Here is a 57,671-nt window from a genome sequence, read left to right as displayed (position 1 = left end):
CATCAGCATTGTGTTGGCGACAGTGATGGGGATGATCTTGGGGGTGGCTCGCCTCTCCAGCAACTGGCTAGCCCGTCAATTGGCCACAGTCATCACCGAGATCTTTCGCAATGTCCCGGTGCTGCTGATCGTCATCTTCTGGTACCAAGGGGTGATCCTGACGTTGCCCGCAGTCCGCAACAGCTACTCGATTGGGGGCTTTTTCTTCATCAGTCAGCGGGGGATTAACCTACCCAGTTTGGATCCCAGTGGGTGGCTGATCCCGACAGTCGTCATCTTGGCCGGAGCCGCTTGGGGGATCCGCAAACTGCTCTTGGCCCGCCGCCCGGATGTGGGACCAATCCAGCGAAACAGCTTGATAGGGTTAGGGGTGCTGCTGCTGGCGGTCGCCTGTTGGATTCTTTTCCCCGAGCCGCCATTGCGAGTGGATGTTCCAGTGCTGGATCGCTTTAACTTCCGGGGTGGAACCCAACTTTCGGCAGAGTTTACCGCCATGTTGCTGGGTTTGGTCACCTACACCGGCTGCTACATTGCCGAGGTGGTACGGGGATCCTTCTTGGCGGTGCAGCGGGGTCAGTGGGAGGCCTCTCGAGCGATTGGCCTAACAGAATTGAGCACCTTTCAGCTGGTGATCGTGCCGCAGGCGCTGCGGATCATGATCCCGTCCTTGAATACCCAGTATCTCACCCTGATCAAGAACTCCAGCTTGGCGATTGCGGTTGGCTTTTCCGACCTGTTTAACATCAGCAGCACCATCATCAACCAGTCGGGGCGCTCGGTGGAAATGTTTGCCATCATCATGGCCACCTACCTCGCCATAAACCTAGTGGTCTCCTACGGTATGAACTGGATCAATGCCCGTGTCAAATTGGTGGAGCGATAACCCATGGCCAGCAGCGTATCGACTTCCCTTGCCGAAGAGAATAGGTTGCCCCCTCAAGAAAAGCTCAGTCCTGTCGCTTGGGTGCGCCGTAACCTGTTCGACTCTTGGTTCAGCACCCTACTGACCCTGGTCTCTGGTTTGGTGCTGGTCTGGGCGCTCTCCCTCTTCTGGAACTGGGCCTTTACCCAAGCCAATTGGGCAGTGATCCCAGCTAACCTGAAAATCTTTGCCAGTGGCACTTATCCGCAGTCGCAACTGTGGCGAGTATGGGTGGTATTGGGTATTGTGTTGGCCACCTTGGGTGTGGCAGCTGGAGCCTGGGGTGGAGTGCTGTTGCAGTACATGATCGGTTTGGGAGCCTGCATGGGGTTGGCAGCCCTATTGCCCTTGGGGGAACAATCCCAGGGGTGGTTGGCGGGTTGTGCTGGGGTGACCTTTGCCGCCATTGCCATCAGTCGGGGCCGAGCGTCTTGGCGGTTGGCTTCCATATTGGTCTGGGCTTTGGTGCTGCCGATTTGTTTGGAGTTGCTGCTGGGCACCCTTACCCCCAATTTGCCAGGGGTTCGGGCCGAACAACTGTCCGGTTTGTTGCTGACTTTGATGTTGGCAGCGGCAGCTTTGATTATTGCCTTTCCCATCGGGGTGCTGCTGGCTTTGGGGCGAGCCAATCACGCGCTGCCGGTGGTTAGGATTTTCTGTACCTTGTTGATCGAACTCATTCGGGGTGTTCCCTTAACCACCATTTTGTTCGCTGCCTGGCTGTTGGTGCCTTTCTTTTTGGGGGGGATCACTGTCAACCTGATCATCCGGGCTGAGGTGGCCTTCATCCTCTTCACGGCGGTGTATGTGGCGGAGGATGTGCGCGGTGGTTTGCAGGCGGTATCCCGAGGTCAGGTGGAAGCGGCACGAGCCGTGGGCCTCAACCCCTTTCAGATCACAGCTTTGGTTATTCTGCCCCAGGCGTTGCGAGCCTCAGTACCGGCGTTGGTGAATGAGTTTCTCACGCTTTTCAAAGATACTTCGCTGGTGTTCATTATCGGCATGATCGATCTGTTGCAGGCGGGTCGGGTGGTGTTTACCAATCCCAACTGGCTGGGTACCCAAAAAGAAGTGCTGTTCTTCATTGGAGTGATCTATTTTATTTTCTGCTTTGCTATGGCCTATGCCGCCAAGCAAGTGGAAAAAGCCCTTGGTTTGGGCAAACGATAAAAATCAGCTTGCTCGGGCAACAATTACTCGATGGCGAGGCGTGTTGGGTTGCAGGGTGATGTCTTCGAACCCCGCTTGTTCCAAGGTTTGGGCTATGTCGAGGCTAAAGTACTGATCCAGGTAAGGCTCTGTGCTTTTCAGGAGGGTGAGAATCGCCGGGGACATCTGGGCATACACTGGTGAGGCCGGGTTCATATCCATGAGGGCAAAATAGCCACCGGGCTTGAGCAAACGACGGGCCTCTTCCAAAACGGCCTGGGCTGCTGACTGGGGCAACTCGTGAAACAGCAGACAGGCGGAAACCAAGTCAAAACTGGCTGCCGGTAAGCCACTGGACTCTGCCGGGGCATGGATCCACTGCACCTGCCGCTGTTGCTCCTTGGCTCGAATGTTGCCTACTGCCAAAAAATAAGGGGAAAGATCCAGCCCGAGCACTTCGGCTTGCGGGTAGAGATCCTGCAGGGCAAAGGTGCTCATGCCGACGCTACAGCCCAAATCCAGAATCCGTTGCGGTAAGGCCGGGATCCGCTCCTGCAACACCTGGTGATAGCTCTGACGCAGACGGGGATCCCCTTGTGCGCCGGCATCCGGCCAAATGCGGGCATGGACGGCATAGGCAGCCACTTCCACTTCAGTAGCGGCTTCCCAACTCAAGTTCCCGGCATCATAGGCATGAAAGGGGCGCAGGTAATAGTCGGGATAAACCAGCTGCGGATCCTCTACAGCCGCCAACTCTGCCGATAGGTCTTCTGCCATAAAGGTTTTGACCCGACCCAACCAATCCACACCAATTTCTGCGGCCCGATTGATCATCAGGGTACGCGCCTGCCCTTTGGCCCAATTAAACAGAGGTTTGATGGACAGCAGGCCATTCACTAGGCGACTGGTGAGGGTGGGGGCAGCAACAGGAGAAGCAGTCATGGGTACCCAAGGAAAACGCAGGGCAATCTCTAGGACTATCTTAGGGGGTTGGTCGGAGCATTCCCCAAAAAAATGGGCCCCAGGGATCCCTGGGGTCAGCCCAATCAGCTTCCTGCATCACCACATCGTCTGCGTAGTATTGCTCAAACACTTGGTCGTTTAATGCTATGCGTAGGTGTGGAAAAACGACTTGGCAAATGGCGTAGATCTACCAAGATCCGTCGCAGTACTCCGCCCCTCGCGTTGTTGCACAAGCGATGCAGAGCAGTTGCGTTGCGTAGCAACATAGCCGTTGGCGAAGCCTGCTGTAAGCATCAGCTTGGGGGGTGGCGTGAGCCAGAAAACGTGCGCAGCCGCAGCAAGCGGCTGGAAGAAGCGATCACTCAATCTCCGCTTTCAGTGGGATCCCTGAGAAAATGGCCCTTGAACCCTCGAAAAAGCTCTAATTTCTTGCGGAATAAATCGGTGAGACTACCGACGCAAGGGAAAGATGTAAAGCTCTAAGCTAGCACCAGGATTTTTCCGTTTGTTTAATCGTTTTACTTTAAGTTAATTTAAGGGCTTTGATGACGATGAGTAAAAAGGCTTCTGCTTCTAATGTTCTAAACGAGAGGGTTACAGAACCGGTCGATCATCGGCTGGACATCCAAATCTTGGCTCGCTGTATCGGCACAGCTCTCAACCTAGGCAGCCCACTGAAAATCGGAGTGTACTACGCTCCGCAGGCCTCTCGCTACAGCAAGCCAGTCTGAGGCGTAAGCAGCTAGCACTCAAGCAGATGTGAATGGGGAGAAGGTCTGGGCGAAGACTGTTCTCACCGCTCAATACGAATTGTTCAACACAGATTTCTGTAGACAACTCTACAGCAGTGGCCGCTTAGCGAAGAACGGCACCCTGAATCATCGCTTCCGTTAGGTTAGCCAATGCAATTAAATCCCTATCGTCAAAACAACGATCACACAATAAGCGATGGATCAGGGTTTCATGTTGTGAGGTAAAACAGCGGGTTCGCAGTATTTCCTCAACAATCGATTGGATGGTCATGGTTCCTCCTGGGGCAAATCCCACTCCCAACACTGATCATGAAGTGCCAGACTACACTAAGAAAAGCGGATCAGTACGGATCTTTGGGTTGCTAGCTTGTATGACAGTGGTCTAGCGGGATCCCTAAATTCGCTGAAGTGACTCCCAAGATTGCTTCATCCAATCTTCGGGCACAAGTCTTGGGACGGTTGCTGGGATCCGTCCTGATTTGCTGTGGACATTCAGAGCATGAGCGCCAAGTAGGGAAAATCTTCAGCACAAGCAGGGGGCATATTATCCCAAACTGACTTAACATATTTTCATGATTGGGCACAACCTTCGGATCCCAGGTCGAGGGAAGTCAGCCCATCTTCTGAGTCAGTTTATCCAACCCTCGCATTGCAGGCAGAACAACCATGGTAGGTATCTTCAGACGTCTTTTGGGTTCTCGTGGCAAGGGGGATTCCATACCCACTGCAGAGTCTGTCTCTAAACCCACAAAGTCAAAAGACAACACTTTTTTCTTAGATCCCGATGAAGCCAAAACCCTTGGTAATATCGACTACATGCGCACCCCAAAAACAGTGAAGCACACTTTCTTGGATTTTGGTGCGACGGAAAAGATAGAAGTTGTAGAGCAAATTTCTTCTCTTGGCAAGGTCAAGCTGACCACGGAAGAACCCAAAACTGCTGAAGCCACTTCTGAACAGGGATCCGCCCCCACAAGCAGCACCAGTAGTCAGGCAAATCCTCGTCGCCAAGCGGGATCCGACATGGACATCTTCCGCAACATGGCTCGCAATCTGAGACGGAAATGACCCGGAAATAACCTCCTCCTAGAGGATGGCTAGGCTCATCTTTATCTAAGAGTTATCTAAAATTTTATCTAAAAGGAAATCTTGATTGATTCACTAAAAAAGGGATGCTAACAAGAGCATCCCTAATTTTTTGTATTTAATTTGGAGATGTTGAACTACAGAGGGAATCCAGAAAGAATCAACTTGTCTCCAACTGTAGAAGAGATCAGGTTTAGAGCAAGCCCAGCCAAGAAGCAACACCCTGGCCAGTAACCGCTTCAATGACAATCGCCAAGACAAAACCGATCATCGCAGCACGACCATTGAGGCGCTCTGCATACTCATTAAAGCCAAACTTCGGTTCAGACAAATTCGGGTTAGACATGAGAACCTCCGAGATGAGTGGGAGCAAGGGTGAAAAAGAGCGTGTGAAGAATCACAAACAAGAACGATACCTAGCCCTTAGTATAGTTTGCATTTCTTCATGGTTGCAAGAAGCGCGAGGACAACCCAATGGTTTCAATGATCTGACGGGCTATAGGGATGGCAGCTTCATAGGCTTTGCCTTGATGCAGATGCAAAACCAGAGCCCGGTCAGGTTGTGGCAGGGGCCAAAAGGCCAACAACCAAGATTGAAAATCCTCGGCCCACAGAGTTCGCTGCCCAACTCGACGAGGATTGAGAATCGTCCCTGATTTAGCAGCCACCGGGATCCCTTCTGGGGCAATCCCTCGGCAGGTACCGGCAAGGGCAGCCAACCGCAAGCCCGCGTGAATCGCATCCCAAACGGGCTCGGCCAGATGAATGGCTGGGATCCGCACTTCTCCCTCCAGGGGGATCCCGCGTCGGGCAATGGCGGCTCCATAGGCCAGCAAATCCCAGGGATCCACCTGCCAACCGGGAAGCTGACCTGTGGCCAGCAGGGGAGGAGGAGCGGTTTCTATAGCCGGTGGCAGGCCATTTCCTAAGCCAAAGCGGCGTAACCACTCGGAGAGAGCCCCTGCCCCCAGTTCCCACCCCAACTGGTAAAAATGCACATTGCAGGACTGGGCCAAGGCTTCAGATAACGTTAGGGATCCATGGCCGCGAGAATCCCAGCAGGGCAGGCGCCCCAGCCCCAGCTGCGGTGGCGGATCCCACCATCCTGGGCAGTGAATCGTTCGCTCTCTGTGGCTGATCCCCGTTTCCAGAGCTGCCGCAGCAACAGCACATTTCACTGTCGAGCCAGGACTCGCCTGAATCCGGGAGGCTTGTTCCGCTTGCCAAAGAGCGGCCCTTCGCCCTGTTTTCAGGTTAAGAACGGCTGCAAAATCCCGTGGATGGGGCAGTTGTGGCTGCGCAAAACTTTTGGATCCCGTCTGCAGGCCCCAAGCCAAGGCTGATCCACACAGCCAAGCCCCACAAATTCGACGCTTCATTTGCAGTTAACCGGAAAGGATGGAGAGGGATCCCTGTCACAAAAATTCAGAAATCGCAGCCTCCTCATTGACTAAGGTAATCTGAGTTCAGGTTAATGGAGATAACCCTCATGGCGATTCAGCGTGGTGCCAAAGTGCGTGTGCTGCGGAAGGAATCCTACTGGTATCGGGATGTGGGAACCGTCGCAGCTGTGGATACCAGCGGTATTTTGTACCCTGTCATCGTCCGTTTCGACAAAATCAATTACTACAACATCAACACCAACAATTTCCGTGAAGATGAGTTGGAAGTGTTGGAAGTTCCCAAAGCCAAGGCCAAAGCTGCTCCTGCTGCTCCTACCGCCTAAGCCACTGAAATGTCTAACCCAAGACCCAAACCGGGATCCGTTGGCCGGGAGTTGTGTCGCTTGAGCTTGTCGTTCCGTGCCAGAACTGCCGGAGGTTGAAACGGTTAGGCAAGATTTACAGGGCCTCACCCTCAGGTCAGTCGTCCTGAGGGTAGAGGTGCTTTTGCCTCGTACCATTGCTTATCCGGCGGTGGAAGGCTTTCGGCAGGGCCTAATCGGTGCTTGCTTTACGGGTTGGCAGCGGCGGGGAAAATATTTGTTGGGATCCCTGGATTCTGGGGCAAGTTTGGGCGTGCATCTGCGCATGACCGGACAAATGCTCTGGCTCAAGGGATCCATCCCTTTGTCAGCCTATACCCGTGTGCGTTTCGGCCTAGAAGGGGGATGGGAGCTACGCTTTGTAGATCAGCGCACCTTTGGTCAAATGTGGTTGGTGCCCGCCGGAGTAGCCCCAGAGCAGGTGATCACGACCTTGCAAAGGTTGGGGCCAGAGCCTTTTTCGACAGCGTTTTCCGATGAATATTTTCAAACAGCTTTGGAGCGGAGCAAACGACCCATCAAAACCGCCCTGCTGGATCAAACTCTGGTGGCGGGGGTAGGCAACATTTATGCGGACGAAGCCCTCTTTTTGAGTGGCATTCACCCGACAACACCCGCTTTCCAGCTCTCTAGCACCGCCATAGCCCGTTTACGAGAAACTCTTGTCAGGGTCTTGCAGGCAGGGTTAGCGCAACGGGGCACCACCCTGCGGGATTACCGCGATCTGAATGGGCTCAATGGCAACTACCAGGGGCAAGCCTGGGTTTATGGTCGAGAAGGGGATCCCTGTCGGGTGTGCGGCACACCGATTCAGAGGCTTAAACTGGCAGGACGCTCGGCCCATTTTTGTCCCCATTGTCAGCCGGAGTTGCCCTAAATTGGTAGCTATTTTTAACCCCCGACAACCCCAAGATATAGGGGATCCCCGAGAAACTGGATCAAAGCGGATACCATCAGTAGTAGAAGCCTTCTCAACACACCCATAACCTGCCGAAGTTAGGGGATCCCGGTGAAAATCATGGGATGGACTCGCAGCCAGTCTGTAAAGCCGTTGGGTTTAACCCAACAAAGCTTCTTTATGGGGACATTGCTGGCCTTCGGGATGTTCGGAGCTATGGCTTCCGCGCAGTTGGAGTTGGATGCCCAGTTGGGCCGATCTCAAATCGTCTCCCCGACCAAAGATTGCCCAGCCTGTGATCTAACGGGGGCAGAGCTGCCGGGTGTGGATTTACAAGGGGCCAACCTGAAAGAGGTGATCCTGAAACAGGCCAATTTACAAGCGGCTGACCTTTCCCAGTCGATCTTGAATTTGGCAGATTTGAGCCAAGCCAACCTGAGCGACTCAGATCAATCGGGGGCTTTTTTGTGGGAGGCGGATCTATCCCACGCCAATCTGCAACAAGCAGATCTGACGGGTGCGAACCTACAGGTGGCGGATTTGAGTGAGGCGGATCTGCGTCGAGCCACCCTACGCCAGACCGATTTAACCGGGGCCAGGCTCCACAATGCCGATTTGCGGGGGGCTGACCTACGGGGTGCTTTCTTGGTCGGGGCTGACTTAACGGGTGCGCTCTACGATACCAACACCCAACTGGATCCCAGCCTCAATCCCAGCGATTTGGGCATGGTTTTCCTACCTTAGGGCCGAGTCTTCCCTTCAGGATGAGCCTCGAACACTTGCAGAGAATACTCGAATATCGAAATCAATCATCTGAATCAGTTCTGCTCCAGCGCATGACAAAGCGCCTGCCACCACACCAAGGCCAGATCCAGCTGACTAAACGGGATCCGGATCCCTTGAGGTTGAAACTCCAGCTCAATTTGACGAGGAGGCTTACTTTGCAGAGGGTTCTGATCCTGCTGCAAGCGCTGTTCATCCAACAACAGCCAAACCGCCTGCACATCCTTGAGGTTTAGGGTCTTGAGGTCGCGCGGGCCAAAAGGAGAGGGCTTACCCCAAGTGAGCTGCGTATCCGTCCAGCCCAACACTGCATAAAGATCGTATTTGCTCCGCGCAAAATTCTGAGCCCAAGTGCGGTAGGTTTCCACCTTGCGAAATTCCCACCAGCCTAGAGCAGCCAAGCCAAAGAACCCCGTCAGCAAGGGTAGCCAAAGCAATCCCCGTTCCATCGTTCAGGCCAGCCTCTTTCCTGATTCTGCCAAATCCTCAGTAGCTATGGCCAGGCAGAAAACGAGAAGCTTGTAGTTGTGCAAATACTGATGTGCCAATACTTGAGGAAGTACAGATCCTTGAGGGCTCAAACCCCACACAACCTCCTCAGCGGCAACTGGTTCCCCCTCTGTGTCCGGTTTTGTGTTCGATTTCAGTCCATTCCGGCAGAAGGGCCTATAGAACTGATAGAGTTTTGGCACTCCTGCCTCACCCTTGCCCCATGACCAAGCCCAAAGCCGGGATCCTCTACAACGATGCCAAACCCGCCGCCAAGCGCAGTAGCGAGACGTTATCGCAATGGTTTCAGCAGCAAGGCTGGGAGGTCTGTGTTGCCCCCAATTGGGGAGGGATCCTCGGCTATGCTAAGCCGGATAGCCCCATTTGTCTAACCCAGGTGGATAGCTTAGCCCCAGCCGGGTTTGACTCCTCGATGCAATTTGCCGTGGTGCTGGGAGGAGACGGCACCGTACTGGCAGCAGCCCGGCAATTGGCCCCAAAAGGGATCCCTTTGTTGGCTGTTAACACAGGTCACCTAGGTTTTTTGACGGAAACCTACCTTTCTCATTTGGAAGAAGCGGCTGAAGCAGCCATTGCCGGAGACTACACCCTGGATCGGCGCAGCATGTTACTGGCACAGGTGTATCGAGACAACCAATTGCGCTGGGAAGTCTTGAGCCTGAATGAGATGGTGTTGCACCGCGAACCCTTGACCAGCATGTGCCATTTCGAGGTAACCATTGGGCAGCACTCTCCTCTGGATGTGGCCGCTGATGGCGTGATCTTGGCAACACCCACCGGTTCCACCGCCTATGCCCTCTCCGCAGGGGGGCCAGTCCTCACACCAAGAGTCCCTGTATTGCAGTTGATCCCGATTTGTCCCCATTCCATGGCCTCCCGGGCTTTGGTGTTTGAAGATTCCGAGGAAGTGTGGATTAGCCCCGTCACCCCCCAACCTTTGGTTTTGGTGGTGGATGGCAATGCAGGATGTTACATCATGCCCGAAGATCAAATCCGCGTGGTGCGCGCACCCTATTGGACAGACCTAATGCGTTTGCAGCGGCCGGAATTTTTCCGCATTATGCGTGAGAAGCTAGGCTGGGGGTTACCCCATGCCTCCAAGCCCACTTCGGTGGAGTTGCCCTGAGTTAGCCAGAATGCGGATTTGGGAGGGACTTACTGTGCCAGAGACGATGAAAAATGCAGTTTTAGAGCTACACGCTGAACTGAACCTAGAACCCTTCTGGATGCCCTTCACGGCCAATCGGCAGTTCAAGGCCAATCCACGGTTGTTGGTGGCTGCCCAAGGCATGCACTACACCAGCCACGATGGCCGGCAAATTCTGGACGGAACCGCTGGACTTTGGTGCGTGAATGCCGGCCACTGTCGCCCAGCGATTGTGGAAGCAATCCAACAGCAGGTGGCTCAACTGGACTATGCCCCAGCCTTTCAAATGGGCCATCCCAAAGCCTTTGAACTGGCGGATCAGCTCATCCAATTGACTCCCCCCGGTCTGGATCACGTCTTTTTTGCCAATTCCGGCTCAGAAGCGGTGGATACGGCCCTGAAGATTGCCATTGCTTATCACCGTGTCCGCGGCCAGGGATCCCGCCAGCGGTTGATCGGCAGAGAGCGCGGTTACCACGGCGTTGGCTTCGGGGGTATTTCGGTTGGTGGAATTTCCAGTAACCGCAAGTATTTCGGCAGCCTCGTCCCCGGAGTAGACCACCTACCCCATACCCATAACCTGGAGCACAATGCCTTCAGTCGTGGTTTGCCCCGGTGGGGATCCCATCTGGCGGAAGAATTGGAACGCATTGTCGCCCTGCATGATGCCAGCACGATTGCGGCAGTAATCGTAGAGCCGGTGGCCGGTTCAACGGGTGTACTGATCCCGCCGGTGGGCTATTTGGAAAAGCTGCGGGCCATCTGTGACAAATACGGCATTCTGCTGATTTTTGATGAGGTGATCACTGGGTTTGGTCGCCTGGGATCCCCCTTTGCGGCCAACTACTTTGGGGTTGTGCCGGATCTGATTTGCTGTGCCAAGGGCCTGACCAACGGCACCATTCCGATGGGAGCAGTGATTGTTAAGCAGGAGATTTACAACACCTTCATGGACTCCGCCGAGAGTCCCATTGAGCTGTTCCACGGCTACACCTATTCCGGACACCCTGTCGCCAGTGCCGCCGGCTTGGCCACCTTGAAGCTGTACCAACAGGAAGGGTTGTTCGAGCGAGCCGCCCGCTTGGCTCCCCTCTGGGAAGCAGCCATCCATTCCCTGAAAGGATTGCCCCACGTGATCGATGTGCGCAACCTGGGTTTGGTCGGCGCCGTGGAACTGGAAGGGATCCCTGGCCGACCGACCGCACGGGCCTTTGAGGCCTTCTTACGCTGCTATGAGCGCGGGGTATTGATCCGCACCACTGGGGATATTATTGCGCTCTCCCCACCCTTGATCATCGAGGAAACCCATATTGAGCACTTGATCGCCACCCTGAGGCAGGTGCTTCAAGAACTGGCCTAGGGGGTTGGGGTAGCTGTTGGGCTAGCTGTCGGAGAAGGGCTGACTGTCGGACTGGGGCTCGGGCTAGGAGCAGGTGACACCGAAGGGAAGGGATTGGGGGTGCCGGTACTGGTCGGCGTTGGCGAAGGAGAAGCACTCGGGGCTGGCAACACCATCAGGGGGGCTTTGGCGGAACCTATTTTGCCCTGGGTATCAGCCACCATCACCGTGACTTCGTAAGCTCCCGTCGGAACCGTGGTGGGAATGGTGATGGGGATGGTGCCGATGCAGGTTTTGCTATTGGCCTGGCACCCCACCGCAGCTGCGGTGAAATCAAACGTCAGCGTCAGGGGGCTTTGTTTCACCTCAACCCGGAAGCTGATTCCGGTACCCAAACCGGCAGGAGTGGTGACAGCCACCAACACATTAAAGGGCACGGTCTGTCGTGCATCCGTTAGGGCAACAATGGCAATCGAGGGAGCCTCGGCTGAGCCAGTCGCAGTGGGGGAGGGGCTGGGGGAGGGAGAGGGGCTGAGGGTAGGGAACGGGGTGGGCGCTGGCGAGGGCAGTGGGGTCGGGAGAGGGTTGGGAGTTAGGATCGGGTTGGGAGTCAGGATCGGGTTGGGCGTTGGAGCCACCGCCGGTATGGGCGTGATGGTGACTGTGGGCTGTTCGCGGGCGTCTTCTTGACAGGCTAGGAGTGACAACGGCACGAGAGCGGCTACACTGGCTTTAACTAAAGAAATGGCCAACGCTTGACTCGGGTGGGATCGCAAAGGCTGGAGTTTCATGGGCTCTGGCTCCTCACAGTTTGGGGGGTTGTTGCGCTACAGATCTGGGCTCGATTCAGCTCAGATGGATTCAAATGGAACATTTCCTGCTTCCTAAAAAGGGAAAGCAGGCGGATTGGATTTGCTGCTAACACTATAAATAGAGCCCCAGTTTTTTGCAAACACTATTAGCAGTGTTTACTCCACTTAGAGGATTCTCCTTCTGGTAAGGGATCCTTTGAGTTCCACTCCCCATTCCCTTAGAACATCTGAGACCCTCTCCGTTGGTTTTGAGCGGTTGGATCTGTCAGGAGCCTGTTGATCTGGCGTTGATCCCAGACAGGCATCGGCTCCACTCCCGGCCTGCCAAGTTAAACTGTTAGTCGCTACACCAACGAGGGGATCCATGACAGTAAGGGCAGGAGCAGAACTATCTCCCAAATGGGGAGGGCAAGTGCAGCCTGCTGAGTTAGGGGATAGCGGGGATATCAAGGAAGGGCCGAAGGAAGCGTGTGGGGTGTTTGGTACCTTAGCCCCAGGGGAAAATGTGGCCAAGCTAGCTTATTTTGGCTTGTTCGCCCTGCAGCATCGTGGCCAGGAATCGGCTGGGATCGCCACATTTGAGGGGGAATTTTGCCGAGTTCACAAGGCGATGGGCTTGGTTTCCCAGGTGTTTGATGAAGTGAATCTGGCCCAACTGACGGGGGAGTTGGTGGTCGGCCATACCCGCTATTCCACCACGGGATCCAGTCGTATTGCCAATGCCCAGCCGGTGATCGTCGAAACCCGTTTGGGGCCTTTGGCTTTGGCCCACAATGGCAATTTGGTGAATGCCGAGCAACTGCGGCAAGAACTGGAGGCTGAGGATCGGCATTTGGTGAGCAGCACCGACTCTGAATGTATCGCCCATGCCATTGCCCAAGCCGTCAACCAAGGACAAGACTGGCTTGGGGCCACCCGTCAGGCTTTGCAACGGTGCCAGGGCGCCTTTAGCCTGGTGATCGGTACCCCGGAAGGGTTGATCGGGGCACGGGATCCCCATGGGGTGCGTCCTTTGGTACTGGGCCTGTTGAGCAATAACCCCGCCCTCGATGACCTGTTGCCACGAGAGATCATCTGTAGCGACGGTACCCTCAGTCACCCAGAGGCGGATCCCCTGCACTATGTTCTGGCCTCCGAAACCTGTGCTCTCGATATTATTGGGGCCGACTATCTGCGGCAGGTGGAGCCGGGGGAACTGGTGTGGATTACCCGACAGGGGCTGCAAACCCAACGCTGGGCGGAAGCAACTCCCAAGCTTTGCATTTTTGAGATGATCTACTTTGCCCGCCCCGATAGCTGGATGCAGGAGGAGAGCCTCTATTCCTACCGGGTGCGCCTGGGGGAACAACTGGCCAAGGAAGCTCCGGCAGAGGTGGACTGGGTAATGTCGGTGCCCGATTCCGGCACGCCGGCAGCGATTGGTTTTTCTCGTCAACTGGGGATCCCCTACACCGAAGGGTTGATCAAAAATCGCTATGTGGGCCGCACCTTCATTCAACCGACACAATCGATGCGGGAGCGGGGCATTCGCATGAAACTCAACCCGTTAGACGATGTGTTGCGGGGGAAGCGGGTGGTGATCGTGGATGACTCGATTGTGCGGGGTACCACCAGCCAGAAAATTGTCAAAGCCTTGCGCCAGGCGGGGGCCACAGAGGTGCATATGCGCATTTCCAGCCCTCCGGTCACCCACCCTTGCTTCTACGGCATTGATACAGATACCCAAGATCAGCTGATTGCCGCCCACCATTCTGTAGAAGAGATTGCCCAGAAGATTGGTGTGGATTCTTTGGCCTACTTAAGCTGGGAAGGCATGCTGGCCGCTACCGGAAAGGATCCCAGTTCCTTTTGTTCCGCTTGCTTTACCGGCAACTATCCGATCCCGATTCCGGAAGGACTCAAACGCTCGAAGCTGGTGCTGGAACTGGCCGCTGCTGGCAAAGACCGCTAGGTGAGGACTTCGTCCCGCTGGCGCGAATGGGATCCCCGTTAGACTGGAGAGAGTTTGTCTGACGAGAGTTTGCATGACCTTGCGCCTACGCCAAATTGGGGATCCCATCCTGACTCAGGTGGCGGAGCCAGTGAGTCACTTTCGCGATCCGGATTTGCACCGCCTAATCGAGAGTATGTTGAGCACCTTGAAGGACTCCAATGGGGTGGGGTTAGCCGCTCCTCAGGTGGGATCCCTGCTGCAGGTGCTGATTGTCGCCTCTCGTCCCAATCCCCGTTATCCTGATGCCCCGCAGATGCAGCCTTTGGTGATGATCAATCCGCAGCTGCTGGCGGCTAGCTCTGAACAGGTGCTGGGGTGGGAAGGCTGTTTGAGTGTACCGGATCGGCGCGGGTTGGTGGCCCGCTCGCGGGAGGTGGAGGTGGAGTATTACACGCCGCAGGGATCCCGGCAGAGGGTGGTTTGGCAGGACTTCCCCGCGCGGATTTTCCAGCATGAATACGATCATCTGATCGGTCGAGTGTTTTTGCAGCGACATCCACAGCAATTGCTCTCGGAAGCCGAGTATCAAGCACAAATTTTGGGACAACCCGTAACGGTTGCTTGAGGGAACGATCATGCGGTATTTGGTCATTTTTGATGGGCTGTGCAACCTCTGCGCCAACGGGGTCAAGGTGTTGGAACACCTGGATCGCGGGCAACGGTTTTGTTACGCTCCCATGCAAGATGCGTCTACCCTGGCGGAATGGGGGATCCAACCGGCAGACGTTGAGCTGGGCATGATTCTGATCGACTTGGAACAGTCCAATCAACGCTGGCAGGGAGCCGCAGCTGCCGAACAGATCGCCGCCCTCCTGCCCGGTGGAGACCTGTGGCTGAGCTTGTACCGTGGCATCCCGGGCCTGAAACCCTTGGCGAATCAAGGGTACGCCCAAATCCGCGATCACCGTTACAAGTGGTTTGGTCGCCGCGATACCCTTTACCCATCTGCCTACCCCGTCTGTGGTCGCTGTCAGGGGCGGGATCCGGTTGCCACCCCAGACTAAACATGCTCCATCCAGCCCAGCAACTGCTGCATCGCTATGCCCAGGGGGAGCGAGATTTCAAGCGATTGGACTTGAGCCAGACAGGGTTGCGGGGATCCGATCTGCACGAAATTAACCTGAGCGGAGCCGATCTCTCAGGGATCCGTCTGTGTGAGGTTGTGCTCTACCGGGCGGTTTTGGTGGGAACCACCCTCTGGGAAGCCAACCTGCGCCAGGCCAACCTGGAACAGGCCAATCTCTGTCGAGCCAACCTCCGTCAGGCCAACCTGTGGCGAGCCCATTTGAGTCGGGCTGATTTGAGCAGTGCCCGCTTGAGCGGAGCCATTCTTGGCTATGCCGATCTCAGCTACAGCCGCCTGGAGGGATCCCATCTGCAGGGAGCAGATTTACAGCAGGCTAACCTCAGCCATGCCGATTTGGGCGAAGCCAATTTGCGCCAGGCCAATCTCATGGGGGCCGATCTCAGCTATGCCCGCCTCACTGGCGCCGATTTGCACCAAGCTGATTTGACGGGAGCGAATTTACAGGGATCCCTGCTGCGGGGTGCTCACCTCACCCCAGAAACCCAAATGGCCGAGAAATGGCAACGGGTATGGCAAATCCTTAGGCAGGATCTGGATGCCCGATACCTGGTGGATATGGATTTGGCGGGTGCAAACCTACACGGAGCTTATCTTCACTCTGCCCAGATGGATCGGGCCAACCTCACCGCCACAGACTTCAGCGGAGCGATTCTCCACACCACCTCCTTACAAGGGGCTGACCTACGACAAGCTCGTCTGTTTCAAGTGGATCTAGAGGGATCCGATCTGCGTGGAGCCAACCTCGCCCATGCCGATTTGCGCGGCGCTAACCTACGCGGCTGTCACCTAGGAGGAGCCGATCTGAGCAGAGCCAATCTGCAGGCGGCTGACCTGGGACAAGCCATTTTGCGGGGAACCACCCTTGATGCTCAAACCCAGCTGGACAGCAAATGGAGGCAGGTCTGGCGCATTCTCAACCAACCGCGTACCCTCTGGCCGTTGCCCCAAGCCAATCTCACGGATGCCTATTTACGCCGTGCCTGTTTGCGGCTAGCCAATCTCGCGGGGGCAGATCTGCGGGCCAGTGACCTACGGGAGGCAGATTTAGAGGAGGCCAATTTGAGCCAGACTGACCTACGGGGTACCAATTTGCGGGGAGCCAACCTGAGTGGGGCACATTTGCAGGGATCCCTGTTCGATGAGTACACCATTCTTTAGGGTTTTCGGATGAATTTTACGGGGTGGCTCCTCGGGATCCCGGCTATTGCCTTAACCCACCTGTACTGTCTCTAGAGATTCAGCTTGGGAATCGGGGTGAAAGTAGAGGTAAATCTGCCGGGCAAGCTTCGGGCCAATGCCGGGCACCTGAGCCAACTGTTCCACCGAAGCCATCTGGATGCGGGCAATGGAGCGGAACTCCTCCAGTAGAAGTTTTTGTCGATGTTTGCCTAGCCCGGGGATTTCATCTAACGTAGAAGCCTGTTGACGAACCTTCCGCTGCTGATGATGAAAGGTAATGGCAAATCGGTGGGCTTCATCCCGTAGGCGTTGCAACAATAACCGGGCCGGATCCTGAGGATCCAGACGGATGGGGGTGGGATCCCCCGGCAAGAAGATCTCCTCCTCCCGCTTGGCCAACCCGATCACCGGCAGATGATCCAAACCCAGATCCGCCAGCACCGCCAGCACTGCCGACAGTTGCCCCTTGCCCCCATCGATCAGCACCAGATCCGGTTGATCCTGAGGGGTCATTTTGCCAAAGCGACGCCGCGCCACCTCCGCATGGCTAGCAAAATCATCGGAACGACCGGGTCGCACCTCAGGATTGCGAATTTTGTAGCGCCGATAATACTGCTTGGCGGGCAGCCCATCGATGAACACCACCTGACTGCCCACGGCATCGGATCCCTGAATGTGGGAAATATCGTAGGCTTCCAACCGCCGCGGGGCTTCCGGCAAGTCCAGCACCTCTGCTAAGCGTTCCAGAGCCGCCGCATCCCGATCCGCCAAGCGTTGGGTACGGGTCAGTTCCAGTTCAGCATTCCGTTCCACCAACTCGATTAATTCGGCTTTGCTCTGCCGCTGCGGGGCCACCAGGCTGACTTTACGCCCTTTTTTCTGGCTCAACCAAGCCTCCAAAAAATCCTGTTCCGGCAACTCATACTGGGTCAAAATCTCCGACGGGATCTCTACCGGATCGCAGTGTTGATAGTGCTCTTGCAACACCCGTTGCAAAATCAACGCCGGGTCATCGCCTTGATTTTCGGCAATGAAGCCCAAGCGCCCCACCAATTTGCCCACCCGCACTTGAAACAGTTGAATGCAAGCCCGGGAATCATTCATGGCCAAGGCCAGCGCATCACGGCTGACGGTGGAGTTGGGCAAGGAAACCTTCTGGGATTCCCCTAGTTGTTCCAATCCCCGAATTTGATCTCGGAAGCGGGCCGCAGCTTCGTAGTTTTCTTGTTCTGCGGCTTGGATCATTTTCTGGTGTAACTCTTTCACCAGCTCATCGGTTTGGCCCTGAAAGATCATTGCCACCTGGGATAGGGTTTTGCGATAGTCCTCCGGGCTGATCAAGCCTTGGCATACCCCCGGACAGCGCCCGATATCGTAGTTGAGACAGGTGCGATCTTTATAGAGCGGTTTGGGCCGTTGCCGCAGCGGAAAAATGCGCTTCACTAAACCAAGGGTATAGCGCAGCAAGCCCACGTCAGTATAGGGGCCATAGTATTTGTCTTGATTTTGATTGAGGCGACGGTGACGGGTGATATAAAGATGAGGGTAAGTATTTGACCAAGTAATGCACAGATAGGGATATTTTTTATCATCTTTGAGAAGAACATTATAGGGAGGCTGATGGGTTTTGATCAGGTTATCTTCTAGGGCTAAGGCTTCACTTTCATTGTCCGTGACGATAAATTCAATCTCACAAACCTGCATCACCATGCGCTGAATACGAGGAGACAGATCACTGGTAAACCGGAAGTAGGAGCGCACCCGCGAGCGCAACTTTTTTGACTTGCCGACATAGAGAATCTGATCCGTAGCATCCCGCATCAAATACACTCCAGGTTCGGCAGGAAGCTCTTTGAGGCGGTTTTCCAGAAGGTCGCGGTTTTGGATCAGGGGGGCAGTCATGGCTGTGCAAGGGATCCCGAGAACTTTCCTGAGAACTTTACTGTAGCGTTACTGTAGCGTTGCTTTGGGCTTTCTCGTCTGGCTCTCGCGTCGAGGCAGGGATAGGGGATCCCGGGTGAGGGCAAGCTTTCTCCCCATCGAGCGGGTAGACTAAGCCGCAGTTGCGTACCCTTGCCCTATGCCGCTGGGATCCACCCACGACCGCATTACCCTCTGGACGGCTCCAACCATCACTGTGGCTGCCGGTTTGCTGGGAAACAGTACCACCGTTGCTTTGGCTGTGGGATCCGCTTATCTGTTCAGTGGCCTGATGTTTTCTGGGGATCTGGATACCCATTCTCGGCAGTATCAACGCTGGCTGTTCTTGCGCTGGATTTGGCTGCCCTACCGCAAGTGGATGCGGCATCGCTCCCTTTGGTCCCATGGGCCGATTCTGGGTACGGCGGTGCGGGTGCTGTACTTGGGCTTGTGGGTAGGGGGGTTTGGGCTTTTGTGGGCTTGGTTGGGATCCCGGTTGGGCTGGTGGATGTGGCAACCTTGGGTGTGGCGCAGCGATCTTTGGCAACTGCTACAAGTGCATGCCGAGCTGCTGTTTTGGATTGGTATGGGCCTAGAACTGGGATCCATGAACCACACCCTCAGCGATTGGATGGTCTCTAGTTGGAAACGCTGGCGCAAACGTCGTCCAGTGCGGACGGTTTCTGGGCAGTTGAGCTACCGCCGCTAGGTTCAGAACTCAGAGTTTGCCTCCCGAAATTGGTTCAGGCGTCAGAACCAGCTCGGGAAACCATTGGCAAGGGATCCCCTAGTCCTCCAGTTGCAATGATTGCCCCATCGGCATCAGTCAAGTATTCGGCGAAAGACAGTTTCTGGGTAGTGAGGCTTATTGGGTTGGCTCCCGCAATCGGCTAGGGATCCCCACGGGTTCTTCAGCGCTCCCAACGGCAGCGTCTCCTGCCCACCCTTGCCCACCACTGGCAGACCGAGCAATTGTAACGGTTTGCAAATAGAATGAAATTGTTCCTTTGTCATCAGAATCATGCGCGTTGCCATTGCTGGAGGAGGGCTAGCTGGGCTGGCCTGTGCCAAGTATCTCTGTGATGCCGGGCATCAACCGATCCTCTTCGAACGGCGGGATGTGCTTGGGGGGCTGGTAGCCGCCTGGAAAGATGCCGATGGGGATTGGGTCGAGACGGGGCTGCACAACTTTTTTGGAGCCTATCCCAATACCTTGCAACTGTTTCGGGAGCTGGGCATTTCTGACCGTCTCCAATGGAAGCAACACGCTCTAATCTTTAACCAACCGGACAAGCCAGGCACCTATTCCCGCTTCGATTTGCCGGATATCCCTGCCCCTTGGAACGCCATTGTCGCTATTTTGCGCAACAACGACATGCTCACCTGGGCAGAAAAGGTGAAGTTTGCCATGGGCCTGATCCCAGCCATGATTCGGGGGCAAGAGTATGTGGAGCAGATGGATCGCTACAGCTTGCTGGAATGGTTGCAGCGGCAGGGTATCGACGAACGAGTGAATACCGACATTTTCATCGCCGTTTCCAAGGCGCTCGCCTTTATCAATCCCGACGAAATCTCGGCTACAGTGCCGCTGACCGCTCTCAATCGCTTCCTCCAGCAAAAAGATGGCTCCAAAATTGCCTACCTAGACGGCGCACCACCAGAACGTCTGTGTCAGCCGATGGTGGACTACATTGTGGCCCGTGGTGGCGAAGTGCATCTCAATAGGGCTTTACAGGAGATTGCCCTCAACTCAGATGGGAGCGTGCAAGGATTTCGTTTTGCTCGACAAGATTCACAGGGATCCGTGCCGATGGACATCACTGCCGATGCCTATGTTTCCGCCCTTTCGGTGGATCCACTCAAGGAATTGCTGCCTGCTGAATGGAGAGGGATCCCCTATTTTCAGCAGTTGCAGGAATTGGAAGGGGTGCCGGTGATTAGCCTGCAACTTTGGTTTGACCGCAAGCTGACGGAGATTGATCACTCTTTGTTTTCTCGTTCTCCGCTACTGAGCGTGTACGCCGACATGAGCAATACCTGTCGAGCGTATGCCGACCCAGAACGCTCCATGTTGGAGTTGGTGCTGGCTCCTGCTGCTGAATGGATTGAACGCAGCGATGAGGAGATTCTGTCTGCCACCCTCGAAGAACTGAAAAAGCTCTTCCCGCAACACTTGTGCGGCCCCAACCCGGCTCAAATCCGGAAATGGGTGGTGGTGAAAACACCGCGCTCGGTTTACAAAGCCATTCCCGGCAGACAGCAATACCGCCCTACCCAAGTCACCCCAATTCCCAACTTCTTTTTGGCGGGCAGCTACACCCGGCAACCTTTCCTAGGCAGCATGGAGGGAGCGATTCTCTCCGGCAAATGGGCAGCTGAGGCCATCAGCAAAGGGATCCCGGCGACCAAAACCCCGACATCCTCCACCCCTCCGACACTCACGGCATCCAGCGTTTAAATCGCTACCAATTAGAGAAGCCTCCACCCGGATTTCCCCCGACTTTGCTACCTAGGCTGATCTACTGTGTCCCCTTTCCCGTAGTGTTTATGATGTGCCTTTCTTGTCCGGATCCCTGTTTTGCCCTGGCCCTGCGCCCCTGGAGATGAGCCAGATGAGTCCGCTTGATCAATCCATCGCCCTCTGTCGCCAGATTACGGCCAAGCACGCCAAAACTTTTTATCTGGGATCCCTGTTGTTGCCTCGACCGAAGCGCCATGCCATTTGGGCCATTTATGCTTGGTTGCGGCAAACCGATGAGTTGTTGGATGGTCTGGAAGCCAGCAACACCCAGGTAGAGGTGACCCGTAGCAAACTGGAGCACTGGGGATCCCATTTGGAAGCCCTTTTTCAAGGGGGCGAACCGCAAACCCCCACCGACTTGGCTCTGATCGATGCCATCCAAACCTATCAGCTCTCCATCCAACCCTTTCGGGAAATGCTGTTGGGCCAAAGCATGGATCTGGATACCCAACGCTACTCCACTTGGGAAGATTTGCGCCTTTATTGCTACCGGGTGGCAGGGGTAGTGGGCTTGATGTCTTCTGAGATCATGGGGTTTGTGCCCGGCTTGGATGGCACCGAAGAAGCGGTGGCTCTGGGCATTGCCATGCAACTGACCAACATTTTGCGGGATGTGGGGGAAGATGCGCGGCGGGGACGCATTTATCTGCCTCTGGAGGATCTACGTCGCTTCAACTATTCTGAACGGGATTTGTTCAACTACGTGATCGATGAGCGTTGGATTGCCCTGATGGATTATGAAATTAAACGAGCTCGACAGCTCTATGCACAAGCAGAACAAGGGATCCGCACCCTACAGCCGGATTCTCGTTGGCCGGTGGCGGCTTCGTTGATGCTGTATCGACAAATCCTGAATGCGATTGAGCGCAATCACTACCAGGTGTTTCGCACCCGTGCCTATGTCTCTACCCTCAGTAAGGCTTTGGCCCTGCCGGTGGCTTGGTGGCGCTCCAACTACTATGGTTATTGATTGAACGGGGGTGGAACATCTTAGGGGGTGTTTGGGAACCCAAAGCAAGGAGAGAACGTTTACTGCAGCGCAAACTGGGATCCCTTGGATCGGCTAACTTGCTCTGGGGTTAAGCTTTGAGGTTCCCCTCTGGCTCCCTCAGGTAAGGGCAATTAGGAATCCCATTGCCTGCCGGTAACTGGGGAGTGGTTACCAAAACGGCGCGATTTTGTAGAAAGGATCCCCGAAGTTGGCCACAGGCAGCATTGCCATCCAAGCCACGGGTTTGGCGCACACTGGCCTGCACATGGTGCTGCTCTAGTTGTCGGACAAACTCTTCGACCCGTGTCGGGTGAGGGCGTTGATAGTCAGCCTCAGAGATGGGGTTGTAGGGGATCAGGTTCACATGCAGTTGTACCCCTGACTGGCTGGCGCTGCGCAACAGTTCCGCCAATTGCCGAGCATGGATCGGCAGATCGTTAACTCCCCCTAGCAATGTGTACTCAAAACTTACCCGTCGCCCGCTGCTGAGCATGTAGTCTCGGCAATCCTGGATTAAAGACGCCAATGGATAATGGACTGCCGACGGGATCAACTGTTGCCGCAGTTCCTGGTTGGGGGCATGGAGGCTAACGGCCAAGGTAATTTGTAAATCTTGCTGGGCCAGCCAGGGGATTTGCCGAGGTACTCCCACAGTGGATAGGGTGATGTGTCGCTGGCCGATGCCAATCTCTTGATTGAGACTGCGAATGGCTCGCACCACCGTGTCGCGGTTGAGGAGGGGTTCTCCCATGCCCATAAACACAATGTGGCTAACGCGGCGGCCAAAATCCTCCTGTACCGTCAAAACCTGATCCAAAATTTCGTGCAGCTCCAGGTTGCGCCGATAGCCCATTTTGCCTGTGGCACAAAAGTCACAGGCCATGGGGCAGCCCACCTGAGAGGAGACACACACCGTCAGACGCTTGCTGGTCGGGATCCCCACCGTCTCGATCAACTGCCCATCCGTCAACCCCAACAGATATTTCACCGTGCCATCGCGGGCTTCTGTCCGTTGTACCATCTCGGATCGCCCCACTGGGTAGTCCTTTAGCGCCTCTCGCCACCCTTTGGGAAACACCGTCACCTTGTCCAGAGAGCGGATCCCTTTTTGGTAAATCCAGTTGTGCAGTTGTTGCCCACGATAGGCGGGTTGCCCTTGGGCAGTGGCCCAGTCTTTCAGTGCGGATAGAGATTGTCCAAGCAGGGGAAGGGATGGGGCGGACATAACTCTCAAACAAGATCCCAAAGGTACAGTGATTTCGCTTCTCCACTGTAGCCCGTTCTTTCAACCCAACCCCGCAGCCATTTTTAACGCTATGTCTCGCTGTTTCTGTAGAGTGTGCCGGTTCATCGCTGGAGATAATAGGAACGTTTGCACTGTCGGGATCCCTGGCTCGATCTATGTCTACTTCTCCGTCTGTTTCTCCACAACTGGCGCAACTGGCCACCTGGATGGCTGGACACTTCAATAACCTGCAACAGGCGATCACAGAGCCGGTTTGGTTTGCCAATATCCATGTGTATCAGTGCCCCTTGCCCTGGTCGGTGTTGAATGGGGTGGGGTTTTACGTGGAGCAACTGTACGATATTTATCCTGAGCAGCCCTATCGGCAACGGGTGTTGCACCTGTTCGAGTCCCCAGACGGGATCCGCATTCAAAACTATGCTCTCACGGCTCCGGATTCTTATAAGTGTGCCGGTCGGGAGTTGGGGAAATTGGCCGGTCTGACCGCAGCGGGGCTGGAACCCTTGCCCGGATGTATCACTCAGGTGGAATGGACGGGATCCAGCTATCGAGGTCAGAGTGTGCCCGGTAAGGGGTGTATCGTGGAGCGCAAGGGTAAAACCACCTATCTGTACAGCGAGTTTGAGATTGGGGCCGACTATTTTCACAGCCTGGATCAAGGGCGGGATCCAGAAACGGATCAGGTGATTTGGGGATCCCTATCGGGGCCCTTTCAGTTTGTCAAGAAACAGGATTTTTCCGGATATCTTCCCCAGTGGGGCTGAGATACTGGCAGTGAAGACTTGCGGGGTGTCGGGGATCCCCTCAGCGTTGCTATGGAAATGCAGCGACGTCGGTTTGTGCTTGCGGTGGTGTTCCTCAGTTTGGCGGGGATCGGCGGAGTGGGTTGGGGGGTGGCCCATTATTACAGCCTTAGCTACGTGTTGCACTCAGCCACCGGCAGTTCCACCGGCGAGTACTATGCTTTTGGACAGGCCCTCGCTACCGTGGTCAGTCGCCATCATCCCCACCTTCACCCTGCCCTGGGAAGTGGCCTTTACCACCCTGCGCCATCGGGAGCGTATTCTGATGGCAGCCCAAAGCTCAGAGCCCAACCCCCAACATGCAGACATGATTTGACAAGCAACTTTATAACCAGCAGTATGACCACCCAAAACCTGTGCCGGGTGATCGCCCACCGTGGAGATCACACCCAGGCAGAAGAAAATACCCTAGAAGCCTTCACTGCCGCCATCACCATCGGTGCCGACCAAATTGAGCTGGATGTCCGCCGCAGCCAAGACGGGATCCTGCTCATTTTTCACGATGCTGACTTGGGGGGACAACCCTTAGCAACCTTAACCTGGGCGGAGATTCAAGCCCACAAACCCACGATTCCCACCCTTCAAGAAACCCTGTTGCACATCAAGGGCAAAATCACCCTCGATATCGAACTCAAAGAAGCAGGTTATGAAGAGCAGGTTCTAGCCTTAATCCGCGATAGTCTCACCCCAGAGCAATATCCAGATCACTATGTCATCACCTCCTTTTTGCCGCAGGTGGTACAGCGGGTAAAAATATGGGATCCAGAACTCAAAGTTGGCCTCCTGGTAGACAGGAAAGCCCCGGAATCTCAAGATTCACAGACAACTGAATACACAACCGGATCTCTATTCCAGTACAGCCGGGATTTAGGTGCTGATTTTCTTGCCCCTCACCACAGTTGGATTAACCCAGAGTTTCTCAACCTGGCAACCGAGGCCGGGATCCCACTCTATGTCTGGACGGTGAACGATCCTGAGCAAATGAGAGCTTGTTTGCAGTCGAAGATCATCCAGGGATTGATTACGGATGACCCGCAACTGGCTTTACAAATTCGTGCCAGTCTTTCTGGTGAATCAGATGATGGATCAGCTTAAAGATCAATCTAAAGCATTGGGACAAACTGAACTGGGAAAGAGCCCTTTTGGATCAACCCTTGGGGTGTTTTGTGGAGGATCAACAAAGATTGGCATCCCTCCCCCACCGGAACCACCCATGTTCCTCCCATCGCCAACTGGTCCGGCAACAGGGGCGGCAGAGTCGGAGGGGCTGCCGTCACCACAATGGCATCGTAAGGAGCATGTTCTGGCCAACCTTGGTACCCATCCCCTTGGCGAATGTGGATATTCCGATAGCCCAGGGCGTATAGCGTTTGCTGCGCTTGCTCTGCCAAGGCCGGGATCCGTTCTAGACTGTAAACCTGTTGAGCTAACTCTGCCAAAACTGCCGTTTGATAACCGGAGCCAGTACCAATTTCCAGCACCACCGATTCTGGCTTCAGTTGGGCTGCTTCTGTCATCAACGCAACAATATAAGGCTGAGAAATCGTTTGATTGTAGCCAATGGAGAGCGGGCGATCCGTATAGGCATGAGCCTGTTGTTCAAGCGGTACAAAACGATGACGAGGAACTTTTTGCATAGCCTGTAGTACCCGTCGATCCCGGATGCCCCGTTGCCCAATTTGCTCTCTAACCATTTGCTCTCGCTCTAGGGCAAACGGATCAAAAGCCTTCGCCTCAGGGATCCCGGATAAAGAGTGGGAATTGCCTTCACAAAAAGACGAAAACGGTCTGACCACTGGCATACAACCTCCAAGGATAATGAGCTGCTAGGGGCTTCCTCGCCCCCCTCTGCTATGGATGGACATCGGGATCCCGATGGTGAAATCTTGCTTCAGGGTCATCATACAACTCTGGAGATAAGGGATCCCTGTAGAGTTTGGCTTGTGAATTCCTAGAAGGCTTTGTAGAGGTTTTCATATAATCCTCCAGATTGATAACTGATGACGAAAGAACCTCTTTGGGTATCTTTGGGTATGTGAGGAACACTTAGGTCGAGCTTATTTCTGTCTTATTTCTATCCTGACGCATCTTGCGAGGGACTTGCAGCTTTGATGAAGAGATCGTTGCCGACTGCAAGTTGGCATCGGTTTGTTTTTGGGGATCTCTCCTCAGCCCAGGCGTGGGCCGCCCATCCGGTGACAGATCGTAAACTGTCCTGAGGAATCCCGGAGGCAAAACCCTGGTTTACTAGACTGTAAATGTGATTTACGGTACAGATTATGACGACTGCCATCGCTTCTGCTACCCCCACTGCCCCTGGGACGACACTGCTGAACGTCTGGCAGAGGTTAGCCGAACAATTTCCTCAGCACATCGCTCTGCGGGATCCCCATGTGCAGCCGGTTTTCGAAATCACTTACAGCAAGCTATTCCAACAGGTGCAAACACTGGCGAGCGGACTACAAGCCCTGGGGATCCGCCCTGGAGATCGAGTTGCCCTGATTGCCGATAACTCTCCCCGCTGGCTGATGGCGGACTTGGCCACGATGTTTACGGGGGCTGTGAATGTCCCTCGCAGCGCCATCGCTGACCCGGAGGAGCTGGGTTATATTCTGCGCCACTCCGGCAGTACAACCTTGATTGTGCAGGATCTGAAAACCTTGAAGCGGATCCAGTCGGATGTACGGGCGCTGGGTATTGAACGGGTGCTTTTGCTCTCCGATGAGGAACAAACAGAAGTATTGAACTTCTCACAATGGCTGCAAAAAGGACGGGATCATGGCTTCGAAGCCCCACGCCTAGAGCGCTCCCAACTGGCCACCATTATCTATACCTCCGGTACCTCTGGCCGACCGAAAGGGGTGATGCTTAGTCACGGCAACCTCATGCACCAAGTCGAGAATCTGCATGTGATTGTGCAGCCGCAACCGGGTGATAGAGTGTTGACCATTCTGCCCACTTGGCACTCTTACGAACGGGCTTGTGAATATTTTCTTCTCAGCCGCGCTTGTACGTTGGTCTATACCAATCCCCGTTTTATCAAGCAGGATTTCAAACAAGAAGCGCCCCATTTTCTCGTTGCTGTTCCCCGCATTTGGGAAACCGTTTATGACGGGATCCAGCGACAATTTAATGAAAAAAGTGCCCTGATGCAGCGAATCATTCGTGGGTTGATCCGGTTGAGCGAACGCTACGTGTTGGCGGGCCGTGTGGCACGGAACCAGTCCATTTTGCACTATGGGGCTAGTCCCTCCGAGCGTCTGCGGGCCCGCTTGCAACACCTGCTGCTGCTGCCATTGCACAAATTGGGGGATCTGCTGATCTACAAAAAAGTGCGGCAAGCCCTAGGGCCTAACTTTCAACACGCCATCAGTGGCGGCGGATCCCTGCCGGCTTATCTAGATTTGTTCTACGAGGTGGTTGGAATTTCGATTTTGAATGGTTATGGCCTCACAGAAACCTCGCCGGTACTGTGTGCGCGGCGGCCTGAGTGGAATGTGCGCGGTACGGCTGGCCCCCCTTTGCCTGGCACCGAGTTCCGGATCCTTGATCCGGAAACCCGCCAGCCTCTACCCCAAGGCGAAAAGGGGCTGATTACGGCGCGTGGCCCCCAAGTGATGATGGGTTACTACAACAACCCAGAAGCCACTGCGAAAGTGCTGACTGCAGACGGCTGGTTTGATACCGGAGACCTGGGCTGGCTGACCCCCGATGGGCAACTGGTGATCACCGGGCGGGCCAAAGATACGATTGTCCTCTCCAATGGAGAAAACATTGAGCCGCAACCGCTTGAGGATGTGTGTCTGCAATGCCCCTACATCAGCCAAATTGTGGTGGTTGGGCAGGATCAGAAAAAATTGGCGGCCCTGATCTACCCCAATCTCGAGGCTCTGCAGGCCTGGGCTACCGAACAAGGGATCCCGACTGCTGAACCGGAGTGGCTGGCCAGTCCACAGGTGCGTTCCCTGATTTTGGAGGAACTGCGCACCCGCATCCAGCAGCGGCCAGGGTATCGACCGGATGACCAAATTGGGGATTTTCGCTTCTTGCCGGAACCCCTGAGCGTGGAAAACGGACTCATGACCCAAACCCTGAAGATCAAGCGCAACCCCGTGGCAGAGCGCTATGCCCACCTGCTGAAGGAGCTGTATCCGGCTTGAGGTGAGCGTTCATTTGGGTTTTGACTGGGTTTTGGCAGAATGGAGCCCCCTCTTGGACTAGGTTTGGGATCCCCGCTGTTGCTCCAGGTAGCGCCGGTAGGACTCTGGGGGAATTGCCCCACGATAAGCACCACAGTAGTAGAGGGTGAGCACCGCTTTGTAGGCCCAATCGCTCGGCACCACATCCGGGAAGGGGCTGGGCAAAGTATCCGCCTGGTTGCTGGCGCAGGCTTGCAAAATTTGTTCTGTGGTCAGTTGTTCCGCCAGATCAGGAGGAAGTTCCCGCAGGTTCGCCTGGGCTAGCGCTGACCCAGACAGGCTCAAGCTGGAGAGCGTCGCTAACCAGAAGGTGGAAAGGAGAAGGTGTCGCATGTTCATTGGTTCCAAGGATGAGGAGGGATGGGATCCACTGGGCAAGTCTTTTCTACTTCTTGTCCGTTGGGTATCTACAGGGTAGTACGCGCAAAAGGCGAGTTTGGATGGGCGGGACTTGCGTCTGAGAGGCTGTTCCGAGATTAAGATGCAGAGGAACGGTGGCAGCGAGTCGGGCAAATGGCGGATCCTGTAGAGCCAGAAGAGAGAACAGAAGACAAGATTGAGTCACTGCGGCAGGCACTGGCCTTCTTTTTAGAAGACAACCTCATCGACCGCTTTGAGGCGGATGGCCTGAAAACCTTAATTTTGCAGGATGGGCAGATTTCTGAAGCAGAGAAAGCCTTCTTGCAAGAGGCCATCACCCACAACAACTTCGACAGTGAGGCCCTGTCTTTGCTCAAAGAGTTGCTGCAACGGCAAGAACTCTAGGTCGTTGGAGATGAATGGGATCCCGACGGCAAGCTTATTTTATTTATGGTGTCTTAATCTCTTTTTATCTGCTGATTGTCTTCTGAGAACCGGATATGTCTGAGCCAGTGGCGTTGTCGCAAGGGCCAATGTTCGATGGAGTGGATCCCCCGGATCCAAAATTGATCGATGCCTGTGTCCATTGCGGCTTTTGCCTGACCACCTGCCCCAGCTACCGCGTCATTGGCAAAGAAACCGATTCTCCGCGGGGACGCATCTACCAAATGGATGCCCTCAATCAGGGTCAAATTGCCCTGTCTCCGGCCACGGTTTCCCATTTTGACAGTTGCCTGGGCTGCCTGGCCTGTGTCACGGCCTGTCCGTCTGGGGTGCAGTACGACCGGTTGATCGCTGCCACCCGACCGCAAATTGAGCGCAACTACCCACGCAGCCTTTGGGATCGGCTGTATCGCCAATTCCTCTTCACGGTGTTTCCCTATCCAGGGCGGCTGCGGCCTTTGTTGTGGCCCCTCTGGCTCTACCAGCGCATGGGAGGGAAAGTCCGCGCTTGGATCCGCAAAAGGCTGGAAAAGGTCTCCCCCCGGCTGGCGGCAATGGAATCTCTCATGCCCCCGCTTCAACCCGAGCAACTTTTGCCGAAGCAGTACCCCGAGCGGATCCCGGCGGTGGGAGAACGACGCTTTCGGGTGGGGTTGGTGCTGGGCTGTGTGCAACGGCTCTTTACCCCGCAGGTGAATGAGGCCAGTATTCGTGTCTTGACCCGCAATGGCTGTGAGGTGGTGATTCCACCGGCGCAGGGCTGTTGTGCGGCTTTGCCCCACCATCAAGGGCAACTCCAGCAGGCGAAAACCTTGGCCCGGCAGATGATGGATGCTTTCGCACCCTATGAACCTGAGTTGGATGCGATCTTGATCAATGCCTCCGGCTGCGGACACACCCTAAAAGAATATGGTCACCTTCTGGGCCAGGATCCCGTCTACAAAGAGAGAGCCGCCCGTTTTGCCGCCCAGGTGAAGGATATTCAGGAGTTTCTGGCTCAGGTGGGTCTCACCACTCCTTTGCAGCCGCTGCAACCGGAACCGCTGGTGCTGGTGTATCAGGATGCCTGCCATATGCTGCATGGGCAACGGCTCAGCCAAGAACCCCGCCAACTGTTGCGGCAAATTCCTGGGTTAGAACTGCGGGATCCGGTGGATGCGGCCCTCTGCTGTGGCAGTTCTGGGGTTTACAACCTATTGCAACCTAAGGTTGCGGCTGAGCTGGGATCCCAAAAAGTGCAAAACCTCCTCAATACGGGCGCTCAAGGGATTGTCTCCGCCAACATCGGCTGCCGCTTACAAATCCAGAAACACTTAGACTTGCAGGGTCGGCAGGGGATCCCGATTGTTCACCCGATGGAGCTGCTGGATCGGGCCATGTCACCCCAGCCTGGATTCCAGTGAACCAACCCATTTCATGAACCAACCCATTTCAAATTTCAAAAGGGCTAGACGCTGTCGTGAGGGGGATTAACCCCCTGCTAGATGACTCATGTTGGGGCCGCTATGACCCTCCAGGTCGTCCGTAGGACGATGACCCTCCGGGTCGTCCGTAGGATGAGAGGCGTTGGCGTTCATGAAACGTTATCACCATAAGTTCGGGAGAGCCATCAAGACAACCAAATCCAAATGTCGAGGGGTTCGGGTACCCCTTCCCAATCTCTCTTAAACCGAGAGATGAGAGCGAACTTTTTCCTCATCCATCTGGCTAGTCAAGCCTTCCATGATCAGGGAACCGTTTTCTACCAAATAAAAGTAGTCAGCTAAGCTCTGGGCAAACTCGAAATACTGTTCCACTAGCAGTACGGAAACACCCCGTTCCTGTTTAATACGGGTGATCGCTTCTTCGATCTCGATAATGATGGAGGGTTGGATCCCTTCTGTGGGTTCATCTAGCAATAACACTTTTGGATCCGCTACCAAGGCCCTAGCGATGGCCAATTGTTGCTGTTGCCCACCGCTTAAATCTCCTCCGAGTCGCTTCAGGAAAGAACGAAGCATCGGAAATAGCTCATAGACAAACTCTGGTACAACCCGTTCTTTGGCAGGCGCAGCTTCTAACCCAATCAAAAGATTCTCTTCTACGGTTAGGCGGGGAAAAATTTCTCGCCCCTGAGGCACATAGCCGATCCCAGCACGGGCCCGCAGGTTAGGGGGATAATGAGCAATGGGCTCCCCATTGAACGTGATGCTGCCTGTACAGTCCTTCAGAAGTCCCATCAGGGCTTTTAGAGTGGTGGTTTTACCCATACCATTGCGACCCAGAAGGCAAACCGCCTGACCCGGAAAGATCTTGAAGGAGAGATCCTTCACAATTAGGCTTTGCCCATAGTAGACCTTCAAGTTGGAAACCTCTAGCAGAGGCCTAGAATCATTCTGGGATAGGTTTTGAGTCGCGGTAGCCTCTTCTGTATTCATCGGATTCCTTTGCCCTGTTTCCATAATGGGATTAATCAAATAAGTGATAATTATCCTTTGGCCTTGTGAGAGCCGAGATAGACTTCAATCACCCGTGGATCATTTTTTACCTCCTCAAAGCTGCCCTCACACAACAGTGCCCCTTGGTGCAAAACGGTAACTTTCCGGGCAATTTGCCGGACAAACACCATATCATGCTCGATCACCACAATGGTGTGATCTTTGGCCAGAGATTGGATCAGTTCTCCTGTCGCTTCTGTTTCTTTATCCGTCATCCCGGCCACGCATTCATCCAGCAACAGCAAATTAGGATCCTGAGCAATGACCATGCCGATTTCTAGCCACTGTTTTTCCCCGTGGGAGAGCAAACCTGCCGGGATCCGATCCTTATGGGTAAGGCCAATTGTTTCTAGCAAGGCATCGATTTTATCCGTTAGGTCTCGCTTGCCAAGTAAGGTGGAGAACACTCCCTTATTGGGGTTAAAAGATAATTCCAGATTCTGACGTGGGCTGAGATTTTGATAAACACGCGGCGTTTGAAACTTACGACCAATCCCAAGGTTCGAGATTTGATACTCTTTGAGTTTAATTAGATCTTTCCCCTTAAATAAGACACGTCCCTTGGTGGGTTTGACCTTGCCTGTCAACACATCTAAGAAGGTGGTTTTGCCCGCTCCATTTGGGCCAATGACCACCCGTAATTCCCCTTCATCTAAGGAAAAGTTCAACCCATTGAGAGCCTTAAACCCATCAAAACTGACGGTGAGATCCTGGATTTGTAAAATTTGTCGGGTAGCGGCAGGAGCTGCAGTGAGCATAGGGATTGCATCCAAGAAGAAAAGGCCAGAGGTTAAACACTCATTTTCAACCAATCAAACAGTTGATCGGCACTGATTGGCCAAGGGATCCCGGACAAAACGGGCAATGGGTCGGATCCCTGTAAACTTTTGGGCAGGCGATCTGGAAAGAAGGCAACCACTGAGCAATCGCCCGGATCCACAAGCCAGCCGAGCTGTCCTCCTTGTTCCAGGGAAAACAAAATCTTACGGATCACCCATCCAGAGTTTTTCTCAGGGGAAAGGATCTCGATCATCCAATCTGGCGAGATCAAGACATCATCACGCGGTTCTCCATCACTACCAAACTCAATATGCTCCCAGAGTAAGACAACAATGTCAGGCACGATTGAGCGTCCTGCAAACGTACAGCGGAGTTCAGGAAAGGCATAGGCGATTTTTGCCGGCTTGGCTATCTGGTTAATGGCAGAGGAAATCTCAAACTGAAGGATACTATGTCGGCGCCTGGGCATAGGTTTTTGGTAAATTCGATGGTCGAAAAACTCCAGCGCCGGTTTCTCCTCCGGCAACTTTAGGAACTCCTCCAGAGAGTGGGGGGAAGTGAGGGTAGTGGCCATCGTGATCTGCCCCATCAGTTTGGATCCCTTCTACCTTAAACTGTCTACTAAGCTGGGGAAGTATCGGCCAAGCGCCGACGCCAAAGTTGAAAGGTGACCCACAGTTGTTTGCCCTGGGTACGTACCCAACCCACCAATCCATCTGGCAGCACCAGCACCACCAGCAGGAATAAGCCCCCCTGGAAGAAGAGCCAAATTTCCGGGAAATTCTCACTGAGAAGACTCTTGGCGAAATTCACCAACACTGCTCCGATTACAGCCCCCACCAAGCTAGCCCGACCTCCCACAGCAACCCAGATCACCATTTCAATGGAAAAAGGAATCGACATGGCATTGGGGGAAATGATCCCTGTCTGCAAGGTAAATAGAGCTCCGGCGATTCCTGCCAATCCGGCAGATGCTGCAAAAACCAACACCTTAAATCCAGTTGGGTCATAACCCGAAAAGCGCACCCGCGGTTCATCATCTCGAATGGCCACTAGGATCCGCCCAAAGAGACCACTGGTCAGCCACCGGCAGAGTAGGTAGGCCAAGGCTACAAACACAATGGTTGTCACATAAACGGCAAAGCGCATCTCGGAAGAATTCACATTGATCCCAAACAGAGTTCTAAAATCTGTCAATCCGTTGGTGCCGTTGATCAAGCGTTGTTGGCCGTTGAAGAAGTTAAAGAAAATAATGGTGGTGGCTTGAGTTAGAATCGAGAAATAAACGCCTCGGATCCGATTTCTGACCACCAAATAACCCAGTGCTGCTGCCACCAAAGTTGGGATCAGAACAATAGCAATGGCTGTCAATGGAAACGAATAAAAAGGTCGCCAAAACCAGGGTAATTCTGTTACCCCATACAAACTAAAAAACTCCGGGATCCGACCATCGGGTAGCTGCAAATTCAGGTGCATCCCCAGCGCATAGCCCCCGAGGGCGAAAAACACTCCATGTCCCAGGCTAAGCATTCCCGTATAGCCCCAGATCAGGTCAATCCCCAGGGCCACAATGCTCAGAGCCAGAAACCGCCCCAATAAATTGAGACGGAAACTGGACACCATCGCCGGAGCCAAGAAGATCAGCGCTAGCACCACTCCAACTAGGATCCCACCCTCCAATAGCAGTTTGTGGCGAGAGTTGGGATCCCGACGTTGAGCGGGAGTAGCCATGACATCAGCAGTATTGGGAGCGTGAAGCACCTTCGTTTCTCCGTTCTAGGCATCCACTGTTCGACCTTTTTCCGGGAAAAGACCCCGCGGGCGCACCTGCAAAAAGGCCACAATCAGAGCAAAAACCATCACCTTCGCCATACTGGTGGTGGCAAAAAAGTTCAGGGTATCCGTCAATAGGGGTACTCCCGGAAGGATCAAGGCCAAGGTGCCGGAACCAATCAAAAAGTTGGCAATACCAATGCCTAAAGCTGCCATAATGCTGCCCAAGAGCTTGCCCACACCGCCCACCACAACCACCATGAAGGTATCAACGATGTAGTTTTGACCGGTATTGGGCCCCACGGATCCCAGCAAACTGACCGCCACTCCTGCCACCCCCGCTAGACCAGATCCAATCGCGAAGGTAAGGGCATCCACGGTTCGGGTCGGGATCCCCACACAAGCACTCATGGCCCGATTTTGCGTGACCGCCCGGATGCGCAGTCCCCAGCGGGTGCGCTGCAGAAAAATGTACAGACCGATGATGCAGAGAAGGGTGAGGCTAATGATAAACAGGCGAGTATTGGGTAGGAAGAGATTGCCCACTGGGATCCCACCTCGCAGCCAACGGGGGGCAGTCACGTCCTTGTTTTGAGCCCCAAACCAGGGTTGTGTAACCGCTAGGGCATAGGTTTGCGCCAACACCCGCCCACCCACGGTCACAATCGCCGTGGAAAGCACCAGCAGTAAGGTGAGTACCCAGCCTTTGATCCGCTGCCAATCCACCCGTTTGGCCAGCAACCACCAGCCTCCAAAAAACAGCAAACCAAACCCCCCCAGCCGTAACGCCAGCACCCAATTAACGCTGCGTACAAACTGCTGCAAGATTAGGCTGACTCCCCAGGTGGCCAGTAGAGTTTCCAGTGGACGACCGTACAAGAAGCGGATCACCCCCCGTTCCAGACCCCACCCCACCAAAGCGGTGACCAAGAAAGCCGCAATCAAAGCTGGAAAAATGTAGAAATCCCGCCAGGGATCCCCCAATTGTCGGAAGCCATTTTGCACCACAAAGGTGGTGTAGGCCCCCAACATCATCAGCTCGCCGTGGGCCATATTGATTACCCCCATGAGGCCAAAGACAATCGCCAAGCCCAAAGCCGCAATCAGCAGGACAGTGCCGATACTGATGCCATTAAACAAACTGTCGAAGAGCAAGGTCATAAGCTGGCGATCCTTGTGCGAACGAACCTAGGGAAGCTTCATGGAAGGAAGACTCAACCCCCTCCCTGAACAGTAAATCGGGATCCCTTCTGGCCTCAGTCCTAGCCAGGGGATCCCGACCTTCAGACACTGAGATTACGCTTCCACTTTGTAACGACCGCCCTTGGCTGGATCCGACCAGTCACAGGCGTAGCCCTTGGTTTCCGCCACAAACTGGTTCCAGGGCAAGGGATCTACGGCATCAGTGGCTGAAATCACCTCAAACAGCCCGTCGGAACGCACTTGCCCAATCCGCACATACTTGGTGAGATGGTGGTTGGTGTTCATAGTCACCATCCCTTCTGGAGCATCGAAGGTCTGGCCGTAGGCAGCTTGCCGCACTGCATCGATCTCTACGGTTCCGGCTTTCTCCACCGCCTGCTTCCAGATGTAAACCATGATATAGGCGGCTTCCATCGGGTCGTTGGTGACACGGTTTTGGCCGTATTCTGCCCGGAAAGCCTCCACAAACTTTTTGTTGGCCGGGGTATCCACCGTCATGAAGTAGTTCCAGGCAGCATAGTGCCCTTCCAGAAATTCGGGGCCGATGGCCTGCACTTCTTCTTCAGCGATACTGACGGACATGGAGGGGTAACGATCCGGCCCCAACCCTGCCCCTTGCAACTGGGTGAAGAAGGCCACGTTGCTGTCACCGTTCAAGCTATTGTAAATGACGCCGCCATTGGGGAGAGCGGCTCGGATTTTGCTGATGATCGGAGTCACTTCCGTGTTGCCCAGAGGCAGGTAGTCTTCACCCACCACCTTGCCACCCAGGGCTTCCAGTTGCGCCTTGATGATGGTGTTGGCGGTGCGGGGGAACACGTAATCGGATCCCACCAGGAAGAATTCTTTGCCTTTGTTGTTGAGCAGCCATTCCACTGAAGGCTCAATCTGCTGGTTGGGAGCAGCTCCCGTGTAGAAGATGTTTTTGGAGCATTCCTGCCCTTCGTACTGCACCGGATACCAGAGCTGGTGCTGCTTGGATTCAAACACCGGCAGCACAGCCTTACGGCTGGCGGAAGTCCAGCAGCCAAACACCGTTGCCACCTTGTCAGAGTCGATCAACTTAGTGGCTTTCTCGGCAAAAGTGGGCCAATCGGAGGCTCCATCCTCCACAATTGCCTCAATCTGTTTCCCCAGCACCCCACCGGCAGCATTGATCTCTTTAATGGCCAGTCGCTCGGCATCCACCACACTGGTTTCCGAAATTGCCATGGTACCGCTAAGGGAGTGCAGGATCCCGACTCTGATCGTTTCCCCTTGAGCATAGGCAGGCAGAGAACGCTTGACCCAAAGGTGCGGCCCGAGAGCTACCCCCGCCCCAGCTAGGGCACCCATTTTGATGAGCTGGCGACGATTAAGAGAATGAGCCATGTTTTAGTCTCCGAGATGAAACGGGTTCCAGTTTTCAAGGATTGTCATCTTTCTGGACAGTGTTCGGCCTAGTCCTACTTCTGAACCTATCGCATTCCTACCAGATTGGCTGCCGAGTTCCTACACCCCATAAAGTCGAAAGGCGCAAGGTTCCATCAGACAGGCAAAGGAAGCGGCGTTCATCACTGTTGGCCGAATCTCGTAACATCAAACCCATTTGGCCGAGAGTGAATCGTATCACAGAATACTTTTTCACTGATGCTATTCCTGTGATCCCTACATCCCTTGCCTCATGAGTAACATGAAGGAACTAACCCCTCTGTATTTTCATGGACTTAACTATCCCTTAAGAAGTTTCTGGCCAAAAGGGATCCCTTTGCTAGTTATCTAGTCCCAAGGAGAACAGGAAAATTTTCGGTGCTCGAGCGATCCTGTCGGCGCAGGAGCGCTGCCCAGCCAGCCCACAGATGTAATTCTCTGTTGGATTGTAATTCTGTTGAATAATTCTGAGCGATTCTAAATAATTTGTGAATACAACTGTTGAAGGACTCTTTAATGCTCCGCAGAAGTTAGGTTGTAAAGCACCACATTTTCCTGCTCATTGGGATCGTTGCGGGCCACCAGAGCGTAGGCCGGTTCATCAGGATCCAAATTGAAGGGTTGATGGGGCACGCCAGGCGGAATAAAAATAAAGTCCCCAGCCTCGTTGATCACCGATTGCCGCAGTCCAGGGCCATAACGGGTTTCGACCCGGCCTTTGAGCAAATAAATAGCCGTTTCGTAGTCGCGGTGAAAGTGAGGTTCTGCTGCACCCCCTGGCGGGATCACCACCCGGTTCATGGAAATGCCCTTGGCGCCTGCCGTAGCCTGGGAAATGCCGACAAAGTAGGGCAACTTTTGCAGCGTTAGGGTTTCTGCTGCCGGTCGCACCGTCACAATACCCGCCGACATCGGATCCGTTTGGGGACAGGGATCCCCGGAGGCATTCGGGGCAAGAGAAGTCATGGCTGGCCTGCCTTTTGTATCGGGGTATCGAGTTTAGACTTTGATCCTAGCAATCTCACCCTCAAGGATCCCGAGCAGGGACGGATACCAGCCCTCGCCGCTGCTAGGTTCAGGAGAGATACTGGGAATAGACGATAGGTTTAGCTCCGTCAGAGCAGATCCTGTATCGAGTATCAGAATGGGATCCCTAGCGGATTTGGGCGACAAGCGGAGGTCAAGAGTGGCTGCACAAACATTGGTGATGGATGCGGTAGAACAGCTGGGCCTGCGGGTCACCCTGGGAGATATTGCCTCCAGCACGGGCTTGGCTTTACACGAGGCCAAACAAGAGCTGCTTAATCTGGCGCAAAAGGCAGAGGGACATTTACAAGTTTCAGAACAGGGAGAGATTGCCTACGTTTTCCCACGCGAGTTTCGCAGCATTCTCAGCCGTAAAGAACAACAGGATCGGGCTGCTGCTCTGCGGCGCAAGCTTTGGAAGGGGTTTCTCTACGGGTTGCGAGTTTCCTTCGGCATCATGCTGGTGGTGTCGATTGTCTTGATCATCCTGGCGTTGATCGCGCTGCAGATGGCGGCCAACCGTGGCGATGACAACAACAATCGGGGTCGTTCGCGGGGTGGGTTGGGTTTTTACTACTTTCCCAATCTTTGGATTGGCAACCCCTTTTGGCAACCCTATCCCGACTACGGGTATCAGGGTTATTCGGGACGGGCGCGTCCTCGCCAGCAACCCCAGGAAAAATCGGAGCTGAACTTCTTGGAGGCAGTGTACAGTTTCCTGTTTGGGGATGGGGATCCCAACGCTGATCTGGAGGAAGAGCGCTATGCCTTGATTGGTCAGGTGATTCGGGCCAACGGGGGGGTCATTGCGGCGGAACAGGTGTTGCCCTATTTGGATGTGGAGCCGGGATCCCCTGCCCTGGAATACGAAGATTACATGCTGCCGATTTTGATTAAGTTTGATGGTCAACCGGAGGTCAGCGAGGAAGGGGACATTGTCTATCGTTTTCCTGAGCTGCAGGTGGTGGCGGCAGAGCGCAAGTCAAAGCGGATCCCTGGCGCACTGCAAGAGAAACCCTGGATCTTCAGCCGGGCCACACCTGGTCAGCTGACCCTGGCCGGTGGACTGGGAGTTCTCAATTTCTTTCTGGCAGCGATTCTTTACGGAGCACGCGGGGAAGTGGCAGCCGCTGCCGGGAGCAATGCCTTTTTGGCTTTTATCTATCCCTTGATTGGCTTTCTGTTCCTCTACGGCACCCTATTCCTGGCTGTACCCACCCTTCGCTGGTTCACTCTACAGGGCCGCAATCGGCAGGTGGAGCGCCGTAACCGAGTTCGGCAATTTTGGCAGGAGAAGCTGAAGGATCCCAGCGAAGCGCTGTTGCGGAAGCTCAATTTTGCCCGCCGCTTCAGCCGTCAAGAGGTGGTGCGGGAGTCCGATACCATTTACTCCACGGATCGGGATTTGATTGAGCAACGGGATTATCGTTTGGATCAGCCGGAGTTCCGTCAGCTTTTGGAATCCGAAGCTGTGGAGGAGCACCCAGAAACCAAACCAGTACGTAAGCGCCACCCATAACCTTAACCTGAATATTGACCCGAAAATGGGCTAAACCATTGGGGTGGCCGGACGTGGTAGAAGTTGCACTTCATGCCTCTGATAATCTCTCCGTAGCCAAGCAACGGGATCCCGGACAAAGCTGGGTGCGTCTGGGGATCGATGTGGGGGGGACCTTTACGGATTTGGTGGTGCTGCAGGATGGGCAAATTCGGACGGCAAAAGTGCTCTCTACCCCTAGCCCAGAATTGGGGGTGTTTGCGGCCCTAGACAAAATCGGCCCGGTTGAAATCGATCTGTTCTGCCATGGCATGACGGTGGCTACCAACGCCCTCCTGGAGCGCAAGGGATCCCCAACTGTATTTCTCACCACGGCGGGTTTTCGGGATATCTTGGCCATTGCCCGGCAAAATCGCCCCTCCCTTTACGATCTGACTCAACCCAAACCGGAGCCAGTGGTACCCCGCCATTATTGCCTGGAGGTGCAGGAGCGCTGCAGTGTGGGCGGGGTCCTGGAACCTCTTACCGAGGCGGAGATCCAGCGGGTGATTCAGATCGTGGCGGAACAGGTGGAACGGGATGGGATCCGGTCGATTGCAGTGGGGTTCTTGTTTTCTTTTCTCTACCCAGAGCATGAACAGCGGTTGGGGGCAGCCCTGAGAAAAGCCTTCCCAAACCTCCATATTTCCCTTTCCTGTGAAGTGGCGCCGGAGTTCCGGGAATACGAACGTTTCAGCACCACCGCAATCGATGCCTACCTCAGTCCCGCTCTGGCGGGTTATTTGCACCGGTTGGCGCAAGGATGTGAACAGAGGGGGATCCCGCAACCCCTGATTATGCAGTCTTCCGGTGGAGTAACTTCTATTGCTCAGGCGGCGGCCCATGCTTCGGTGGCTTTGCTCTCGGGGCCAGCCGGGGGAGTGTATGGGGGAGCCTATCTGGGCCAGTTGAGCGGCTATGGGAATTTGCTCAGCTTTGATATGGGGGGAACCAGCACGGATGTGGCCTTGATCCAGAATGGGATCCCACAGGTGAGTCCTGCAGCTGTGGTGGGTGGGTTGCCTGTGCAACAGCCGCAAATTGATCTGCATACCGTCAGTGCTGGCGGTGGATCCCTGGCCCAATTGATGCCAGGGGGTGGGTTGCAGGTGGGGCCAGAAAGCGCCGGATCGAATCCGGGGCCAGCCTGCTATGGGCGGGGGGGAACAGCTCCGACCGTTACGGATGCCAACCTTTGGTTGGGCTATTTGCCGGACGGGGGCTGGTTGGGAGATGCGGTGCAGCTGCGGCGGGACTTGGCTGAGCAGGCCCTTCGCACCGTGGCGGATCCCTTGGGCTTGAGTGTGCAGGAGGTGGCGGTGGGGATCCGAACCCTAGCCAATGGAGCAATGGTGCGGGCTTTGCGGGTGATCAGCGTTGAACGGGGCTTGGATCCCGCAGATTTTGCCCTGTTGGCCTTTGGGGGGGCAGGGCCGATGCATGCTTGTGCCCTAGCAGAAGCTTTGGGGATGCGCACAATCTTGATCCCGGCAGCCTGTGGTGTTCTCTCGGCCCTGGGGATGGCTTTGGCAGATCTACGGCGCGATTATCGGCGGGCGGTTTTGCGTCCTCTCCGCTCCCTTCACCAGGTGGGATCCACCCTCAGTGATTGGGCAGTCCCCCTGGTTCAGCAGGCCCACTTGGATTTGCAGAATCCGGCTTTACAGTTCAGCTTGGATCTGCGCTACCGCGGTCAGTCTTTCGAGTTGGGGATCCCAGTACAGCTGTCGGATCCGGTTGAGTGTATTGAGCAACAATTTCATGCCACCCATCAACAGCGCTATGGCTGGCAGGATCCGGCTCAACCGGTAGAAGTGATCCAGTTGCGGTTGCAGGCGGTGCAGGCTTTGCCGAAAGTGCCCTTGGTAGCTCCTGACCCCTTGCTTAGAGATCTGTCAGTTGAAGTTTGCCCCCCTCGGGGCCAGCGGTGGGCTTGGTTCGGAGGAGCCTTCCAAAAGGTACCCGTTTATGACCGGCTGCAGATGGGAATAGGGTCTCACGTGCAGGGGCCAGCTATTGTGGAGTTACCAGAGGCAACAGCTGTGATTGAGGCGGGTTGGCGGGGAACAGTAGATCAGGTGGGGACGCTTATTCTCAAGCGTTGCTTGGTTTGTGCAAATGAATGATCTGTAATCCTCAGCTAAAGCAGCAGGAGGCGCACGCTCTGCCGGAGGGCGTTCGCCTACCGTGCCGTAGGCCTAGCGTCGGGTACTTTACTCCAAGCAATCCAGCTGATCCGGTTGCTCCAGCACAAAGACTTCCCTCCCCCTGTCGCTTAAGGCTTGCCTAACAGCACGGCAGCCGGGATCCGCTAGCTTTTGCAAAGAGAGCCGCGCATCATCCCGTACTCCCCAATCAGGATCACCACTGGCACTGAGCAACAGCTGCTCCTTCAGAGCTTGGTAGGGGGTTTGATCTGCATCCGGATCAGACAGGAGCTGCTTCAGCTGCTGCCCAAGGATACCCAAGCTCCAGGCACAATTACCCCGCACAGGTGCAACCGGATCCCCGGCCAAGCCCCGGCAGAGGGCCATGGCAACCTCCGGTAGGGCTGAGCAGGGTAAGACTTGTGCTTGGGCTAGTTGTCCGAGAGCACTGGCGGCCCACAGGCGCACGGCGGTAATATCGTTAGCCAAAACCTCCATCAGGACTGGATAGGCGCGGGGATCCTTAGCATTGCCCAAGGCCCAAACCAAGCCCTTGCGCACATAGCCATTCCAATCCCAGCGCAAGCCCTCGATCAACACCTCCACTCCACCAGGATCCGGGTTACGCCCCAAAGCGTAGGCGGCTCCCACCCGCACCAACGGACAGGGATCCCGCACCAAGGTCAACAGTTGCTGGACAGCACGGGGTTCTTCCAGATCGCAGAAGGCTCGCGCCGCTTGCATCCGCAAATAGGGATCCCTATCCTCCAGTTGCTGCAACATCACCTCCACATCCACATCTGGGGGCGGATGCGGCGGGAGTTCGTCCAGCGGTTCTAGTGGAGAAAAAGCGTCTTCGTACATGAAAGGGTGCCTTTGGCAGATGAGGCCGCTGGCAGAGAGGGCAGAAGAGCTGAGCTACAGCAAATAGGAAGCAACTGCGACAAGATGCTCCAAACCAGACCGGCGTCAAGGAGCTGCCAACCGTTGCTGTCGCCCATCATAAGCTGCTGGGATCCCCAGGTTAGGGTTCTTGAAGCGATTGTTCTTGTGCCTGTTGCTGGGAGACTGCTGCTGGAACCGTGAGCCATTCTTCCCCCTCGATCACCCGTGCTGAGCGAATCACATCCCCCACCTGCACCTTATCCACCCATTCCATCCCTTCAATGACGTACCCGAACACGGCGTAACGCCCATCCAAAATCGGCAGGGAAGACAGGCTGATATAAAACTGAGAAGATGCGGAATCCAGTGGGCTAGAACGAGCCATGGCCACCGCCCCCGAACGATGGGGTAGAGCCAAATTACGCAAAGTCACGGGATCCTCGATCAAGGTGTTGTAACGGGGCTGGGGTTCCCCCCGCACTTGAATTTCCAGGGGAATTGTACGCATACGGTTGCTGCCCGGTTCGGTTGCGCCACCCGTGCCATCCCCACGGGGATCTCCACCCTGAACCACAAACGGCTGCGGATCTTTCTCGACCCGATGGAAGGTGAGGCCGTTGTAAAAGCCGCGCTGCACCAAATCAATAAACTGGCCACCCGTGAGGGGGGCAGACTCTCCATGGATCTCGAGAATCACCTTGCCCAACCCCGCCTGAGCGGTTTGCAGCTCCAATTCCACCACAGCTTTGCCCCGCAACTGTGGGCGATCGGCATAGGCAACTGGGATCCCATGTTCAGTGAGAGATTCCAGTGCCGGAGTCGTGCTTCGACAACCGAGCAGGCCGAAGCAGAAGTGCCCCAGAACCAAAACCATTCCTGCTGCGTATCGGTTCATGTGCCCCCTCCCTCTCCATCCGCGATTGAGATCCCCCCAGATCCCATGCTTCAAATCCGCTGCGTTAATCCCAACTGCAAGGTGAAACTTTGGGCACCATTGCTGACGGCCACTCCGTAGGGGCTAATGGAGGTAACCCGCCACTCGGCTTTAACAGGGTGCCCCACTGGCACCTGCCGCACCACATTGTCAATCAAAATCAGGGCTTTGGGGGCGCCCGGATCGTGGATCAACCCCACCAGTTTCATCTGCGGCACCGGCTGGGGTGGGATCCGTACTGGCGCTGGGGGAACTGGAGGAGCTGCGGGCACCGAGGGTGCAGAGACAGCAGGAGAGGCTGCTCGGGCTGGAGCGGGTTCTGCCGCAATGGCCGCTGTCCCTGTTGGCGCCAGAGGGACAGAGTCCTTTGGAGCAGCGGCATTTCCCTCGGGTACCTTAGGCGAATCTTCCTGAGGATTTGTCATCGTGAAGGAAGAATCGGATGCCTGCTCCAGCAGGGAGGTCGGTGTTGCCAACAAGGGATCCCCTTCTGAAGGGTCACTCTCCTTCTCCAAAAAGGGCAATTCCCCCCTGAACTCTCTGCTTGTTGAAAAAACCACTGCCCGTGGGCGTAGAGTCATCCAGAAGGCGAGTCCTGCCACAAAAGTAGCGGCCAAAGCCATCCCCAGCAACATCCCTCCAGAGGACTGAGAACGCCGGGAACGTAATGGAGGCCGCGTGCCGAAATAGGGGTACTCCTCAACCTCCCCCAACCCTTCATCGAAGCTGTGTTCTAGGTCGTCGAACAAATCATCCAGTAGAGAATCCGCTTGCCTAGCTTGGCCAGACTTCCAGGGGGAGCGATGACCCCCGGCTGAAGCATCATACCCAGACATAGAACCTCCCAAACCAAACGGCGGGGATCCTGAAGAGTTGAGGCACTCAGCCGCAGCCGCTCCCTGTTCACCCAAAGGCCCTCAGAGGAGTCGCATTTCCGGGTACTCAGTTAAAAGCGCATCTGCCGACAGGGTGTCTCCCTCCAACTGCGGCGTCCACAACACTTCAATGGCCACAACCCGCTCTGCTGAGAGGGATGCCAACTGCATGAGGCACTGCCGCAGCTCCGCCACGGAATTAACTACAGGTAGTGTACCCGAACCACCTCGATACGCCACTAGCAGCGTGACAACCAGATATTCCCCCACTTCCGGGATCCCATCGGAGGCTCCTGCTAGCGCCGGTTGCGGTTGTGCAGCCCGGTGTAACTGATTGTTACGGTTGCTGAGGCTCTCGATGCTGAACTTGCTGCGCTCTTGTAAGGAGGCTTGGTAAAAGAGGGATTCGGCGCGGGACAGGGGCAGCTTACCAGCTTCTGCATGGCCATAGACCCAGTAGTCGCTGTAACGCATCAGGCTGAGGCTGACATTCTGCAACAGTTGGCTCAACCCTTCTGGAGATTGGGTATCGGATTCTAAGGCTAAGGTGTTGATATCTTTCTGCAGTTGCCGGGCGCTAGAGAGCAGGCCCACTTTCACCTGAGCCACGGTCACTTGCGGATCGCGGAGGCCGGTAGGGTCATCCCCGTCTTCGGAGTCGGCTGCGGAGCGCAACGTCCGTACCAAAAAGCTACCTGCCCCAATCAGCAGCAGCAGCGTAAACAGGCCGCCACCGCCACCCCCCCAGAAAAAGGGCAACAGCAGGGGAAACCCAAAGCCACCTCCATAGCCACCACTGGGATACACAGGAGCGGAGCGGGGGCCAATCGAGCGGGGAGCAGAGAAGGTGGGAGCCCGGAAAGAGCCGCCGCCGATACGACCGCCACTGCGAGCCCAGACGGTGCTCACCGGGGCCAAGGCCAGGATCAACGCCAAAGCAATGGCCAATAGGGGTCGGCAACTGCGGCCGATTCGTTTCAGCATGTTCACGGTGTTTTCGTCCATTACGGCACCAATCTTCTTTGATTGTACGTCCTCTCTCTGGCAGGAGCAGGGGAGAGAACCGATCCTGGGTTTTGAGGGATCCGGTTGCCTCGACCCACCTAAGCGGTGCATCTAGGAGATGAATCCCACCAGAGCCGTGTTACCGTCTGGGAGGTTGCCAGCAGGAGGGGCAATGCAAACCCAGGTAGCAGTTCAACCCAAGGCTCAGTTCAAGGAACAGCGGCAAGAGTCCACATCTCCTACTCAGCGGGAGATTCGGCTGCTGGTGTTGGATATTGACGGCACGCTTGCCGGGCGTTCTAACCAGGTCTCAGAGCCCGTGCAGGAGGCCATCCAAAAAGCCAAGGCCGCTGGGGTACGGGTGGCCATCGCCACAGGGCGCATGCATCGCTCGGCAGAACGGTTTCACTATGCTATCCAGGCGGATATGCCCTTGTGCAGCTATCAAGGGGCGTTAATTCGGGATCCCGTCAGCCAAGTTACCCTCAAGCACTGGGCCATGGACTGGGAACTGGCGGAGGATGTGTTGCAAAGATTGCAGGATCACCCGCTGGTGGTGCACCTCTACATCGAGGATCAACTGTATTTGCGGGAGCTTAGCCCCCTCAGTCAAGCCTATGCCCAGCGCTCCCAGGTACCTTTTCAGCTACTTTCGGACAAACAACGGGGGCAAAAGCCCACCAAGATCCTGGCCATGTCGGAGGATGTCGATTTGATCAGCGAATTGCTGGGATCCCTGCGGCAACAGTATTCTCGTGAGCAGCTTTACCTGACCCGTTCCGAGCCCATGTTTCTGGAGGCTACCCATCCGGCGGTGAACAAGGGCAATGCCGTTCGCTTTCTGGCGGAGGAGGTGCTGGGGTTGTCGGCGGATCAGGTGATGGCGATTGGGGATAGCGACAACGATATTGAGATGATTCAGTATGCGGGGATCGGGGTGGCGATGGGTAATGCCTCTGCTGCTTTGTTGCCCCATGCCGATTGGGTGGCCCCCTCTGTGGATCAGGATGGTGTGGCTGCCGCTATCGAGACTTTTATCCTCAGCTAGGTTACAAGTTCACCTGGGATCCATCGATGGTTGGTTTGGCGTCTCCCCCGTTTCCTCAGCCGATCCTCCGCCCGGCCCAGCAGCAGGCGTTGGCCTACCAGTCGGGAGCCCTGGGGATTGCCGCCGTTCCTGGCAGTGGCAAGACCTTTATCCTGGAGCTGTTGATTTCGGATTTGATCCTCAACCGTGGCGTTGCCCCGGAGCGAATCGGGGTGTTTACCTACATGCGCTCGGCGCGGGGCAATTTGATCAGCCGCATCAACCAGCGCTTGCAACAGGCGGGCTATCTGAACCGCTTTACCCAAGCTTTTACCTTGCATTCTCTCTCCTTGCGGGTGCTGCGGGAGGCCCCAGCTCTCCAGGAGGAGCTATCCATTCTGGAGCAATACGAGCGAGATCGGCTGCTTAGTCGGCTGTGTCGAGCCTGGCTCACCCACCATACCCAGCTGTGGGATCCCCTCATCCCCAGCGACGATAACCCGCGCAAGGTAGCAGACAACCGAGCCCGTTTCCGAAAAAGTTTTCAGCAAATGGTGCAGGCGGTGATCAGCACAGCCAAAAATCTGCGTCTTGCTCCAGAAAAAATCCCTGCTGATATTGGCGGGTACTTGGGCTGGGCTGCCCCCATTTATGCCAGCTACCAGGCGGAGTTGCGGCGCCTGGGCAAATTGGACTACGACGATTTGGGCTGGCAGGCGGTGGAATGGATGGAGCGCAGCCCGGAATTGCGGGCCCAGGTGCAAAACTGGTACGACTACCTGTTTGAAGATGAAGCCCAGGATAGCTCCCCGTTGCAGGAAGATCTGTTGCGTCTGCTCAGCCAGCGCACTGGCAACTTGGTGCGGGTTGGGGATCCAAACCAGAGCATTATGGGTACCTTCACCACCGCCGAGCCGCGTCTGTTTCGCGCCTTTTGTCGGGCTAGCCCCCAGGTGACTTTGCAAGAGTCCAGCCGTAGCGCCCCGCCCATTCTCGCCTTGGCCAACCGTCTGGTGGATTGGGTGAATCAATCCCATCCGCTGGAAGCGCTGCGCTCGGCCCTTGCCCCACAACACATTCAACTGGCCTCCTCCGGTGGGCAAAACCCTGACGCCAGCGAGGGTCAGGTGGTGTTTCAGGTGGTGCGCGGCTCCCCAGAGGAGGAGCTACAGCAGGTGGCACTGCAAGCCATTCAGGCTATGCAAGCCTTTCCTGAGCAGACGGTTGCCATTCTGGTGATCACCAACGACATGGGCGGCAAAGCCCTCAGCTACCTGCAGGAAATGGGGGCCAGTCGGGTGATTGACCTGTTGCGCAATAACCCCAGCCAACGGCGGGTGCTCTTGCAACTGAAGGGGGTGATCGATCTGTTCGCGGTACCCACAGCACCGACCCGCTTGGCAGCAGCGGTGGAATCTCTGGCGGATTGGGCCGGGATCCCGCGGACGGAACTGGAGCCAATGTTGAATAGGATCCGCGCTTCCCTGCCGGAACGATTGTTGTTTCCCTCTTTTGGCGAGGCTCCTGCTCTGCCGGATGGCCCCCATTGGCAAAAACTCGCCACTTTACTGCGCACTCTTTCCGGTTGGCTGCGGGCGGGCCGTTCCCCTTGGGCGGAGGTGCTGAACCTGGTTATCCAAAGCCTCTATCGCAAGCCGGAAGAATTGTTTGTCGGGCGCTACGTCATCGATCAGTTGGAACAAGTGTTGGGATCCCTGCCGGAAACCGATTGGCAAGAGATCGCCCAGGAGTTCCAGGTCATTCTGGATCACCGCCTCAACAACCTACCTTCTGAGATTCTTGCCTTCGACCCAGAACCAGGTAGCATTACCGTCACCACCCTACACCGCTCCAAAGGGTTGGAATGGGATCAGGTCTTTATCCCGCAACTGTCCGCCTATGAGTTCCCCACCCAATACGGGGAGCGCCGTCTGGGCTTGGCCTTTTTGGAAGATGTGGATTTACAGGCGGAGGCTCTGGCCCAACTGCGCCGGTTGAGTCCCAAAGGGAGCTGGGATCCCCAGGCGGACTCCGCAACCGAACAAGCCTTTTTGGATTTGGCGGCAGAGCGGTTGCGACTCTTGTACGTGGGCATTACTCGCAGCAAGCGGCGGCTCACCCTCTCGGTTTCCAGTCAATCCCGATTTGGCAAGGAGCAAAGTGCCTCTCAGCTGTTTCGAGTGCTCAACCCCAACTCTGCGGCGGGTTAAGCAACCCCTTTCGGCTACCCTTCAGCCAATCACCTACATCCCTTGGGCCTCAACAGCCTGCTAACATAGCTAGGCCCGATAGCGCGCCGCCTTGCGGCAGTAGGGCAGTCTTTGGAGCTATAGGGATTCTGCAATGCAACCTCGGCGTATCGCCCGCGAACTGGCCCTTTTGGGGGTCAACCAACTGCCGGCCACGGCGGCCAAACTTAACGAAAAACAACTGGAGGATTTGTTGCTAGCAGCGGTGCGAGCCTTGAGTGAAGAAACCCACGAAACCCTCTCCACAGCGGCTGCCGAAATTCAACGCAGTGACCGTCTGCTGCACGAGAGTGATCCGCTGTTGGTGGTCGATACGCGGGATCCCGATGAAGTTGGGGGATCCCGTTCTCCTACGGACCGCCTTCAACAGGTTCAACGGCAACTGAAACACCTGCAAACCGTCCTTAGCAAGGCCGATGCCCAATCGGCCCAGACGCTCCACAGCGAACTGCTGGGGTTAACCCATCAAGCCCAAGTTGCCCTCAGCAACGCCAGCCAATCCCTAGACCATCTGGAAAACCGGTTAAACAGCATTCGGCACATTTTGGATGATGTGATTCAACTGGCCCAAGGGGCGATCAACCGAGTGGGAGCAGCCTTGTCCATGCCGGAGCTGTTGCACATTGCCCAATCCCCAGAGGTGCGCGCCTACGCCCTACAACTGCTCACAGCTCTACAGAGCCACAAAGAAGCTATTGATGCTCGCTTGCAGGCAGCTTTGGTGGGGTGGCAACTGCAGCGCCTAGGCCGGATCGAACGAGACATCCTGCGATTGGCAGTCGTGGAAATGGAAATTTTGGCCAGTAGCCCAGTGCGGGTCACCATCAATGAAGCGGTGGAATTGGCCAAGAAATACGGGGATCCCGAAGCGGCTACTTTTGTCAATGGGGTGCTGCGGCGGGTGGTGGACAGTCGCCCTGAGGCCCACCTGAGTGGGGATCCCTCTAGCCCAACTGCGGGTTCCGGCGGCTAAGGGGATCCCTGCCCGGAACTGAGGAAGTTGGCCGGATCTTGATCCCGTCGGTGTTGAGTGGGAATGGGGATCCCTTGTCCATCCCCCACCAAGGCTGCGGTTGCCTCCAAAGCCTCTCGCAAGCGCTTGGCCGCGTAAATCGACATATCCCGAGGCACGCTAATCCGATCCCGCAGATAGCGCAGGGCTGAGTCGGATCCGGGCGGTGGCCAACAAACGTCTCCCGTCATCAGATGGGTCAGAGCCGCCCGCAACGCTTCATCCATCAAGCTGTCTTCTGCTGGATTCACCCGAATCAAGTTGGCCCGATGCTTAAGCACCCGATGCAGAGCTTCCGCCCGAGCGCTCTCTGGCTCTGGATAAGCCACATCCGGTAACCCCATCCAGGGGCCATGATCCACCCGCTGCTGGTTGATGAACATCTGGGGCTCACCGTTGCCCCAACAACCTCCCATCTGGGGTGGCAAGTCATGCACATGGGTATGAAAGTCGCCCTGAGTGCCCCGGTAGGTAGGTCGACTCTCCATGCCCGTAAACCAGGCTTGCAAATGGGGGTTCTCTTCCCGCAGCGAATAGCCTTTGTAGTAGTACAGGCTGGCATTCATTCGCTCCAGAAAGGGGGTGAAAACCACATCCACAATCCCAAACTCCTCCAAAAAATAAGGGCCGGGAGTCTGGCTGAGAGTGGTTTCTACCTTTTTCACCACCTGGGTAAATTGGGCTCGATGCTGTTCCTCTTGAGAAGGGCTGCGAACCGGCGAGCACAGCCACTGGCACCAAGCCCGAAACAATAGCCGTTCCAACCGCCGCAACGGCAACACCCGCGGATCCTGTATTCCTTGTCCAAGAGGGCCATAAACCTGTTCCAAAGCCAGCAAAATATCGTCACTTTCGGTGATCCAGGGTACCTTTAAGTTCCAGTGCGGGCAGCATCCCAGAGGGCACTTTGCGCTTGTACCAATCCTCTTTTTGCCCGTAGCAAAACATCGTGACTTTCTCGATGCGGTAAGGGATCCGCTTTTCTTCCAGCCACAACCAAACCTTCTGGCAGTAGGGGCACCAGGCGTGGTGATCTCGGTAGAGGGTCACCTGGACCTCTGCCTCTGCATGACCAAACAACCTTAAGCGGGCTTGCGCGTTGGTCGGCCCGTTCACCCGATCCATCTGAAAGGAACTCAGGGCTTCCAATTCTGCCCAACTGAGCGGGGAAAGAGGCATGGTGAGAACATCCTTAATGCGTTGACCCTCTGGGTTGTGCGGAGCACGACCAGCGGACAGTTAATATCCCAACCACTAGGCTAGATGAATCCTCAGACAACTCCGACGACCAGGGCAAGAGTACCCCCTCGACTAACCAACTCTTGTTGGTCTAAGCGTTTGCCGTAACCGTCCATTTGGTCGGGGATCCCTTCCTTTCCGACGTGAGCAAAGCAGCCACCTCTTGCCAGGAACTACCATACCAAGCTTGTTGGGCTTCCAGTTCTTCGGTTAGGGATCCCGTTGGGCCAAAGTCGTGGCAGGGGTAACCCAGCGAACGCAAACCCGCCACCAACACCCGGGGAGACAGCCACCATTGCTGCGCCAACCGCAGCAGATCCACTTTGTCTTCGTTGTGGAGATACTGGCGCAGTTGCTGCCGCAGACCCTCACCAGAAACAAGGGGGATCCTTTGGCGGTGGACAGAGATGGTGAGGTTCTGGTGCTCCGCACCTTGCGCAAGCGCACTGGAGCTGCAGTGCAGTAGCCACTTCAGGTGCTCCAAAGAAGGGGGCCAACTCCACAGCCAGAGGTGATCGTAACGATGACCCGCTTGCGGACGGTCGTAATGGACCACCAGGCCAGGATCCCTGGCTGAATGGAGAGAAAGCGTGGGACGGCGGAATCCGTAGAAGAGGATGGTGCCCTGTGCTTGGGGCAACAGCGTTGAAAATCGCTCCACCGCTTGCCAGTACAGCGGTTGAGTGGGGTGGGGGGCGGGGCGATAGATCAGCCGCAGGTCAGAAAGGGATTTCGAGGCGGAAGGAGTGGGCTGAGGATTGACTTTGGGCATTGGCGGCGAAAGGGAGATTGGAACTTTGGCAAGGGGTGGAGAGGGAAGAGGGGACTGCGCGGGTTGGATGCCAAGGATTTCCAGTTCCAGTTGGGTTTCCCCCCGCCAGGTTTTCGCTTTCAGGGTATAGGCCAGATCGACTCGCTCCGGCAAGGGGTAAAGCTCGGCCCCTCGCCAGCGGATGGCCCAGAGGGGACGGTTGCTGGGTAGGGACTCCGTCCCGCTGTCGCTTAAGCATTGCCTAGCAACAACGGGATCAGAGGTTGATCGGAGAGGGAGATCCAGCGACAAGTCGCCGCTGACGGGAACGGGATCCTGTACCAGCAGTTTCAGGTGGCTTTTGTCGGAGCCATGGCCCTCAGGCGAGCTTCGTCCAAAGGGTTGTTGTTGCAGAAGCTGTAAGTTACGGCTGCAAAAGACGGGTTCGGGATTGCCGATGCCACAGGGTTGCAACTGTTGCAGTTGCTGGTAAAGCTCCAGGTTGAGATCCGCCAAAGGGGCTTCTACATCGATGTGCACCAGCGGTTGAATCTGCTCCGGCTCTAGGTGGAGGGCGGCAAATTGTCGCAGTCGTTCCTCCAGGGTCAGCCAATCTTGGGCTGCCAGGCTAAAGCCCCCTGCTGCCGGATGTCCACCATGTTTGTGAAACAGGTCTTTGCAATGTTCCAGGGCGGCAAACACATTAAATTCCGGGATCCCTTGCCGCGCCGAGCCGCTAATTTCCCCTTGGCGCGATTGGCTGCCGATAAACACCGGGCACCCGTAGCGCTCTGCCAAGCGTGAGGCGACAATGCCAATCACCCCTTTGTGCCACTTGCGTTCTGGGGATCCCAGCACCGTTAACACCCGATCCTGTTGCAGATCCCGCCCGCGCTGGATAATTTGCTCCAGGGCTTCGGTTTCGATGCGGGCACACATCTGTTGGCGCACCTGATTCAGCCGTTCACAGCGCTGCGCCAGTCGGTCTGCTTGGGTCGGATCATCCGTGGTTAGCAACTTAATCACCATGCCCGCTTGGCCAATCCGTCCAACGGCGTTGATGCGGGGCCCCAGGCCAAACCCGATCGATTCCGGGCGTAACCCTTCTGGGCTAGCATCGGCTGCAGCGAGCAACCCTGTTGCCCTTAAAAGAGCACGGATCCCTTCCACCTGGGAGGTGGGTAGCAGTTGCAACCCCTGACGCACCCAGAGGCGATTCACTCCGGTCAGGGAGGCCAGATCAGCAATCGTGCCTAGGGTAAACAGCTCCAGCGCCATGCGACCCAGAACGGGATCCCCGCGTTTTTCTGCCAGAGCTTGGGCAAGCAAATAAGCCACCCCAACCCCGGCCATGCCGCGATAGGGAGAAGTTTCCGGGATCTGCTTCGGGTTGAGGATGGCATCGGCGGGCGGCAACTGCGGTGGCAAATCGTGATGATCCGTAACGATCACCACCAAACCCAGTTCCTTGGCCAGTTGGATCGGTTCCTGGGCAGAGATGCCGTTGTCTACGGTCAAAATCAGATGACAGCCTTCTCGGTGCAGCGCCTGAACCATGCGGCTATTCAGGCCATAGCCCTCCGTCATGCGACTGGGGATGCGGTAATGCACGTTGCCCCCCAGTTTCCGCAAAGCCCGCAGCAGTAGAGCCGTGCTGGTCATGCCATCGGCATCGTAGTCTCCGCAAATGGCGATCGGTTTCTGATTGTCTATGGCCTGATCCAGAAGGTGCACCGCCAAGGGGAGATCGGCAAAATCGGCGGCTGGATCCGGCAACTGAGCAGGATTGGGATCCCAATATTGCCGGGCAGCTTCTGGGCTAGAGAGACCCCGGTTGAGTAAAATTTGGGCCAGCAAGGGCGAGACACCCACCGCCTCAGCCAATTTTCGGGCAGCCTGGGGATCTACCGGATGAAACAGCCAGCGTTGGGAAGGGATCCCGGCCATACGTGTCAGGGAATCGTTTGACAATGTTACAGTTGGCCTATGCGCCATTACTCTAGCTTGACCTTGACCCGAACATTTTTGTCTCCTTTTCTCTTCTGCCGATGTATTCTCTGCTGCTCACCTATGGTCTAAATCCCCTCGCGGGCTTGAAGGTATTGGTGAAATCGCCTGAACGGGCTTCTTGGTGGGGGTTGGCCCAGCAGTTTTGGGGTCGCTCCGGATCCCGGCGACGTGGGCCGCGTCTACAGGTATCCTTGGGCCGGTTGGTGCCGGAAAAAACTGAGCATCTTTCAAAGTTAGAGGCGCTGCTGCGCCTGAAGTTTTTCATTGCGCTAGAAGCGGAAAACCCGGAAAAACCCTTGCCTGCCCTTCCTTCTGGGCAGGGATCCGCCATTCAGGTGTACCGCCACGCCGAAGGTACTGAACACTACAAAACAGAGGTGATCCGCTTTGCGATAGGGGGATCCCGGAAAATCCGTCGTCGCCGTCGCTGAATGATAGGGGTGGAGTCTTGTCAGCATAACTATACTGGAGGTGCACTATATCTGTGCTCCGCCCGTGAAAAACAACTGGCTGTCTAACCGTCATCGGTGGCCGAAACGAGGATCCCGCCTGCTGGTTGCGGTGCTGACCATGCTCTGTGTCACTCTGCTGACTTGGGGGCTTCCCTCTCTGGCTGCACCACGGCTGGTGGTGGTTCCTGATGGCCCCGGCGTCTTGGAACGGGTGCATAGCCTTGCCCCGGATGCCTTTCGCCGTCAGATTGGATCTCACTCGGTGATCCAAGTGGGGGCATTCCGTCAACAAGACAGCATCGATCTGATGTTGGGATCCCTGGCCTTACTGGGCTTGGAGGGTCAGGTGTGGTCGCCGGAAGCGCCGGTGGTCAGCTCAGGCGGAGGGTTGCCAACGGGGGGGATCCCGTTTCACTGGCCCTATCCGGTTGCCTTAGAGGCTGATCTGGAAGCGGTGAGTGGGCCAGGGGGGCGGGTGGAACGGCTGCATCGGGAAGCGGCCCAGGCGTTTCGGCAAATGCAACAGCAAGCCCAGGCCAGTAGCATCTCGCTGGTGCCCATCTCCGGGTTTCGGGATCTCTCGGTGCAAACCGCCCTATTTCGCCGCCAGGTTCAACGACAGGGATCCGAACAGGCGGCCATGCGCTTATCTGCACCGCCTGGCTACAGCGAACACCACACTGGCTATGCCCTTGATATTGGCGATGGACGACATCCGCAAACCCATGTGCAGTATAGCTTTGCCCAAACTCCTGCCTATGCTTGGCTGATCCAGTATGGGCCGCAGTATGGCTTTGAATTGTCTTTTCCGCCGGGCAATGCACAGGGGGTCAATTACGAACCCTGGCACTGGCGCTATGTGGGATCCCCGCAGGCGGCCTCCCTTTTTGCCCAAGCGCGTCTGGCCTCCCGTTTGTAAGTTTGCCCGGAACCCTTGAGTTGCCACCAGTTCCGACACAGGAGATGGATCCATGCGCAACAGCCCTTTCGCCACCTTGAGCGGATCTTTGGGGGGATTCTGGTTGACGGTTGCCCTGACCTCACCGGCGGCCTTTGCCCTGACTCGCTACCAAGTGCATGTCCTTTCTGGGACGGCAGCGGATCTGGCCCAGGTGCAAACCCACGTGCCGGATGCCTATTGGGTTCAGGGGGATGACGAGGTTTTTATCTTGGCGGGAACCTTTATCAACCGTAACCATGCGCAACGGCGCCAGACAGAACTGGAGCGCTTGGGACTTCAGGTGCGGGTGGTCAGCCGCGCAGAGACGGATCCCCCTCTGCCCCCGGCTAGAGTAACCCCCCCCAACTCAGCCCCATCAGCAGCCTCTTCTCGCCAACCCGAAAACGGACTCCGTCCCGCTGTCGCGAACGTTCCGGCTTCAACCCTCCCCAGTTCACAACCTTCTTCGCCCTCCCAACGGCCTTTTGTGACGCAAGTGCCCAATCCCACGCAGGATCCCCGCCTTGAGGAGCAGGTGCGCCGTTTCTTTCCGGGAGCAACGGTTGTGGAATACCAGGGGGAAACAGCCCTGCGAACCGGGGAGTTTTCTCGCCTCTCCCTGGCTCAAGACCAAGCCCGTTGGTTAACAGCTCGAGGACTACCGGCGGTGGCCGTGGCAGTAGCGGAGATGGGGACGGAGTCCTTCCCGGCGACAGATCCCATCTTGGCGAACCCAGAGCAAGGAGAGAACTACTGGGTACTGGTGGCAGATCCAACCGGCGAGAAACTATCTGCTCTGGAAAAGTTAATTGCCGGATCCCTACCTCTCATTTACGATGACTTGCGGGTGGTGCGTACCGGCGGGTTCGCCAATGCCCAGGCAGCAGAAGAACAGGTGCGTTATCTGGCCAGCCAAGGCTACGAAGCAGGGGTTTTCCCAGCGGATCTGCGTCGTTCTCAACCGCTGCTACAACGGGATCCCGTTCCTACCACAGCCGCTAATCCCGCTCCAGCTTCCCCTTCAAGCCCCCCAATCTCCGAGGCCCAGAGTTTTTGGGTGGTGGTACCGGCGGGAGAAGAGGTATTGCCCCGGCTGCAACAATATGCCCCAGATGCGTTTGTGCGGGGCTCCGTGATTCAAGTGGGCACCTACCAGCAACGTTCTAATGCAGAACAGGCCCAACGGTCTTTGTCTGAAGCGGGGTTCAATGCCCGGATTGTGGCCGCCGAACATTAGGGATCCCTGAAGGTTTCAGGCATCCTGATGGTATGAGGATCTGGATTGGCTAGGGACTCAACTTTCGTGCAACTAAACCGGATTCACCACATTGCTCTGATTTGTTCGGACTACCGCCGTTCCAAGCACTTTTATACGCAGATTTTGGGCCTTCCCATCTTGCGGGAGACCTACCGCGCAGAACGGCAATCCTACAAACTGGATTTGCAAGTTGGCGAGCAGACTCAACTGGAGCTGTTTTCCTTTCCCAATCCACCGGCACGGGTTCAATACCCAGAGGCTTGTGGGCTGCGTCATTTGGCCTTTGGAGTGCCGGACTTGTCAGCGGCTGTCAAAGAGTTAACCGCACGAGGGATCCCGGTGGAGCCGATTCGGAAAGATGAGTTAACGGGCCGCTATTTCACCTTCTTCCAAGATCCGGATCATCTGCCCTTGGAACTGTACGAATGCCCAGAAGAGGGATCCCCACTCAGCCAGACTGAAGAAGGCTAGAGTAGAAATCCTGAACCCGTTAGCCGATTCATGGTGATAGGACTTTCTCCTGCTGACGCGAGCAGCCATTCTCTCCTGACCTCGACAACCTCCTCGACTGTTCCGACCCAACGGCCTCGCATTGTGGCGGCCCTCTCCGGCGGGGTGGATAGTTCGACGGTGGCAGCGATTTTGCACGAACAGGGCTATGCCGTTGAAGGGGTTACTCTTTGGTTGATGAAAGGGAAGGGTCAGTGCTGTACCGATGGCTTGGTGGATGCGGCCACCATTTGTGAACAGTTGGGGATCCCGCACCATGTGGTGGATAGCCGCGAGGTGTTTCAAGCCAACATTGTGGATTACTTGGTGGCGGGCTATGCAGATGGTATTACTCCCCTGCCTTGCTCCCAATGCAACAAAACGGTGAAGTTTGGCCCCTTGCTCGCCTATGCCCGAGAAACGCTCGGGATCCCGCAGATCGCCACCGGCCACTATGCGCGGGTGCGTTTCGATGCCGAGTCGGGGCGTTACCAATTGCTGCGGGCGGTGGATCGGCAAAAAGATCAATCCTATTTCCTCTACGACCTCAGCCAAGAGCACCTGGCCGGAACCTTGTTTCCGTTGGGGGAATACACCAAAGCTCAAACCCGTGAGATCGCAGCTCAGTATGGTCTGGCCACCGCCGCCAAGCCGGAAAGCCAGGATCTGTGTTTGATCGAAACCCACGGCTCGATGCGGAACTTTTTGGATCAGTACCTCGGGCAAAAGCCAGGGGACATCGTCGATACCCAAGGACGGGTACTGGGATCCCATGAGGGCATTCACCACTACACCGTCGGTCAGCGCAAGGGTTTGGGTATTGCCGCCCCCCATCCGCTTTATGTGGTGCGCATTGATGCGGCCATGAACCGAGTCATTGTTGGGACACGGGAAGAAGCCACCCAGACGGAAGCGACGGTAAAGCAGGTGAATTGGGTCTCGATGGCACCTGCCAGGGATCCCCTGCCGGTGGAGGTGCAGGTGCGCTATCGGACGGCTGCGGTGGCAGCGACGTTGATCCCAGAATCCGAAGACCGAGTGCGTTTGCAGTTTGAAGAACCCCAGTTTGGCGTCACCCCCGGACAGGCCGCCGTTTGGTACCACGGGGATCTACTGCTGGGCGGCGGGATCCTAGAGCGCCCTTCCCGTTCATTTTGATCCACTTGTTATGCAATATCCCTCTTTCGTCACTCTAAGCAGAGGAGAACAGGATTGAGGTAGACATCCAAGGCCATCGGGATGAATTTAACTTCTCGATGAGTCGGGATAGACCTATCGATAGTTCAGGAATAGTATAAACTCTCAACCAATTCGCAAGATTAC

General features: G+C 55.8%; 51 protein-coding genes and 1 pseudogene (1 of these 52 running past the window's edge). 30 read left to right on the top strand and 22 right to left on the bottom strand.

From position 1 onward, the window contains the following. Positions 1-883, top strand: partial view of an amino acid ABC transporter permease gene (locus JX360_RS02885; RefSeq protein WP_244349073.1) — the 3' portion only. 287 nt of this gene lie to the left of the window's left edge; the window shows 883 of its 1,170 coding nt (coding positions 288-1,170); the start codon falls outside the window, past its left edge; it ends in the stop codon at positions 881-883. A gap of 3 nt (positions 884-886) precedes the next feature. After that, entirely contained in the window at positions 887-2,092 is a 1,206-nt protein-coding gene (locus JX360_RS02880; RefSeq protein ID WP_244349072.1) for an amino acid ABC transporter permease, read from the top strand. Between the two features lie 3 nt (positions 2,093-2,095). On the opposite strand, the gene JX360_RS02875 is transcribed toward JX360_RS02880, so the two are convergent. Then, on the bottom strand, positions 2,096-3,013 hold the full coding sequence (locus JX360_RS02875; protein ID WP_244349071.1) for a class I SAM-dependent methyltransferase: 918 nt from the start codon (positions 3,011-3,013) through the stop codon (positions 2,096-2,098). Between the two features lie 1,589 nt (positions 3,014-4,602). Here JX360_RS02875 and JX360_RS02870 point away from each other — a divergent pair. After that, complete coding sequence (locus JX360_RS02870) at positions 4,603-4,854, top strand: hypothetical protein (protein ID WP_244349070.1); 252 nt, start codon at positions 4,603-4,605, stop codon at positions 4,852-4,854. Between the two features lie 211 nt (positions 4,855-5,065). Here JX360_RS02870 and JX360_RS02865 read toward each other — a convergent pair whose 3' ends face one another. Further along, positions 5,066-5,218 (bottom strand): chlorophyll a/b-binding protein, encoded by a 153-nt coding sequence (locus tag JX360_RS02865; protein ID WP_235279712.1) that lies wholly within the window; start codon positions 5,216-5,218, stop codon positions 5,066-5,068. Positions 5,219-5,315: 97 nt separating this feature from the next. After that, the gene (locus JX360_RS02860; protein ID WP_244349069.1) at positions 5,316-6,251 is read right to left on the bottom strand and encodes a penicillin-binding transpeptidase domain-containing protein; all 936 of its coding nucleotides are present in this window, start codon (positions 6,249-6,251) and stop codon (positions 5,316-5,318) included. Positions 6,252-6,361: 110 nt separating this feature from the next. Between JX360_RS02860 and JX360_RS02855 the strand changes: the two genes are divergently transcribed. The 3 genes from JX360_RS02855 (at position 6,362) to JX360_RS02845 (ending at position 8,279) form a co-directional block, all read left to right on the top strand. Beyond that, positions 6,362-6,598: a photosystem I reaction center subunit IV gene (locus JX360_RS02855; RefSeq protein ID WP_244349068.1), complete on the top strand. Its 237-nt coding sequence runs from the start codon at positions 6,362-6,364 to the stop codon at positions 6,596-6,598. 76 nt (positions 6,599-6,674) lie between these two features. Then, entirely contained in the window at positions 6,675-7,514 is an 840-nt protein-coding gene (locus JX360_RS02850; RefSeq protein WP_244349067.1) for a DNA-formamidopyrimidine glycosylase, read from the top strand. Between the two features lie 141 nt (positions 7,515-7,655). Then, on the top strand, positions 7,656-8,279 hold the full coding sequence (locus tag JX360_RS02845) for a pentapeptide repeat-containing protein (RefSeq protein WP_244349066.1): 624 nt from the start codon (positions 7,656-7,658) through the stop codon (positions 8,277-8,279). Between the two features lie 74 nt (positions 8,280-8,353). On the opposite strand, the gene JX360_RS02840 is transcribed toward JX360_RS02845, so the two are convergent. Beyond that, positions 8,354-8,767 (bottom strand): hypothetical protein, encoded by a 414-nt coding sequence (locus tag JX360_RS02840; RefSeq protein WP_244349065.1) that lies wholly within the window; start codon positions 8,765-8,767, stop codon positions 8,354-8,356. A 263-nt stretch (positions 8,768-9,030) separates the two neighbouring features. Between JX360_RS02840 and JX360_RS02835 the strand changes: the two genes are divergently transcribed. Beyond that, entirely contained in the window at positions 9,031-9,954 is a 924-nt protein-coding gene (locus JX360_RS02835; RefSeq protein WP_244349064.1) for an NAD(+) kinase, read from the top strand. Positions 9,955-10,000: 46 nt separating this feature from the next. Continuing rightward, positions 10,001-11,335 (top strand): omega-aminotransferase AptA, encoded by a 1,335-nt coding sequence (gene aptA, locus JX360_RS02830; protein WP_425244348.1) that lies wholly within the window; start codon positions 10,001-10,003, stop codon positions 11,333-11,335. Here the strand turns inward: aptA and JX360_RS02825 are convergent. After that, the gene (locus JX360_RS02825) at positions 11,332-12,105 is read right to left on the bottom strand and encodes a hypothetical protein (RefSeq protein WP_244349062.1); all 774 of its coding nucleotides are present in this window, start codon (positions 12,103-12,105) and stop codon (positions 11,332-11,334) included. The genes aptA and JX360_RS02825 overlap by 4 nt on opposite strands. Before the next feature lie 385 nt (positions 12,106-12,490). Here JX360_RS02825 and purF point away from each other — a divergent pair, with 385 nt between their 5' ends. From purF to JX360_RS02805, 4 genes are all read left to right on the top strand, one after another. Continuing rightward, entirely contained in the window at positions 12,491-14,077 is a 1,587-nt protein-coding gene (gene purF / locus JX360_RS02820; protein ID WP_244349061.1) for an amidophosphoribosyltransferase, read from the top strand. 73 nt (positions 14,078-14,150) lie between these two features. Continuing rightward, positions 14,151-14,684, top strand: coding sequence for a peptide deformylase (gene def / locus JX360_RS02815; protein WP_244349060.1), 534 nt, complete (start codon positions 14,151-14,153; stop codon positions 14,682-14,684). Positions 14,685-14,694: 10 nt separating this feature from the next. Then, positions 14,695-15,123: a thiol-disulfide oxidoreductase DCC family protein gene (locus JX360_RS02810; protein WP_244349059.1), complete on the top strand. Its 429-nt coding sequence runs from the start codon at positions 14,695-14,697 to the stop codon at positions 15,121-15,123. 2 nt (positions 15,124-15,125) lie between these two features. Beyond that, positions 15,126-16,364 carry a pentapeptide repeat-containing protein gene (locus JX360_RS02805; RefSeq protein ID WP_244349058.1) on the top strand — a complete coding sequence of 413 codons (1,239 nt, stop codon included), beginning with the start codon at positions 15,126-15,128 and terminating at the stop codon, positions 16,362-16,364. A gap of 51 nt (positions 16,365-16,415) precedes the next feature. On the opposite strand, the gene uvrC is transcribed toward JX360_RS02805, so the two are convergent. After that, positions 16,416-18,287, bottom strand: coding sequence for an excinuclease ABC subunit UvrC (uvrC, locus tag JX360_RS02800; RefSeq protein WP_244349057.1), 1,872 nt, complete (start codon positions 18,285-18,287; stop codon positions 16,416-16,418). A 178-nt stretch (positions 18,288-18,465) separates the two neighbouring features. Between uvrC and JX360_RS02795 the strand changes: the two genes are divergently transcribed. The 3 genes from JX360_RS02795 (at position 18,466) to JX360_RS02785 (ending at position 21,796) form a co-directional block, all read left to right on the top strand. After that, complete coding sequence (locus tag JX360_RS02795) at positions 18,466-19,014, top strand: metal-binding protein (protein ID WP_244349056.1); 549 nt, start codon at positions 18,466-18,468, stop codon at positions 19,012-19,014. Positions 19,015-19,326: 312 nt separating this feature from the next. Further along, entirely contained in the window at positions 19,327-20,763 is a 1,437-nt protein-coding gene (gene pds / locus JX360_RS02790) for a 15-cis-phytoene desaturase (protein ID WP_244349055.1), read from the top strand. Positions 20,764-20,917: 154 nt separating this feature from the next. Next, positions 20,918-21,796 carry a phytoene synthase gene (locus JX360_RS02785; RefSeq protein WP_244349054.1) on the top strand — a complete coding sequence of 293 codons (879 nt, stop codon included), beginning with the start codon at positions 20,918-20,920 and terminating at the stop codon, positions 21,794-21,796. Positions 21,797-21,905: 109 nt separating this feature from the next. Here the strand turns inward: JX360_RS02785 and rlmN are convergent, their stop codons facing one another. Next, the gene (gene rlmN / locus JX360_RS02780; protein ID WP_279611195.1) at positions 21,906-23,042 is read right to left on the bottom strand and encodes a dual-specificity RNA methyltransferase RlmN; all 1,137 of its coding nucleotides are present in this window, start codon (positions 23,040-23,042) and stop codon (positions 21,906-21,908) included. Between the two features lie 176 nt (positions 23,043-23,218). Here rlmN and JX360_RS02775 point away from each other — a divergent pair, with 176 nt between their 5' ends. Then, a complete protein-coding gene (locus JX360_RS02775) occupies positions 23,219-23,827 on the top strand; it encodes a chromophore lyase CpcT/CpeT (RefSeq protein WP_244349053.1) in 609 nt (202 codons plus the stop codon). A gap of 51 nt (positions 23,828-23,878) precedes the next feature. After that, positions 23,879-24,961, top strand: coding sequence for a glycerophosphodiester phosphodiesterase (locus JX360_RS02770; protein WP_244349052.1), 1,083 nt, complete (start codon positions 23,879-23,881; stop codon positions 24,959-24,961). 8 nt (positions 24,962-24,969) lie between these two features. Here the strand turns inward: JX360_RS02770 and JX360_RS02765 are convergent, their stop codons facing one another. Beyond that, positions 24,970-25,662, bottom strand: a complete 693-nt coding sequence (locus JX360_RS02765) for a protein-L-isoaspartate(D-aspartate) O-methyltransferase (protein WP_425244347.1) — start codon at positions 25,660-25,662, stop codon at positions 24,970-24,972. A 483-nt stretch (positions 25,663-26,145) separates the two neighbouring features. Here JX360_RS02765 and JX360_RS02760 point away from each other — a divergent pair, with 483 nt between their 5' ends. Then, positions 26,146-28,026, top strand: coding sequence for an AMP-dependent synthetase/ligase (locus JX360_RS02760; RefSeq protein WP_244349050.1), 1,881 nt, complete (start codon positions 26,146-26,148; stop codon positions 28,024-28,026). 57 nt (positions 28,027-28,083) lie between these two features. Here the strand turns inward: JX360_RS02760 and JX360_RS02755 are convergent, their stop codons facing one another. Next, positions 28,084-28,398: a hypothetical protein gene (locus JX360_RS02755; protein ID WP_244349049.1), complete on the bottom strand. Its 315-nt coding sequence runs from the start codon at positions 28,396-28,398 to the stop codon at positions 28,084-28,086. Positions 28,399-28,578: 180 nt separating this feature from the next. Here JX360_RS02755 and JX360_RS02750 point away from each other — a divergent pair, with 180 nt between their 5' ends. Next, positions 28,579-28,830 carry a hypothetical protein gene (locus JX360_RS02750; RefSeq protein WP_244349048.1) on the top strand — a complete coding sequence of 84 codons (252 nt, stop codon included), beginning with the start codon at positions 28,579-28,581 and terminating at the stop codon, positions 28,828-28,830. Positions 28,831-28,925: 95 nt separating this feature from the next. Continuing rightward, the gene (locus JX360_RS02745; RefSeq protein ID WP_244349047.1) at positions 28,926-30,272 is read left to right on the top strand and encodes a (Fe-S)-binding protein; all 1,347 of its coding nucleotides are present in this window, start codon (positions 28,926-28,928) and stop codon (positions 30,270-30,272) included. 261 nt (positions 30,273-30,533) lie between these two features. Here JX360_RS02745 and urtE read toward each other — a convergent pair whose 3' ends face one another. The 7 genes from urtE to JX360_RS02710 all read right to left on the bottom strand — a co-directional run bounded on the left by urtE (position 30,534) and on the right by JX360_RS02710 (position 37,424). Then, the gene (gene urtE / locus JX360_RS02740; protein WP_244349046.1) at positions 30,534-31,286 is read right to left on the bottom strand and encodes an urea ABC transporter ATP-binding subunit UrtE; all 753 of its coding nucleotides are present in this window, start codon (positions 31,284-31,286) and stop codon (positions 30,534-30,536) included. A 50-nt stretch (positions 31,287-31,336) separates the two neighbouring features. Continuing rightward, the gene (urtD, locus tag JX360_RS02735; protein ID WP_244349045.1) at positions 31,337-32,104 is read right to left on the bottom strand and encodes an urea ABC transporter ATP-binding protein UrtD; all 768 of its coding nucleotides are present in this window, start codon (positions 32,102-32,104) and stop codon (positions 31,337-31,339) included. A 32-nt stretch (positions 32,105-32,136) separates the two neighbouring features. Continuing rightward, a complete protein-coding gene (locus tag JX360_RS02730; protein WP_244349044.1) occupies positions 32,137-32,715 on the bottom strand; it encodes a Uma2 family endonuclease in 579 nt (192 codons plus the stop codon). A 32-nt stretch (positions 32,716-32,747) separates the two neighbouring features. After that, positions 32,748-33,857 carry an urea ABC transporter permease subunit UrtC gene (gene urtC / locus JX360_RS02725; protein WP_425244346.1) on the bottom strand — a complete coding sequence of 370 codons (1,110 nt, stop codon included), beginning with the start codon at positions 33,855-33,857 and terminating at the stop codon, positions 32,748-32,750. A gap of 45 nt (positions 33,858-33,902) precedes the next feature. Beyond that, positions 33,903-35,060, bottom strand: coding sequence for an urea ABC transporter permease subunit UrtB (urtB, locus tag JX360_RS02720; RefSeq protein ID WP_244349043.1), 1,158 nt, complete (start codon positions 35,058-35,060; stop codon positions 33,903-33,905). A gap of 135 nt (positions 35,061-35,195) precedes the next feature. Further along, positions 35,196-36,473, bottom strand: a complete 1,278-nt coding sequence (gene urtA / locus JX360_RS02715) for an urea ABC transporter substrate-binding protein (protein WP_244349042.1) — start codon at positions 36,471-36,473, stop codon at positions 35,196-35,198. Between the two features lie 552 nt (positions 36,474-37,025). Beyond that, the gene (locus JX360_RS02710; protein WP_425244345.1) at positions 37,026-37,424 is read right to left on the bottom strand and encodes a cupin domain-containing protein; all 399 of its coding nucleotides are present in this window, start codon (positions 37,422-37,424) and stop codon (positions 37,026-37,028) included. Positions 37,425-37,698: 274 nt separating this feature from the next. Here JX360_RS02710 and JX360_RS02705 point away from each other — a divergent pair, with 274 nt between their 5' ends. Beyond that, positions 37,699-39,057 carry a hypothetical protein gene (locus JX360_RS02705; protein ID WP_244349040.1) on the top strand — a complete coding sequence of 453 codons (1,359 nt, stop codon included), beginning with the start codon at positions 37,699-37,701 and terminating at the stop codon, positions 39,055-39,057. 53 nt (positions 39,058-39,110) lie between these two features. After that, positions 39,111-41,201 carry a hydantoinase/oxoprolinase family protein gene (locus tag JX360_RS02700; protein ID WP_244349039.1) on the top strand — a complete coding sequence of 697 codons (2,091 nt, stop codon included), beginning with the start codon at positions 39,111-39,113 and terminating at the stop codon, positions 41,199-41,201. Between the two features lie 87 nt (positions 41,202-41,288). Here JX360_RS02700 and JX360_RS02695 read toward each other — a convergent pair whose 3' ends face one another. The 4 genes from JX360_RS02695 to JX360_RS02680 all read right to left on the bottom strand — a co-directional run bounded on the left by JX360_RS02695 (position 41,289) and on the right by JX360_RS02680 (position 44,921). Beyond that, positions 41,289-42,086: a HEAT repeat domain-containing protein gene (locus tag JX360_RS02695; protein ID WP_244349038.1), complete on the bottom strand. Its 798-nt coding sequence runs from the start codon at positions 42,084-42,086 to the stop codon at positions 41,289-41,291. Between the two features lie 160 nt (positions 42,087-42,246). Further along, positions 42,247-43,002 (bottom strand): peptidylprolyl isomerase, encoded by a 756-nt coding sequence (locus JX360_RS02690; RefSeq protein ID WP_279611193.1) that lies wholly within the window; start codon positions 43,000-43,002, stop codon positions 42,247-42,249. 50 nt (positions 43,003-43,052) lie between these two features. After that, positions 43,053-43,877 carry a hypothetical protein gene (locus tag JX360_RS02685; protein ID WP_244349037.1) on the bottom strand — a complete coding sequence of 275 codons (825 nt, stop codon included), beginning with the start codon at positions 43,875-43,877 and terminating at the stop codon, positions 43,053-43,055. Positions 43,878-43,958: 81 nt separating this feature from the next. Further along, the gene (locus JX360_RS02680; RefSeq protein ID WP_244349036.1) at positions 43,959-44,921 is read right to left on the bottom strand and encodes a DUF1517 domain-containing protein; all 963 of its coding nucleotides are present in this window, start codon (positions 44,919-44,921) and stop codon (positions 43,959-43,961) included. Positions 44,922-45,093: 172 nt separating this feature from the next. Here JX360_RS02680 and JX360_RS02675 point away from each other — a divergent pair, with 172 nt between their 5' ends. From JX360_RS02675 to nusB, 3 genes are all read left to right on the top strand, one after another. Beyond that, on the top strand, positions 45,094-45,969 hold the full coding sequence (locus tag JX360_RS02675) for a Cof-type HAD-IIB family hydrolase (protein WP_244349035.1): 876 nt from the start codon (positions 45,094-45,096) through the stop codon (positions 45,967-45,969). Between the two features lie 26 nt (positions 45,970-45,995). Continuing rightward, on the top strand, positions 45,996-48,158 hold the full coding sequence (locus tag JX360_RS02670) for an ATP-dependent helicase (protein WP_244349034.1): 2,163 nt from the start codon (positions 45,996-45,998) through the stop codon (positions 48,156-48,158). A 133-nt stretch (positions 48,159-48,291) separates the two neighbouring features. After that, on the top strand, positions 48,292-49,170 hold the full coding sequence (gene nusB, locus JX360_RS02665) for a transcription antitermination factor NusB (protein ID WP_244349033.1): 879 nt from the start codon (positions 48,292-48,294) through the stop codon (positions 49,168-49,170). Here the strand turns inward: nusB and JX360_RS02660 are convergent. Beyond that, a pseudogene (locus JX360_RS02660) lies at positions 49,167-50,388 on the bottom strand (glutathione S-transferase family protein). The gene nusB and the pseudogene JX360_RS02660 overlap by 4 nt on opposite strands. Before the next feature lie 151 nt (positions 50,389-50,539). After that, positions 50,540-53,170 (bottom strand): single-stranded-DNA-specific exonuclease RecJ, encoded by a 2,631-nt coding sequence (recJ, locus tag JX360_RS02655; protein ID WP_244349032.1) that lies wholly within the window; start codon positions 53,168-53,170, stop codon positions 50,540-50,542. 77 nt (positions 53,171-53,247) lie between these two features. On the opposite strand from recJ, the gene JX360_RS02650 reads away from it, so the two are divergent. From JX360_RS02650 to mnmA, 5 genes are all read left to right on the top strand, one after another. Continuing rightward, entirely contained in the window at positions 53,248-53,640 is a 393-nt protein-coding gene (locus JX360_RS02650) for a hypothetical protein (protein WP_244349031.1), read from the top strand. A 40-nt stretch (positions 53,641-53,680) separates the two neighbouring features. Next, complete coding sequence (locus JX360_RS02645; RefSeq protein WP_244349030.1) at positions 53,681-54,580, top strand: M15 family metallopeptidase; 900 nt, start codon at positions 53,681-53,683, stop codon at positions 54,578-54,580. A 52-nt stretch (positions 54,581-54,632) separates the two neighbouring features. Then, positions 54,633-55,838, top strand: coding sequence for a sporulation protein (locus JX360_RS02640; RefSeq protein ID WP_244349029.1), 1,206 nt, complete (start codon positions 54,633-54,635; stop codon positions 55,836-55,838). 66 nt (positions 55,839-55,904) lie between these two features. Beyond that, positions 55,905-56,330: an SMU1112c/YaeR family gloxylase I-like metalloprotein gene (gene gloA2 / locus JX360_RS02635; protein ID WP_244349028.1), complete on the top strand. Its 426-nt coding sequence runs from the start codon at positions 55,905-55,907 to the stop codon at positions 56,328-56,330. Positions 56,331-56,360: 30 nt separating this feature from the next. Beyond that, positions 56,361-57,506: a tRNA 2-thiouridine(34) synthase MnmA gene (gene mnmA / locus JX360_RS02630; protein ID WP_244349027.1), complete on the top strand. Its 1,146-nt coding sequence runs from the start codon at positions 56,361-56,363 to the stop codon at positions 57,504-57,506. Positions 57,507-57,671: the final 165 nt, after the last annotated feature.

Origin of the sequence: Thermostichus vulcanus str. 'Rupite', assembly GCF_022848905.1 — a bacterium.
Taxonomy (GTDB): domain Bacteria; phylum Cyanobacteriota; class Cyanobacteriia; order Thermostichales; family Thermostichaceae; genus Thermostichus; species Thermostichus vulcanus_A.
The sequence above is the reverse complement of the archived record's forward strand: the minus strand, read 5'-3'. Positions and strand labels throughout refer to the sequence as shown.

What these genes read in the sequence shown, in the direction of transcription:
- JX360_RS02880 (WP_244349072.1), top strand. Translation starts at nt 887, where the DNA reads ATGGCCAGCAGCGTATCGACTTCCCTTGCCGAAGAGAATAGGTTGCCC.
- JX360_RS02875 (WP_244349071.1), bottom strand. Translation starts at nt 3,013, where the DNA reads ATGACTGCTTCTCCTGTTGCTGCCCCCACCCTCACCAGTCGCCTAGTG.
- JX360_RS02870 (WP_244349070.1), top strand. Translation starts at nt 4,603, where the DNA reads ATGCGCACCCCAAAAACAGTGAAGCACACTTTCTTGGATTTTGGTGCG.
- JX360_RS02865 (WP_235279712.1), bottom strand. Translation starts at nt 5,218, where the DNA reads ATGTCTAACCCGAATTTGTCTGAACCGAAGTTTGGCTTTAATGAGTAT.
- JX360_RS02860 (WP_244349069.1), bottom strand. Translation starts at nt 6,251, where the DNA reads ATGAAGCGTCGAATTTGTGGGGCTTGGCTGTGTGGATCAGCCTTGGCT.
- JX360_RS02855 (WP_244349068.1), top strand. Translation starts at nt 6,362, where the DNA reads ATGGCGATTCAGCGTGGTGCCAAAGTGCGTGTGCTGCGGAAGGAATCC.
- JX360_RS02845 (WP_244349066.1), top strand. Translation starts at nt 7,656, where the DNA reads ATGGGATGGACTCGCAGCCAGTCTGTAAAGCCGTTGGGTTTAACCCAA.
- JX360_RS02840 (WP_244349065.1), bottom strand. Translation starts at nt 8,767, where the DNA reads ATGGAACGGGGATTGCTTTGGCTACCCTTGCTGACGGGGTTCTTTGGC.
- JX360_RS02835 (WP_244349064.1), top strand. Translation starts at nt 9,031, where the DNA reads ATGACCAAGCCCAAAGCCGGGATCCTCTACAACGATGCCAAACCCGCC.
- aptA (WP_425244348.1), top strand. Translation starts at nt 10,001, where the DNA reads ATGAAAAATGCAGTTTTAGAGCTACACGCTGAACTGAACCTAGAACCC.
- JX360_RS02825 (WP_244349062.1), bottom strand. Translation starts at nt 12,105, where the DNA reads ATGAAACTCCAGCCTTTGCGATCCCACCCGAGTCAAGCGTTGGCCATT.
- purF (WP_244349061.1), top strand. Translation starts at nt 12,491, where the DNA reads ATGACAGTAAGGGCAGGAGCAGAACTATCTCCCAAATGGGGAGGGCAA.
- def (WP_244349060.1), top strand. Translation starts at nt 14,151, where the DNA reads ATGACCTTGCGCCTACGCCAAATTGGGGATCCCATCCTGACTCAGGTG.
- JX360_RS02810 (WP_244349059.1), top strand. Translation starts at nt 14,695, where the DNA reads ATGCGGTATTTGGTCATTTTTGATGGGCTGTGCAACCTCTGCGCCAAC.
- JX360_RS02805 (WP_244349058.1), top strand. Translation starts at nt 15,126, where the DNA reads ATGCTCCATCCAGCCCAGCAACTGCTGCATCGCTATGCCCAGGGGGAG.
- uvrC (WP_244349057.1), bottom strand. Translation starts at nt 18,287, where the DNA reads ATGACTGCCCCCCTGATCCAAAACCGCGACCTTCTGGAAAACCGCCTC.
- JX360_RS02795 (WP_244349056.1), top strand. Translation starts at nt 18,466, where the DNA reads ATGCCGCTGGGATCCACCCACGACCGCATTACCCTCTGGACGGCTCCA.
- pds (WP_244349055.1), top strand. Translation starts at nt 19,327, where the DNA reads ATGCGCGTTGCCATTGCTGGAGGAGGGCTAGCTGGGCTGGCCTGTGCC.
- JX360_RS02785 (WP_244349054.1), top strand. Translation starts at nt 20,918, where the DNA reads ATGAGTCCGCTTGATCAATCCATCGCCCTCTGTCGCCAGATTACGGCC.
- rlmN (WP_279611195.1), bottom strand. Translation starts at nt 23,042, where the DNA reads ATGTCCGCCCCATCCCTTCCCCTGCTTGGACAATCTCTATCCGCACTG.
- JX360_RS02775 (WP_244349053.1), top strand. Translation starts at nt 23,219, where the DNA reads ATGTCTACTTCTCCGTCTGTTTCTCCACAACTGGCGCAACTGGCCACC.
- JX360_RS02770 (WP_244349052.1), top strand. Translation starts at nt 23,879, where the DNA reads ATGGAAATGCAGCGACGTCGGTTTGTGCTTGCGGTGGTGTTCCTCAGT.
- JX360_RS02760 (WP_244349050.1), top strand. Translation starts at nt 26,146, where the DNA reads ATGACGACTGCCATCGCTTCTGCTACCCCCACTGCCCCTGGGACGACA.
- JX360_RS02755 (WP_244349049.1), bottom strand. Translation starts at nt 28,398, where the DNA reads ATGCGACACCTTCTCCTTTCCACCTTCTGGTTAGCGACGCTCTCCAGC.
- JX360_RS02750 (WP_244349048.1), top strand. Translation starts at nt 28,579, where the DNA reads ATGGCGGATCCTGTAGAGCCAGAAGAGAGAACAGAAGACAAGATTGAG.
- JX360_RS02745 (WP_244349047.1), top strand. Translation starts at nt 28,926, where the DNA reads ATGTCTGAGCCAGTGGCGTTGTCGCAAGGGCCAATGTTCGATGGAGTG.
- urtE (WP_244349046.1), bottom strand. Translation starts at nt 31,286, where the DNA reads ATGAATACAGAAGAGGCTACCGCGACTCAAAACCTATCCCAGAATGAT.
- urtD (WP_244349045.1), bottom strand. Translation starts at nt 32,104, where the DNA reads ATGCTCACTGCAGCTCCTGCCGCTACCCGACAAATTTTACAAATCCAG.
- JX360_RS02730 (WP_244349044.1), bottom strand. Translation starts at nt 32,715, where the DNA reads ATGGGGCAGATCACGATGGCCACTACCCTCACTTCCCCCCACTCTCTG.
- urtC (WP_425244346.1), bottom strand. Translation starts at nt 33,857, where the DNA reads ATGGCTACTCCCGCTCAACGTCGGGATCCCAACTCTCGCCACAAACTG.
- urtB (WP_244349043.1), bottom strand. Translation starts at nt 35,060, where the DNA reads ATGACCTTGCTCTTCGACAGTTTGTTTAATGGCATCAGTATCGGCACT.
- urtA (WP_244349042.1), bottom strand. Translation starts at nt 36,473, where the DNA reads ATGGCTCATTCTCTTAATCGTCGCCAGCTCATCAAAATGGGTGCCCTA.
- JX360_RS02710 (WP_425244345.1), bottom strand. Translation starts at nt 37,424, where the DNA reads ATGTCGGCGGGTATTGTGACGGTGCGACCGGCAGCAGAAACCCTAACG.
- JX360_RS02695 (WP_244349038.1), bottom strand. Translation starts at nt 42,086, where the DNA reads ATGTACGAAGACGCTTTTTCTCCACTAGAACCGCTGGACGAACTCCCG.
- JX360_RS02690 (WP_279611193.1), bottom strand. Translation starts at nt 43,002, where the DNA reads ATGAACCGATACGCAGCAGGAATGGTTTTGGTTCTGGGGCACTTCTGC.
- JX360_RS02685 (WP_244349037.1), bottom strand. Translation starts at nt 43,877, where the DNA reads ATGTCTGGGTATGATGCTTCAGCCGGGGGTCATCGCTCCCCCTGGAAG.
- JX360_RS02680 (WP_244349036.1), bottom strand. Translation starts at nt 44,921, where the DNA reads ATGGACGAAAACACCGTGAACATGCTGAAACGAATCGGCCGCAGTTGC.
- JX360_RS02675 (WP_244349035.1), top strand. Translation starts at nt 45,094, where the DNA reads ATGCAAACCCAGGTAGCAGTTCAACCCAAGGCTCAGTTCAAGGAACAG.
- JX360_RS02670 (WP_244349034.1), top strand. Translation starts at nt 45,996, where the DNA reads ATGGTTGGTTTGGCGTCTCCCCCGTTTCCTCAGCCGATCCTCCGCCCG.
- nusB (WP_244349033.1), top strand. Translation starts at nt 48,292, where the DNA reads ATGCAACCTCGGCGTATCGCCCGCGAACTGGCCCTTTTGGGGGTCAAC.
- JX360_RS02650 (WP_244349031.1), top strand. Translation starts at nt 53,248, where the DNA reads ATGTATTCTCTGCTGCTCACCTATGGTCTAAATCCCCTCGCGGGCTTG.
- JX360_RS02640 (WP_244349029.1), top strand. Translation starts at nt 54,633, where the DNA reads ATGCGCAACAGCCCTTTCGCCACCTTGAGCGGATCTTTGGGGGGATTC.
- mnmA (WP_244349027.1), top strand. Translation starts at nt 56,361, where the DNA reads ATGGTGATAGGACTTTCTCCTGCTGACGCGAGCAGCCATTCTCTCCTG.